Annotated in this window: 53 protein-coding genes and 1 pseudogene (1 of these 54 only partly in view); 22 read left to right on the forward strand and 32 right to left on the reverse strand. The window is 74.4% G+C overall.

The features are described from left to right. Positions 1-148: 148 nt before the first annotated feature. Positions 149-2,320 carry an ATP-binding protein gene (locus ABTX81_RS16675; RefSeq protein ID WP_350545624.1) on the reverse strand — a complete coding sequence of 724 codons (2,172 nt, stop codon included), beginning with the start codon at positions 2,318-2,320 and terminating at the stop codon, positions 149-151. Positions 2,321-2,640: 320 nt separating this feature from the next. On the opposite strand from ABTX81_RS16675, the gene ABTX81_RS16680 reads away from it, so the two are divergent. Continuing rightward, positions 2,641-5,703 carry an AfsR/SARP family transcriptional regulator gene (locus ABTX81_RS16680; protein ID WP_350545626.1) on the forward strand — a complete coding sequence of 1,021 codons (3,063 nt, stop codon included), beginning with the start codon at positions 2,641-2,643 and terminating at the stop codon, positions 5,701-5,703. A gap of 355 nt (positions 5,704-6,058) precedes the next feature. Here the strand turns inward: ABTX81_RS16680 and ABTX81_RS16685 are convergent, their stop codons facing one another. The 3 genes from ABTX81_RS16685 to ABTX81_RS16695 form a co-directional block, all read right to left on the reverse strand. Continuing rightward, the gene (locus ABTX81_RS16685) at positions 6,059-6,862 is read right to left on the reverse strand and encodes a family 1 encapsulin nanocompartment shell protein (RefSeq protein WP_350545628.1); all 804 of its coding nucleotides are present in this window, start codon (positions 6,860-6,862) and stop codon (positions 6,059-6,061) included. Beyond that, complete coding sequence (locus ABTX81_RS16690) at positions 6,859-7,914, reverse strand: Dyp-type peroxidase (RefSeq protein WP_350545630.1); 1,056 nt, start codon at positions 7,912-7,914, stop codon at positions 6,859-6,861. Before ABTX81_RS16690 ends, ABTX81_RS16685 begins: the two co-directional genes overlap by 4 nt. 202 nt (positions 7,915-8,116) lie before the next feature. Further along, complete coding sequence (locus tag ABTX81_RS16695; RefSeq protein WP_350546124.1) at positions 8,117-9,457, reverse strand: MFS transporter; 1,341 nt, start codon at positions 9,455-9,457, stop codon at positions 8,117-8,119. 223 nt (positions 9,458-9,680) lie between these two features. Here ABTX81_RS16695 and ABTX81_RS16700 point away from each other — a divergent pair, with 223 nt between their 5' ends. Then, the gene (locus ABTX81_RS16700; RefSeq protein WP_350545632.1) at positions 9,681-10,100 is read left to right on the forward strand and encodes a winged helix-turn-helix transcriptional regulator; all 420 of its coding nucleotides are present in this window, start codon (positions 9,681-9,683) and stop codon (positions 10,098-10,100) included. 62 nt (positions 10,101-10,162) lie between these two features. On the opposite strand, the gene ABTX81_RS16705 is transcribed toward ABTX81_RS16700, so the two are convergent. The 4 genes from ABTX81_RS16705 to ABTX81_RS16720 form a co-directional block, all read right to left on the reverse strand. Continuing rightward, complete coding sequence (locus ABTX81_RS16705) at positions 10,163-10,801, reverse strand: FMN reductase (RefSeq protein ID WP_350545635.1); 639 nt, start codon at positions 10,799-10,801, stop codon at positions 10,163-10,165. Then, a complete protein-coding gene (locus ABTX81_RS16710; protein ID WP_350545639.1) occupies positions 10,798-11,922 on the reverse strand; it encodes an LLM class flavin-dependent oxidoreductase in 1,125 nt (374 codons plus the stop codon). Before ABTX81_RS16710 ends, ABTX81_RS16705 begins: the two co-directional genes overlap by 4 nt. A gap of 44 nt (positions 11,923-11,966) precedes the next feature. Beyond that, positions 11,967-13,193, reverse strand: coding sequence for an MFS transporter (locus tag ABTX81_RS16715; RefSeq protein WP_350545642.1), 1,227 nt, complete (start codon positions 13,191-13,193; stop codon positions 11,967-11,969). A gap of 121 nt (positions 13,194-13,314) precedes the next feature. Further along, complete coding sequence (locus ABTX81_RS16720) at positions 13,315-13,911, reverse strand: TetR/AcrR family transcriptional regulator (protein WP_350545646.1); 597 nt, start codon at positions 13,909-13,911, stop codon at positions 13,315-13,317. Positions 13,912-14,039: 128 nt separating this feature from the next. On the opposite strand from ABTX81_RS16720, the gene ABTX81_RS16725 reads away from it, so the two are divergent. Next, positions 14,040-14,801: a PP2C family protein-serine/threonine phosphatase gene (locus ABTX81_RS16725; RefSeq protein WP_350545649.1), complete on the forward strand. Its 762-nt coding sequence runs from the start codon at positions 14,040-14,042 to the stop codon at positions 14,799-14,801. A gap of 77 nt (positions 14,802-14,878) precedes the next feature. Here ABTX81_RS16725 and ABTX81_RS16730 read toward each other — a convergent pair whose 3' ends face one another. Both ABTX81_RS16730 and ABTX81_RS16735 read right to left on the reverse strand, forming a co-directional pair. Further along, positions 14,879-17,392 carry a collagenase gene (locus ABTX81_RS16730; protein ID WP_350546128.1) on the reverse strand — a complete coding sequence of 838 codons (2,514 nt, stop codon included), beginning with the start codon at positions 17,390-17,392 and terminating at the stop codon, positions 14,879-14,881. 337 nt (positions 17,393-17,729) lie between these two features. Then, positions 17,730-18,302: a DoxX family membrane protein gene (locus ABTX81_RS16735; protein WP_350545652.1), complete on the reverse strand. Its 573-nt coding sequence runs from the start codon at positions 18,300-18,302 to the stop codon at positions 17,730-17,732. Positions 18,303-18,494: 192 nt separating this feature from the next. Between ABTX81_RS16735 and ABTX81_RS16740 the strand changes: the two genes are divergently transcribed. Further along, the gene (locus tag ABTX81_RS16740) at positions 18,495-19,091 is read left to right on the forward strand and encodes a TIGR03086 family metal-binding protein (RefSeq protein ID WP_350545655.1); all 597 of its coding nucleotides are present in this window, start codon (positions 18,495-18,497) and stop codon (positions 19,089-19,091) included. Positions 19,092-19,190: 99 nt separating this feature from the next. Continuing rightward, positions 19,191-19,652 carry a hemerythrin domain-containing protein gene (locus ABTX81_RS16745; RefSeq protein WP_350545658.1) on the forward strand — a complete coding sequence of 154 codons (462 nt, stop codon included), beginning with the start codon at positions 19,191-19,193 and terminating at the stop codon, positions 19,650-19,652. Between the two features lie 34 nt (positions 19,653-19,686). Here ABTX81_RS16745 and ABTX81_RS16750 read toward each other — a convergent pair whose 3' ends face one another. The 7 genes from ABTX81_RS16750 to ABTX81_RS16780 all read right to left on the reverse strand — a co-directional run bounded on the left by ABTX81_RS16750 (position 19,687) and on the right by ABTX81_RS16780 (position 26,609). After that, on the reverse strand, positions 19,687-20,442 hold the full coding sequence (locus ABTX81_RS16750; RefSeq protein ID WP_350545662.1) for a VOC family protein: 756 nt from the start codon (positions 20,440-20,442) through the stop codon (positions 19,687-19,689). A gap of 219 nt (positions 20,443-20,661) precedes the next feature. Then, positions 20,662-21,405 (reverse strand): hypothetical protein, encoded by a 744-nt coding sequence (locus ABTX81_RS16755; RefSeq protein WP_350545665.1) that lies wholly within the window; start codon positions 21,403-21,405, stop codon positions 20,662-20,664. A 63-nt stretch (positions 21,406-21,468) separates the two neighbouring features. Further along, on the reverse strand, positions 21,469-22,272 hold the full coding sequence (locus tag ABTX81_RS16760) for a methyltransferase domain-containing protein (RefSeq protein WP_350545668.1): 804 nt from the start codon (positions 22,270-22,272) through the stop codon (positions 21,469-21,471). Beyond that, positions 22,269-23,333, reverse strand: coding sequence for a dipeptide epimerase (locus tag ABTX81_RS16765; protein WP_350545672.1), 1,065 nt, complete (start codon positions 23,331-23,333; stop codon positions 22,269-22,271). Before ABTX81_RS16765 ends, ABTX81_RS16760 begins: the two co-directional genes overlap by 4 nt. After that, complete coding sequence (locus ABTX81_RS16770) at positions 23,330-24,454, reverse strand: PLP-dependent cysteine synthase family protein (protein ID WP_350545677.1); 1,125 nt, start codon at positions 24,452-24,454, stop codon at positions 23,330-23,332. Before ABTX81_RS16770 ends, ABTX81_RS16765 begins: the two co-directional genes overlap by 4 nt. Next, a complete protein-coding gene (locus tag ABTX81_RS16775; RefSeq protein ID WP_350545682.1) occupies positions 24,451-25,314 on the reverse strand; it encodes a Rossmann-like domain-containing protein in 864 nt (287 codons plus the stop codon). The genes ABTX81_RS16770 and ABTX81_RS16775 overlap by 4 nt, the downstream gene beginning before the upstream one ends. Then, the gene (locus ABTX81_RS16780; protein ID WP_350545686.1) at positions 25,311-26,609 is read right to left on the reverse strand and encodes an ATP-grasp domain-containing protein; all 1,299 of its coding nucleotides are present in this window, start codon (positions 26,607-26,609) and stop codon (positions 25,311-25,313) included. The genes ABTX81_RS16775 and ABTX81_RS16780 overlap by 4 nt, the downstream gene beginning before the upstream one ends. A 181-nt stretch (positions 26,610-26,790) precedes the next feature. Between ABTX81_RS16780 and ABTX81_RS16785 the strand changes: the two genes are divergently transcribed. The 5 genes and pseudogenes from ABTX81_RS16785 (at position 26,791) to ABTX81_RS16805 (ending at position 32,287) form a co-directional block, all read left to right on the forward strand. Continuing rightward, positions 26,791-27,387 carry a GNAT family N-acetyltransferase gene (locus ABTX81_RS16785; RefSeq protein ID WP_350545689.1) on the forward strand — a complete coding sequence of 199 codons (597 nt, stop codon included), beginning with the start codon at positions 26,791-26,793 and terminating at the stop codon, positions 27,385-27,387. Positions 27,388-27,500: 113 nt separating this feature from the next. Continuing rightward, the gene (locus ABTX81_RS16790) at positions 27,501-28,166 is read left to right on the forward strand and encodes a TetR/AcrR family transcriptional regulator (protein ID WP_350545693.1); all 666 of its coding nucleotides are present in this window, start codon (positions 27,501-27,503) and stop codon (positions 28,164-28,166) included. Between the two features lie 157 nt (positions 28,167-28,323). After that, positions 28,324-29,856: an MFS transporter gene (locus tag ABTX81_RS16795; protein WP_350545697.1), complete on the forward strand. Its 1,533-nt coding sequence runs from the start codon at positions 28,324-28,326 to the stop codon at positions 29,854-29,856. Between the two features lie 224 nt (positions 29,857-30,080). After that, positions 30,081-31,706, forward strand: a pseudogene (gene qcrB, locus ABTX81_RS16800) (cytochrome bc1 complex cytochrome b subunit); the annotation flags it as partial. A gap of 140 nt (positions 31,707-31,846) precedes the next feature. Beyond that, entirely contained in the window at positions 31,847-32,287 is a 441-nt protein-coding gene (locus ABTX81_RS16805) for a PPOX class F420-dependent oxidoreductase (RefSeq protein ID WP_350545702.1), read from the forward strand. Between the two features lie 36 nt (positions 32,288-32,323). Here ABTX81_RS16805 and ABTX81_RS16810 read toward each other — a convergent pair whose 3' ends face one another. Together ABTX81_RS16810 and ABTX81_RS16815 are read right to left on the reverse strand one after the other, a co-directional pair. Continuing rightward, complete coding sequence (locus ABTX81_RS16810) at positions 32,324-32,524, reverse strand: hypothetical protein (protein WP_350545705.1); 201 nt, start codon at positions 32,522-32,524, stop codon at positions 32,324-32,326. Continuing rightward, positions 32,521-32,790, reverse strand: coding sequence for a DUF1876 domain-containing protein (locus tag ABTX81_RS16815; protein WP_350545708.1), 270 nt, complete (start codon positions 32,788-32,790; stop codon positions 32,521-32,523). The genes ABTX81_RS16810 and ABTX81_RS16815 overlap by 4 nt, the downstream gene beginning before the upstream one ends. 233 nt (positions 32,791-33,023) lie before the next feature. On the opposite strand from ABTX81_RS16815, the gene ABTX81_RS16820 reads away from it, so the two are divergent. Together ABTX81_RS16820 and ABTX81_RS16825 are read left to right on the forward strand one after the other, a co-directional pair. Further along, entirely contained in the window at positions 33,024-33,836 is an 813-nt protein-coding gene (locus ABTX81_RS16820) for a YndJ family protein (protein ID WP_502892794.1), read from the forward strand. Next, complete coding sequence (locus ABTX81_RS16825; RefSeq protein ID WP_502892792.1) at positions 33,833-34,447, forward strand: DUF1990 domain-containing protein; 615 nt, start codon at positions 33,833-33,835, stop codon at positions 34,445-34,447. The genes ABTX81_RS16820 and ABTX81_RS16825 overlap by 4 nt, the downstream gene beginning before the upstream one ends. 814 nt (positions 34,448-35,261) lie before the next feature. Here the strand turns inward: ABTX81_RS16825 and ABTX81_RS16830 are convergent. From ABTX81_RS16830 to ABTX81_RS16840, 3 genes are read right to left on the reverse strand one after another with little or no spacing between them, the layout of a single operon-like run. Further along, entirely contained in the window at positions 35,262-35,969 is a 708-nt protein-coding gene (locus ABTX81_RS16830; RefSeq protein ID WP_350545715.1) for an anti-sigma factor family protein, read from the reverse strand. Further along, entirely contained in the window at positions 35,966-36,547 is a 582-nt protein-coding gene (locus tag ABTX81_RS16835) for a sigma-70 family RNA polymerase sigma factor (protein WP_502892793.1), read from the reverse strand. The genes ABTX81_RS16830 and ABTX81_RS16835 overlap by 4 nt, the downstream gene beginning before the upstream one ends. Positions 36,548-36,567: 20 nt before the next feature. Next, positions 36,568-37,167, reverse strand: a complete 600-nt coding sequence (locus ABTX81_RS16840) for a hypothetical protein (RefSeq protein WP_350545719.1) — start codon at positions 37,165-37,167, stop codon at positions 36,568-36,570. A 197-nt stretch (positions 37,168-37,364) separates the two neighbouring features. Here ABTX81_RS16840 and ABTX81_RS16845 point away from each other — a divergent pair, with 197 nt between their 5' ends. Continuing rightward, entirely contained in the window at positions 37,365-37,754 is a 390-nt protein-coding gene (locus tag ABTX81_RS16845; RefSeq protein WP_350545723.1) for a thioredoxin family protein, read from the forward strand. A gap of 112 nt (positions 37,755-37,866) precedes the next feature. On the opposite strand, the gene ABTX81_RS16850 is transcribed toward ABTX81_RS16845, so the two are convergent. Then, entirely contained in the window at positions 37,867-38,832 is a 966-nt protein-coding gene (locus tag ABTX81_RS16850) for a helix-turn-helix transcriptional regulator (protein WP_350545727.1), read from the reverse strand. A gap of 174 nt (positions 38,833-39,006) precedes the next feature. Here ABTX81_RS16850 and ABTX81_RS16855 point away from each other — a divergent pair, with 174 nt between their 5' ends. The 3 genes from ABTX81_RS16855 to ABTX81_RS16865 all read left to right on the forward strand — a co-directional run bounded on the left by ABTX81_RS16855 (position 39,007) and on the right by ABTX81_RS16865 (position 42,727). Then, positions 39,007-39,750, forward strand: coding sequence for an alpha/beta fold hydrolase (locus ABTX81_RS16855; protein WP_350545730.1), 744 nt, complete (start codon positions 39,007-39,009; stop codon positions 39,748-39,750). A gap of 247 nt (positions 39,751-39,997) precedes the next feature. Next, entirely contained in the window at positions 39,998-41,467 is a 1,470-nt protein-coding gene (locus ABTX81_RS16860) for a dihydrolipoyl dehydrogenase family protein (RefSeq protein WP_350545733.1), read from the forward strand. 135 nt (positions 41,468-41,602) lie between these two features. Beyond that, positions 41,603-42,727, forward strand: coding sequence for a WD40/YVTN/BNR-like repeat-containing protein (locus ABTX81_RS16865; RefSeq protein WP_350545735.1), 1,125 nt, complete (start codon positions 41,603-41,605; stop codon positions 42,725-42,727). A gap of 42 nt (positions 42,728-42,769) precedes the next feature. Here the strand turns inward: ABTX81_RS16865 and ABTX81_RS16870 are convergent, their stop codons facing one another. Together ABTX81_RS16870 and ABTX81_RS16875 are read right to left on the reverse strand one after the other, a co-directional pair. Further along, entirely contained in the window at positions 42,770-43,222 is a 453-nt protein-coding gene (locus ABTX81_RS16870) for a hypothetical protein (RefSeq protein ID WP_350545739.1), read from the reverse strand. Positions 43,223-43,276: 54 nt separating this feature from the next. After that, positions 43,277-44,428, reverse strand: a complete 1,152-nt coding sequence (locus ABTX81_RS16875; RefSeq protein ID WP_350545742.1) for an epoxide hydrolase family protein — start codon at positions 44,426-44,428, stop codon at positions 43,277-43,279. A gap of 152 nt (positions 44,429-44,580) precedes the next feature. Here ABTX81_RS16875 and ABTX81_RS16880 point away from each other — a divergent pair, with 152 nt between their 5' ends. The 3 genes from ABTX81_RS16880 to ABTX81_RS16890 are packed head-to-tail and all read left to right on the forward strand — an operon-like array spanning position 44,581 to position 46,601. Next, positions 44,581-45,357 carry a GNAT family N-acetyltransferase gene (locus ABTX81_RS16880; protein ID WP_350545745.1) on the forward strand — a complete coding sequence of 259 codons (777 nt, stop codon included), beginning with the start codon at positions 44,581-44,583 and terminating at the stop codon, positions 45,355-45,357. Between the two features lie 10 nt (positions 45,358-45,367). Then, a complete protein-coding gene (locus ABTX81_RS16885) occupies positions 45,368-45,529 on the forward strand; it encodes a hypothetical protein (RefSeq protein ID WP_350545747.1) in 162 nt (53 codons plus the stop codon). A 43-nt stretch (positions 45,530-45,572) separates the two neighbouring features. Then, on the forward strand, positions 45,573-46,601 hold the full coding sequence (locus ABTX81_RS16890) for a LacI family DNA-binding transcriptional regulator (protein WP_350545750.1): 1,029 nt from the start codon (positions 45,573-45,575) through the stop codon (positions 46,599-46,601). 117 nt (positions 46,602-46,718) lie between these two features. Here ABTX81_RS16890 and ABTX81_RS16895 read toward each other — a convergent pair whose 3' ends face one another. The 4 genes from ABTX81_RS16895 to ABTX81_RS16910 form a co-directional block, all read right to left on the reverse strand. Beyond that, positions 46,719-47,741 carry an ABC-2 membrane transporter-related protein gene (locus ABTX81_RS16895; protein WP_350545753.1) on the reverse strand — a complete coding sequence of 341 codons (1,023 nt, stop codon included), beginning with the start codon at positions 47,739-47,741 and terminating at the stop codon, positions 46,719-46,721. Further along, on the reverse strand, positions 47,738-48,664 hold the full coding sequence (locus ABTX81_RS16900; RefSeq protein WP_350545756.1) for an ABC transporter ATP-binding protein: 927 nt from the start codon (positions 48,662-48,664) through the stop codon (positions 47,738-47,740). The genes ABTX81_RS16895 and ABTX81_RS16900 overlap by 4 nt, the downstream gene beginning before the upstream one ends. Positions 48,665-48,682: 18 nt before the next feature. After that, positions 48,683-49,123 carry a GntR family transcriptional regulator gene (locus ABTX81_RS16905; RefSeq protein ID WP_350545759.1) on the reverse strand — a complete coding sequence of 147 codons (441 nt, stop codon included), beginning with the start codon at positions 49,121-49,123 and terminating at the stop codon, positions 48,683-48,685. A gap of 81 nt (positions 49,124-49,204) precedes the next feature. Continuing rightward, positions 49,205-50,677 carry a DUF2079 domain-containing protein gene (locus ABTX81_RS16910; protein WP_350545761.1) on the reverse strand — a complete coding sequence of 491 codons (1,473 nt, stop codon included), beginning with the start codon at positions 50,675-50,677 and terminating at the stop codon, positions 49,205-49,207. Positions 50,678-50,863: 186 nt separating this feature from the next. Between ABTX81_RS16910 and ABTX81_RS16915 the strand changes: the two genes are divergently transcribed. After that, positions 50,864-51,922 carry a fatty acid desaturase family protein gene (locus ABTX81_RS16915; RefSeq protein WP_350545764.1) on the forward strand — a complete coding sequence of 353 codons (1,059 nt, stop codon included), beginning with the start codon at positions 50,864-50,866 and terminating at the stop codon, positions 51,920-51,922. Between the two features lie 25 nt (positions 51,923-51,947). Here ABTX81_RS16915 and ABTX81_RS16920 read toward each other — a convergent pair whose 3' ends face one another. Next, on the reverse strand, positions 51,948-52,460 hold the full coding sequence (locus ABTX81_RS16920; protein ID WP_350545767.1) for a GNAT family N-acetyltransferase: 513 nt from the start codon (positions 52,458-52,460) through the stop codon (positions 51,948-51,950). Positions 52,461-52,548: 88 nt separating this feature from the next. Between ABTX81_RS16920 and ABTX81_RS16925 the strand changes: the two genes are divergently transcribed. After that, complete coding sequence (locus ABTX81_RS16925; protein ID WP_350545772.1) at positions 52,549-53,676, forward strand: DUF4034 domain-containing protein; 1,128 nt, start codon at positions 52,549-52,551, stop codon at positions 53,674-53,676. Positions 53,677-53,762: 86 nt separating this feature from the next. Here ABTX81_RS16925 and ABTX81_RS16930 read toward each other — a convergent pair whose 3' ends face one another. Further along, a complete protein-coding gene (locus ABTX81_RS16930; protein ID WP_350545775.1) occupies positions 53,763-54,089 on the reverse strand; it encodes a rhodanese-like domain-containing protein in 327 nt (108 codons plus the stop codon). 47 nt (positions 54,090-54,136) lie between these two features. On the opposite strand from ABTX81_RS16930, the gene ABTX81_RS16935 reads away from it, so the two are divergent. Beyond that, positions 54,137-54,802 carry a TetR/AcrR family transcriptional regulator gene (locus ABTX81_RS16935; RefSeq protein WP_350545778.1) on the forward strand — a complete coding sequence of 222 codons (666 nt, stop codon included), beginning with the start codon at positions 54,137-54,139 and terminating at the stop codon, positions 54,800-54,802. A 9-nt stretch (positions 54,803-54,811) separates the two neighbouring features. On the opposite strand, the gene ABTX81_RS16940 is transcribed toward ABTX81_RS16935, so the two are convergent. Then, positions 54,812-54,839, reverse strand: the final stretch of a protein-coding gene (locus ABTX81_RS16940; RefSeq protein WP_350545781.1) for a nuclear transport factor 2 family protein. Its footprint extends 338 nt past the window's final position; only the last 28 of its 366 coding nucleotides appear in the window; its start codon lies off the right edge, out of view; its stop codon occupies positions 54,812-54,814.

Raw genomic sequence — 54,839 nt, forward strand, 5'->3', positions numbered from 1 at the left:
AAGCCCCGGGCAAGCGGCGAGGCGCAGCCGAAGCCGCCAGGGCAAAGCCCCGGGCAAGCGGCGAGGCGCAGCCGAAGCCGCCAGGGCAAAGCCCCGGGCAAGCGGCGAGGCGCAGCCGAAGCCGCCAGGGCAAAGCCCCAGGCGAGCGTCAGGGTGGGGGTGGCAGGGTGGTGAGGGCGGTGGTGAGGCGGGTGGTGTCGGGGGCGGAGAGGGCCTCGTAGCGGGCCAGGGACTCGCGGTAGTGGGCGGCCGCTTCGGTGAGGTCGCCGCGGGCGCGGGCGAGGTCGCCGGTGAGTTCGAGGACGCGGGCCTCCCAGTGGCGGGCGCCGGCCGTGCGGAAGGCGGCGAGCGCCTCCGCGTAGCACCGGCCGGCCTCGGGGTGGGCGCCGAGGGCCGTGTGGGCCTGGCCGAGGAAGGCGAGCGCGCGGGCCGCCTCGTACGCGGCGGGGACGGCGACGAGGTCGCGGTGGGCGCCGGTGATGACGGGGACGGCCTCGGCGGGGCGGCCGGCGGCGAGCAGGACGTCGCCGAGCGCCAGCCGGGCGAGCGCGGTGCCGCGGCGGTCGCCCCCGGCCTCCCGGAGCCCGGCCGTCGCGCGCAGGCAGTCGGCCGCCTCGGCGAGCCGTCCCGCCGTGCGGTGGGTCTGGCTGAGGCCGTACAGGGCGTTGGCCTCGGCGAGCGGCCGGCCGGCCGCGCGGGCCAACTCCAGTGCCTCGGTGAACCATTCGGCGGCCTGCTCGCCCTCCCCCGCGTTGCGCAGGCCGGTGCCGCCGGAGGTGAGCATCCGCAGCAGGCCGTCGTGGTCGCCGTCCGCGCGGGCGGCGGTGCGGCCGATCCGGTGGGCGTCGATCCACAGCCGGGCCGGGCGCAGCCGCAGGAACAACGGCCACATGGCGTCGACCAGTTGCCACGCGGTGGCGGAGCGCCCGGTGGCGGCGGCCCAGCGGACGGCTTCGGCGAGCCGGCCGGTCTCCGCGTCCAGCCACCGGACGGCGGCCGACTCGTCCGCGAACTCCCGTACGCCCGGCACCGGTTGGGCGGTGTAGTCGCGGCGCAGGGTGCGGTGGCCGGGGCTCAGAAGCGCCTCCGCGGCGGTGGCGGAGGCGAGGTACCAGTCGAGGACCCGGTCGACGGCGGCCCGCCCCTCCGGCCGTTCGCGCACCGCGTCGGCGCGCGCCCGGGCGTGGAGCTTCACCAGGTCGTGGAAGCGGAAGCCGTCCTCCATCTCCTCCAGCAGGTGGACGTCGATGAGTCCGCCGAGCAGCCGGTCGGCCTCGGCCGGTTCCAGGCCGCCGACCGCGCAGACCACGTCGAGGGTGAAGACCGGGAACGGCAGCAGGCCGAGCAGCCCGTACAGCCGGACCGTGTCCGCCCCGAGCACCTCGAAGGACGCGTCCAGCGCGTGCCGCACGGCCTCCCCCTCCACATCGAGCGCGGCGAGCCCCTCGGACTCCTGCCCGAGCGCCTCGGCGGTGGCGGCGAGCGGTTGGACCGGTCGGGCGGCGATCCGGGCGGCCGCCAGGCAGACGGCGAGCGGGAGCCGGCCGCAGCGCTTCACCACCAGCGCGGCGGCGGCCTGTTCGCGGGCCACCCGGTCGGCGCCGACCCGCTGGGCGAGCAGTTGCACCGAGGCGTCGTCCGAGAGCACGTCGACCGGCCGGAACACGGCGCCGTCTATGCCGAGCCCGGTGAGCCGGCGGCGGCTGGTGACCACGACCACCGCGTGCTCGGAGCCGGGCAGCAGCGGGCGGACCTGGGCGGCGGTGGAGGCGTTGTCGAGCAGCACGGCGATCCGGCGCTCGGCGGCGAGCGAGCGCCAGAGCGCGGCCACTTCGGCGAGGCCGCGCGGCACCGGCGCGATCCCGAAGGCGCGCAGGAAGCCGCCGAGCGCCTCGGCCGGGTCGGCGGGTCCGCCCGGGGCGTGGCCGCGCAGGTCGGCGTAGAGCTGGCCGTCCGGGAAGCGGCCGGCCAGCCGGCGCAGCCACTGGGCGGCGAGCGCGGTCTTGCCCACCCCGGCCGGGCCGGTGACCACCACGGTGACGTCGGCGGCGCCGCCCGGCGTGTCCTCCAACTCGCGGTCCAGCGCCGCCAGATCGGCGTCCCGTCCGACCAACCGGCGTGGTGTCGGCGGAAGTTGGCGCGGAACCGGCAGTGCCGGGACGGCCGGCGGCGGCGCGGCCTGGCCGTAGACGGTCAACTGGTGGATCTCCCCGGCCTGGACGACCGAGCCGCCGACCCGGGCGTCGGCGAGCGAGTTGCGCGTCCCGGGCCGCGGTTCACGCGCTTCGTGCGGTTCGCGGGTGCCGTCCACCCCTCTCATCGGCCGCTCCCGACGGCCCGCCGCCGCCGAACTCCCGTTGCCCTGAACCGATCGGGCTCCACTGGTTCCCCCTACCCGTAGAACGATGGACAGAAGTGACGGGAGCGGCCGATGTGGTCGGGCAATCGGCTGCGCCCCTATATCACATGAGGCTCTTCCGGACTGCGTTATGTGTCAATAATGCCTTGCCGTACAGCGGGGTGCGGTATGGATGCGACCCCCGCAATCGTGGGATGCTCCCTGCGACACGGCAAGCTGGTAGCCAACCGGCGGGGGGCGTCACAATGGAGTTCCACCTTCTGGGTTCGGTTGAACTTTCGGTGAACGGCGAGTTGTCGGCAATTCGCTCGGACAAGCGGCGACGGCTGCTTGCCGCCCTGGCACTGGACGTCGGCCGCCCGCTCAGCCACCAACTGCTGGCCAACCGGCTGTGGGACGAGGAGCCCCCGCCCAGTGCGGTGGCCAGCATCTACAGCCATGTCTCCCGGCTGAAGGGCCAGTTGCGAAAGGCCGCCACCGATGAAGGCCTCGGCAGGTCCCGCGACACCCCGACCATCGAGAGCCGATCGCACACATATGCGCTTCATGCCGATCGCCAATTGATCGACTGGTGGCGCTTTGTCGACCTTTCCCGGCACGCCCGCCAACTCGCCGAGAACGGCGAGGACATCCAGGCCCGGACGGTGCTGGGCCGGGCCGAGGAAATCTGGCGCGGCGAACCGCTCGCCGGCCTGCCCGGCAGCTGGGCCCAGTCCACCCGCGCCACCATGGCCGACCAGCGCCTCGCCACCACCCTGCTCCGGATCGAGATCGACCTGCGGCTCGGCCGCTACGGCGAGACCGTCCCCGAACTCACCGCCCTGCGCGAGGAACGCCCCACCGACGAGCGGGTCGCCGCCCACCTGCTGGTCGCCCTGCACGGCGCCGGCCGGCAGGCGGAGGCGCTCACCGTCTACCCCACCGTCGCCCGCCGGCTGCGGGCCGACCTCGGCACCGGCCCGGGCGAGGCCCTCGTCCGGCTGCACGAGCGGATGCTCGCCGGCGGCCCGCTCACCGAACCGGCCGGACGCGCCGGCGCCACCCCGCGCCCCTCCCCCGCCCCGCGCGCCGGCGGCCCCGCGTCCGCGCCGGCCGGGCGCCGGCTGATCGGCCGCCGGACCGACCTGCGCCGGCTGCTCGGCAGCCCCGAGGAGGCGGTCGAGCAGGGCGGCGTGGTGACCGTCTCGGCGATCCTCGGCATGGCCGGGGTCGGCAAGACCACCCTGGCCCTGCACGCCGCCCACCTGATGCGGGGCCGGTTCCCCGAGGGGTACGTCCACCTCAACCTCGGCGCCCACGCCGTCAACCAGAGCCCGCTCGCGCCGCAGGCGGTCGCCACCTCGCTGCTGCGCCGGCTCGGGGTGCCGGCCACCACCATCCCGCTCGACAGCGAGGAACTGTTCGCGCTCTGCGCCGAGGTGCTCGCCACCCGGCGGGCGGTCGTCGTGCTCGACGACGCGGCCGGCGCGGCGCAGTTGCGGCCGCTGCTGCCGCCCGTGCCCGCCGCGCTGATCCTGGTGACCAGCCGCCGCCGGCTGGCCGAGATCCCGGGCTCCAGGCCGGTCTTCCTGGACCTCCTGCCGGTGGACGACGCGGTCGCCCTGTTCACCTCGGTGGTCGGGCGCGAGCGCGCCGACGACCGCAGCCGGATCGTCGAGATCGTCGACCGCTGCGGGCTGCTGCCGCTGGCCATCGAGATCGCCGCCAGCCGGTTCAAGGCGCGGCCGTCCTGGACGCTGGGCCACCTCGCGCTGCGGCTGTCCCGCAAGACCGGCCGGCTCGGTGAGATGCGGCACGACACGGAGAGCGTCGCCCGCGCCTTCGAGATGTCCTACCGGTCGCTGCCGGCCGAGCAGCAGGAGGCGTTCCGGCTGCTCGGCGCCCACCCGGGACCGGACATCGGCCTGCACGCGGCGGCGGCACTGCTCGGCCGGTCGGTCGACGAGACGGACCACCTGCTGGAGGCGCTGCTGCATTGCCATCTGGTGCAGGAGAACTCGCCCGAGAGGTACCAACTCCACGACCTCCTCCGGGATTACGCGCTCGCCCTGACCCGGGACGAGGGCGCCGGGGAGGAGGGCGGGGCCGCGTTGCGGCGGCTGCTCGGATTCACGCTCCGCGCGGCCGACCAGGCGGACCGGCTGCTGTATCCCCGGCGTTCACGCCTGCCCCTCCCGGAGTTTCGCCAATTGCCGGGAATGGAAACGTTGTTGTACGACCTTGACCTGGATTCGCACGAGTCGGCGCGGGAGTGGCTGGACACCGAACAGGCCGCCCTGACCGCCCTGGTCCCGCACGCCCGCGCCACCGGCCACCCGGAGGCCGCCGCCTGGCTCGCCCACGTCCTGGCCGGCCGCCTGGACGCCCAGGCCTACTGGAGCGAGGCCCACGACATGCACCAGGCCGCGGCCGCGCACTGGCGTTCAGCGGCGAACGACCGCTGCGAGGCCCGCGCCCTGATCGACCTCGGCGCCACCCTGGCCAACGCCTCCCGCTACCCCGCCGCCTTCGAGGCCCTCGACCGCGGCCTCACCCTGGCCCGCCGGGAACAGGACCCCGACGCCACGGCGGAGGCGCTGAGCATCCTGGGTCGCGTGCTCTGGCACCGGGGCGCCCTACCCCGGTCCCTCGCCCTGCAGGAGGAGGCCCTACGGATTCGAAGAGACCACGGCGACCTCTGGAATACCGCACGCTGCCTCGCCAACCTCGGCATCGTCCAGCGCTCCCTCGGAAATCACGGAATGGCGCTCGCGGCCTACGAGGGAGCACTTCCATTGGCCCGGCGATTCCAGGACAGAACCTTCGAGATGAGAATTCTGAACAATATCGGAGATCTCCACCTGGCGGCGGGAAACCTCTCCGCCGCGCGCTCCGGATTCGAACGGGTCCTCCAATTCCCGGAGGGCGCCATCTCGACATTCGATCTCGCCGTGGTGAAAATCAACCTGGCGGCCACCCTCAGGATCCCGGAGGAGCTCGACCGGTCGTTGGCACTTCACCGGCAGGCATTGACCGTCTTCCGCTCGGTGAGTGCCGTCAAACATGAGGCCGACGCGCTCAACGGCCTGGGCCACGCGCTTCGCTCGGCCGGCCACCCCGCGGATGCCCGCGATCAGCACGCCATCGCCCTTGAGCTGGCTCGCTCGGCGGGAACGGCCCACGAGGAGGCTGCGGCTCTCTACGGCCTCGGCCGCGCCGAGGCCGCCCTCGGCGCTCAGGCCGAGGCTGTCGAGCACCTGTCATCTTCGATCAGCCTCTCCGACCGGCTCGGCGCGGCCGATCAGGCCGCGCTCGCCAGGAAAGCCATGGCCGACATCAGGGCGATCGAATGCCCGGACGGATAGCTTCCGGTTTCTCCGGTACACCATTCGCAATTATTGATCGAACTTGATCAACTAGAAGCATCGAGGACGCCGGAAAGCGACACCCGCAGCCACCTTCGAACAAACACCAATGATTCACATGGAGGGTCGGGCCGACAGCCGCCCGCGGGCTCCCGCGTCTGGTAGAAATGGCTTCGAGCGACGAACGCGGTGTCGCTCGGCCGTCGTTGAGATCCCAGGAAAGGCGCCATGTTCACCTTCTCTGCCCTGATAGCCGCAATCGCCGCGATGCCCATTTGGTGCTGACTCGGGCACCGGCAACGCCGGAGGGCGCGACCGGGGTTCCGGTCGCGCCCTCCGGCGTTGCCGGCGGGGGTCAGATCGTCGTGGTGAGGGGGACGGCTGCCTCGGGGGTGAGGAGGCGGGCTGTCAAGGTCTCGGTGAGGTACAGGTTGACGGTGTCGGGGGTGTGGGAGAGGTAACCGACGCTGACGTCCTGGCCGAGGTGGAGTTCGAAGTCGCCGCCGCGGGTGGAGAGCAGCAGGGCGCCTTCGAGGGCGGGGGCCCAGATGAGTTCGCCGTCGAGGAGGCGGGCGATGTGGCTGGCGACCGGGTAGCCGTGGTCGGAGGTCTCGTTGACGGCGGTGTAGGCGTCGGCGCCGAGGAGGAGGGCGTAGGGGCCGCCGACGCCGGCCAGACGGAGGGTGGTGAGGGCGCGGCTGACGGCCTCCGGGTACTCGCGGACGTCGGCGGGGAGCGGGACGGCGGGGTTGGTGGCGGCCGCGCGGATGCCCTCGATGCCGGCGGCCGGGTAGCCGTCGAAGAGGGCGCGGTCCTCGGTGAGGGCGAGGGTGCGGGCGGCGTCCTTCACGGGCTGCCAGTCGCTGTCCCTGGAGCCGCGTTCGACGTCGTCCACGGCGGAGCGGTCGACCGGGAAGGGCACCCGGAGTTCGACGAGCGGCCGCACCTCGCGGGCGTGCGCCTGGACCCCCGGGTTGGGCGGCTCGATGGCCGTGAGGTGGCCGGTGCCGACGGCCGCGAGGGTGGGACCGTCCGGGCCGCTCAGGTCGACGACGCGACGGCCGGCGAGGTGGAGCTTGAAGGTCTGCCGGGCCTCCTCCTCGATCTCCGCCCAGGCCGCGGCGGAGACGGGGGCGAGTTCGCGGTGCAGGTTGTTCATGGCGCGGGGGTGCCTTTCAGGCTGCCGATGGCGAGGGAGCCGTCGGAGGAGACAGCGGAGGAGGGGACAGCGGAGGAGGAGAGGGCGGCGGAGGGGACGGAGGAGGCGGCGAGCGCGGGGACGGCGAGCGGCGCGGGCGGCGGGGCGTCCAGGAGGTCGGCGGTCGGGACGTGGAACAGGGTGCCGGTGGCCGCGGTGGAGAAGTCGAGCAGGCGGTCGTGGGCGCCGGGCGGGCGGCCGACGAACATGTTCTCCAGCATCTCCTCGGTCACCGCCGGGGTGCGCGAGTAGCCGATGAAGTACGTCCCGAACTCCCCGCCCCCGGCGAAGGAGCCGAACGCCATGTTGAACCGCATGATCTGCCGCTCCTCGCCGTCCGGGCCGGTGACGCTGGTCAGCGCGACGTGCGAGTCGGCGGGCTTGACGTCGTCGGCGAGCTCGATGTCGGTGAGCTTGGTGCGGCCGACCGCGCGCTCCTGCGCCTCGACCGGGAGGCGGTTCCAGGCGTCCAGGTCGTGCAGGTACTTCTGGACGATCACATAGCTGCCGCCCGCGAACTCCGGGTCCTCCGCGCCGATCAGGACGGCGGCGGCCGCCGCCCGGCCCTCGGGGTTCTCGGTGCCGTCGACGAAGCCCAGCAGGTCGCGGTCGTCGAAGTAGCGGAAGCCGTGCACGGCGTCGACCACGGTGGCGGCGCCGGCGAGGCGGTTGGTGAGCTGGCCGGCGAGTTCGAAGCAGAGGTCCATCCGGGCGGCGCGCAGGTGGAACAGCAGGTCGCCGGGGGTGGCCGGGGCCCGGTGGCGGGCGCCGGCGATCTCCCGGAACGGGTGCAGCTCGGCCGGGCGGGGGCCGTCGAAGAGCCGGTCCCAGGCGTCCGAGCCGATGCCGGTGACACAGGTCAGGCCGGCGTCGGGGGCGCGGAAGCCGACCGCGCGGCGCAGGCCCGCCAGGTCGGGCAGCAGGGCCCGGACGGCGGGCTCGCCGCCGGGGTCGACGGTGAGGACGAGGAAGATCGCGGCGGTGGTGAGCGGGCTGAGGACGGGCTGCGGCATCGGCGGACTCCGGTCTCCGGGGTCTGATCATCCGTACGATTACACCCCAGAGCGGACATTTCGGCACGGGCGGCAGGCCGAGGAGGGAACAGGAGGGGAAAGCGGACGGCCCCTCACCGGGGAGCACCGGCGAGGGGCCTGACGACGGGGATGACGACGGGGATGACGGCGACGACGGAAGGACGCGGACGGAGCGGCCCCGTCAGGACGCGGCGCCGCGGCGGCGCAGACCGAGGGCCGTGACCAGGGCGCCCAGGGCGACCGCCGCGACCGGGACCACCAGGGCGGCCCGGAAGCCGTCCAGTCCGGAGCGCCCGGCACCGGTGGCGGCCAGGTGGACGGCGGTGACCGCGGAGAGGCCGAGCGCCGCGCCGAACTGGAAGGCGGTGTTGAGCAGCCCGCCGGCCAGCCCCTGCTCCTCCTCGGCGACGCCGTCGGTGGCGGCGATCGTCAGCGGCCCGTAGGCGAGGGCGAAGGCCAGGCCGGTGAGGATCATGGTCGGGAACATCATCGGATAGCTCCAGTCCAGGCCCACCGGCAGGAAGAGCGCATAGGACAGGACCGCCAGGACGAAGCCGCCGAGGATCACCCGGACGGTGCCGAACCGCTCCACCAGCCGGGGCGTGAGGGTCGGCGCGAGCACCGCGTCCACGCCGACCGCGAGCAGCGCGAGGCCGGTCTGCAGCGGGGTCCAGCCGCGCAGGTCCTGCAGGTGGAGGGTGACGGTGAACTGGAAGCCGAAGAAGGAGCCGGCGAACAGCAGCGCGCCGAGGTTGGCGCGCAGCAGCGGGCCGGAGCGCAGCAGGCCGAGGCGGACCAGCGGTGCGGCGGAGCGCCGTTCGATCGCGGCGAAGGCGGCAAGCAGGGCCAGTCCGCCGGCCAGCTCGGCCAGGGTCAGGAGGGCGGCGGCGTCCGGCTCGCCGAGCCGCACCACCGTGTGGACCAGCAGCAGCATGGCGCCGGTGGCGGTGGCGGCGCCGGCCAGGTCGAAGCGCTCGCCGGGTCGGCGGACGGGCGGGTGGTCGCGCGGGAGCAGCGGCAGGGCGGCGAGCAGCAGGGCGCCGGCGAGCAGGACCGGGGCGAAGAAGACCCAGCGCCAGCTGATCGCGGTGAGCAGGCCGCCGGCCACCAGGCCGAGGGAGAAGCCGGCCGCCGCGGTGCCGGCGTAGAGGAGCAGCGCGCGGTTGCGGCGCGGGCCCTCGGCGAAGGCGGTGGTGATGATCGCCAGGCCGGCGGGCGTCATGAAGGCGGCCGCGAGTCCGGTGGCGAAGCGGGCCAGGATGAGCACCCAGGGGGCGCCGGCGAGGCCGCCGAGGCCGGAGAAGAGGACGAAGACGGTGAGCCAGAACAGGAACATCCGGCGCCGTCCGAGCAGGTCGGCGGTGCGGCCGCCGAGCAGCATGAAGCCGCCGTAGCCGAGCACGTAGGCGCTGAGCACCCAGCTGAGCGAGCCGGTGCCCATGCCGAGGTCGGCGCGGATCGAGGGGAGCGCCACGTTGAGCATGGCGACGTCGATGCCCTCCAGGAAGATCGCGCCGCACAGGACGAGGAGGACGGCGGTCTCACGGCCGGTGAGGCGGGTGACCGGGGGCGGGGCGGCGGGCGCGGGGACGGGCGTACCGGTTTCGGGCACGGCTGAGGACGTGGACACGGAGGTCTCCTGGGAGTGCGCGGGGAGGCGGGGGCGCCGGACGGGGCCGCGGTTCTCCCCGGTCCGGTCGGTTCCCTCTTGTAACCACCGCCATCCTGAGGCAGCATCAGGGACCATGGAAGAAGGCACTTTGACGTCACCGACGCACTGCGCGGTCACCGAGGACGACTACGACGTGCTCCAGTGGGACACCCGGGAGGACTGCGAGGTCCGGCAGATCCTCGACCGGATCGCCGACAAGTGGTCGCTGCTGGTGATCGCGCTGCTGGACCGCGGTTCGCTGCGCTTCACCGAGCTGCGGCGGGAGATCGACGGGGTCAGCCAGCGGATGCTGACCGTCACGCTGCGGCAGCTGGAGCGGGACGGTCTGGTCGAGCGGACGGTGCACCCGGTGGTGCCGCCCCGGGTGGACTACGCACTGACGCCGCTGGGGCGGACGCTGCACGAGACGGTCCGGTCGCTGGTCACCTGGACGGAGGCGCACCAGCGCGAGATCGCGGCGGCCCGGGCCTCGTACGACGCGCGGGTGGGCTGAGCGCACGCAAGAGGGGCGGGCCCGGTCTCCCGGGCCCGCCCCTTCCGTCGTGCCGTGCGCCGTCAGACCCGCAGGGCCGCCAGCTGCTCGGCGAACGGGACCACGGCCTCCTCCGACGCCCCGCCGTCCGCCGCCGGCCCGCTGGGGGCGCGGCCGGCGATCAGCCCGGCGAGCTCGCCGGCGGCCCGGTCGATCCGGCCCGGCAGTCCGTCGGTGAGCCGGTCCCCCGTGGTGCCCCAGTCGTCGGTGGCCGCGTAGACCGAGGTCGGGACGACCACCGAGCGCAGGTAGCCGAACAGCGGCCGGACGGCGTGCTCCAGGGCCAGCGAGTGCCGGGGCGTGCCGCCGGTGGCGGCGATCAGCACCGGCTTGCCGCTGAGCACGTCCGGGTCGATCACGTCGAAGAACGACTTGAACAGCCCGCTGTAGGAGGCGGTGAAGATCGGCGTCACCGCGATCAGCCCATCGGCGCGGGTGACCGTCTCGATCGCCTCGCGCAGCGCGGCGCCGGGGAAGCCGGTGACGAAGTTGTGCGCGATGTCGGTGGCGAGGTCGCGCAGTTCGATCACCGTCACCTCCACCTCGCGCCCGTCGGCGGCGAGCCGGCGGACCGTCGCGTCGGCCAGCCGGTCCGCGAGCAGGCGCGTCGAGGACGGCTTGCTCAGGCCGGCGCTGACCACCGCCAGTCGGTACGCGGTCACTTGGCCACCTCCACGTTCTCCTCGGTGTTCTGCTCCTGCTCCCGGCGGGCGCGGTCGGCCGCGACCAGCGAGGCGTGGGTCGGCGCGTCCGGGACGCCGGCCGGGCGGCCCTTGGCGAACTCCTCGCGCAGCACCGGCACGACCTCCTCGCCGAGCAGGTCCAGCTGCTCCAGCACGGTCTTCAGCGGCAGGCCGGCGTGGTCCATCAGGAACAGCTGGCGCTGGTAGTCGCCGAAGGTCTCGCGGAAGGCCAGGGTCTTCTCGATGACCTCCTGCGGGCTGCCGACGGTGAGCGGGGTCTGGTCGGTGAACTCCTCCAGCGACGGCCCGTGTCCGTACACCGGCGCGTTGTCGAAGTACGGGCGGAACTCGCGCACCGCGTCCTGCGAGTTCTTGCGCATGAACACCTGGCCGCCGAGGCCGACGACCGCCTGCTCGGGGGTGCCGTGGCCGTAGTGGGCGTAGCGCTCCCGGTAGAGGTTGATCAGCTTCTGGAAGTGCTCCTTGGGCCAGAAGATGTTGTTCGCGAAGAAGCCGTCGCCGTAGTACGCGGCCTGCTCGGCGATCTCGGGGCTGCGGATCGAGCCGTGCCAGACGAACGGCGGGACGCCGTCGAGCGGGCGCGGGGTGGCGGTGAAGGACTGCAGGGGGGTGCGGAAGCGGCCCGACCAGTCGACCACGTCCTCGCGCCACAGCTGGTGCAGCAGCGCGTAGTTCTCGATCGCGAGCGGGATGCCCTGGCGGATGTCCTTGCCGAACCACGGGTAGACCGGGCCGGTGTTGCCGCGGCCCATCATGAGGTCCACCCGGCCGTCGGCGAGGTGCTGGAGCACCGCGTAGTCCTCGGCGATCTTCACCGGGTCGTTGGTGGTGATCAGCGTGGTGGAGGTCGAGAGGATGATGCGGTCGGTCTGCGCCGCGATGTAGCCGAGCAGGGTGGTCGGCGAGGACGGCACGAACGGCGGGTTGTGGTGCTCACCGGTCGCGAAGACGTCCAGGCCGACCTCCTCCGCCTTGCGGGCGATGGCCACGGTGGCCTTGATCCGCTCGTGCTCGGTCGGGGTGCGGCCGGTCGTCGGGTCGGGGGTGACATCGCCGACGGTGAAGATTCCGAACTGCATGCTGCTCACCACACTCCAGGCTGAATCCCGCTGGGAAACCCGGCTCAGGATCCGATCGTCAAAGTTTCAACCACCTTAGCATCCGCCGTCCGGGGGTTATTCCCCTCAGCGCCCGACTCCTGGCCCGAGACCGCACTACGGGCCCGCAGGGCGTCCGGGAACAGGGTCAGCAGGCCCGCGACGGCCAGCGCGACCCCCAGCCAGAGGGCGGCGCGCAGGCCCCAGAGGTCGATGGCGAGCCCGCCGAGCAGGGAGCTGAGGATGACGCCCAGCGTGATGAAGGAGTTGTGGAGGGTGTTCACCAGCGGACGGGCGTTGCCGATCCGCTGCACCCGCGAGGCCATCGCCGGGTTCATGGTGACGCCGACCAGCCCGACCCCGAGCAGCAGGCCGACCGCCGGCACCCGGAGCTGGGCGAAGAGCGCGAGGCCGGCCAGGAAGACGGTGTTCAGCGCCAGGCCGACGGCGAGCACCGGCAGCGCGTACCGGTCGGCGAGCCGGCCCACCACGGTGTTGCCGACCACCGTCGCCGCGCCGTAGGCGACCAGCAGCAGCGGGACGGAGCCGGTCGCGAAGCCGGTGATCCCGGTCAGGATCGGGTTGACGTAGCTGAACAGCGAGAAGGTGGCGCCGATGATCAGGGTGCTGGTGACGAAGGCCAGCCAGAGCCGCCGGTCGCGCAGCACGCCCAGCTCGGCGCGGAGCGAGCCGCCGCCCTCGGCGCGGCCGGTGTCCGGCACCCCGGCGACGGTCGCCAGCGCGACCGCCACGGTGAGGACGGCCACCGCCCAGAACGCCGCCCGCCAGCCGAGGCGCTCGCCGATGACGGTGGCCAGCGGCAGGCCGAGCAGGGTGCCCAGCATCAGGCCGTTCATCAGCACGGCGATCGCCCGGCCGCGCAGCTCGGGGCGGGCCAGCTGGACGCAGAGCGAGATCGAGATGCCGAAGAAGGCCTGCGCGGCGACCCCGCTCACCACCCGGGCCACCAGCATCACCGGATAGCCGGAGGCGGTCGCGGCCAGCAGGTTGCCGACCAGGAAGATCGCGAAGAGCAGCATCAGCGCCCGCTTCTGACGCATCCTCAGCAGCGAGACGGTGAGGAACGGGCCGCCGAAGGACATCGCCACGGAGAAGGCGGTGATCAGGTAGCCGATCTGCGGGACGGTCGCGTCGAGTCCCTCCGCCAGCTGCGGCATCAGCCCGGCGACGGCGAACTCACTGGTCACCATCGCGAAGATGCCGAGGGCGAGGACGTACACGGCACGTGGCATGGGAGGACTCCCCCGATAGTTTTGGATGGATCGGTTCAAAATAAGGGCAGGACGAAGTCGGGGCAGGCCGAAGTCAGGGCAGGCGAGAGCACGCCCCCCCCCCGGGGGCAGGCCGCTCCGGTCAGGGGGTGAGCGCGTCCACCGCGGTGGCGGCGATGGCCTCGACGGCGGCCCGGTCGGCCCCGCCCTTGGCGGCGACCCGGATCCCGGCGATCACCGCGTTCACGAAGCGGGCCAGCTCGCCCGCCTCCCGCCGCCCGGCGATCTCGCCCGCCCGCTGACCGGCACCGATCGCGGCCCCCAGCGCGGCGAGCCGCACCTGCTGGTCCCGCTCCAGCACCGCGGCCGCCTCCGGGTCGCGCCCGGCCAGCTCCACGACGGTGTTCACGGTCAGGCAGCCGATGCTGCGCCCCTGCGGGCGGTTCTCGAACTCCCCGTCGACGACCCGCGCCAGCAGCATCCGGACCCGCTCCAGCGGGGGCAGCTCCGGATCCTCCAGCAGTGCGACCTGCGGGACGGTCATCAGCTCGTTGTAGCGGTCCAGCGACCGCCGGAACAGGTCGCGCTTGCTGCTGAAGGTGTTGTAGATGCTGCTCCGCCCGAGGCCGGTCGCCACGCAGAGGTCCTGGGTGGAGGTGGCCTCGTAGCCGTTCGCCCAGAACGCGCGCATCGCCGCGTCCAGCGCCCGGTCCTCGTCGAAGGTGCGCGGTCTCGCCATGGCAGCACCGTAGCTGTTTTGGACCGTACGGTGCAATACGCCTTCCCGACCGCCCGCCGGCCGGGCGGAGCGGGACAATGGGAGGAGCCGGGAGCGGTCGGCCGGAGCACCCGAAGGGCGGCGAACCGATGGCGGCGTACATCGCGGTGAGCGCGCTGAGCCACGAGGGCCTGCAGCGCGAACGGAACGAGGACAGCCTCACCGTCGGGCCGTGGACGCTCTGCGCGACGGTCACCACCAACCCGCAGACCCTGCTCTTCCCGCTCGGCCCGCCCTGCCTGGTCGCGGTCGCCGACGGGCTCGGCGGCCACCCCGGCGGCGAGGTCGCCAGCGCCCTGGTCGCCCGGCGGCTGGCGGCGGCGGGGCCGGGGCTCGACGGCGAGGAGAGCGTCCGGGACGCCCTCCAGCACTGCAACCAGGACGTGTACGCGGCCGCCGGCGGCGATCCCGGGCTGGCCGCGATGGGCACCACGGTGGCGGGCCTGGTGCTGCTGGAGGACCGGGCCGTGGTCTTCAACATCGGCGACAGCCGCGTCTACCGCCTCGGCGACGGCGGACTGCGCCGGGTCAGCGTGGACGACAGCCCGCCGCTGCCGCCCGGACGGCGCACCACCTCGGTGGTCACCCAGACGCTCGGCGGCTCGCTCGGGCTGACCTTCGTCGAGCCGCATGTGCGCAGCGCGCCGCTGGCCGTCGGCGACCGGTACCTGGTGTGCAGTGACGGGCTGACCGACCCGGTGCCGGAGGAGGAGCTGTCGGCGCTGCTCGCCCGACCGCCGGCGGAGGCCGAACGGGCCGACGGGCGGGCCGCGTTCGAGCTCTGGAAGGCCGCGATCGAGGCCGGCGGGCCGGACAACATCACGCTCGCCCTGGTGCGGGTCGGGGAGTAGCGGCCGACGACGCGGGAGGGCCCCGGCGGTGTGCCGCCGGGGCCCTCGGTCAGTTCGGGAGGATCACAACTCCTCGGTCAGTACTCGGCCTTGATGCTCGCGCCGGAGAAGCCCTGCTGGGCGTAGAGGCTCAGGAAGACGTAGCCGGCCGGCGGGTTGGTGATGGTCAGGGTCTCGGTGTTGTCGGCGTTGGCGGACCTGGTGGTGTAGGAGTCGGTGTAGGCCCAGCTCTTGTCGTTGAAGTAGAGGTCGGCGTTGCCGGTGCCGCCCGTGCTGGTGAGCTTCAGCTGCGTCACCCCGGCGGGGAGGAGCAGGTAGAAGTGCGCGTAGTTGCCGGTGGTCGCCGCCGCGTTGTCGCGCCCGCAGTTCCGGTCCAGCCGGCGGGTGTCCGCGTCGGTGCACTGGCCGGAGCCCGAGCCGCCGCCGACGGTGACGTCCTGGCGGGTGCTCGCGGTGGCGCCCTTGTCGTCGGTCACCGTGAGCGTGACGGTGTAGGTGCCGGCCTTGGCGTACGTCTTGGCCGGGTTGGCGGCGGTGCCGGTGGTGCCGTCGCCGAAGTCCCAGACGCGGGAGGCGATCGTGCCGTCCCGGTCGGTGGAACCGTCGGTGAAGGTCACCGCCAGGCCGGAGACCGCGCTGGTGAAGGCGGCGGTGGGCGGCTGGTTGCCGGGCGGGTTGGTGTCGCCGCCGCAGGCGCCGGCCGCGCAGGCGGTCAGCCAGCGGTCGAAGTCCGCGTCGTAGCGGGTGCCGATGGTGGTCTTGAGCAGGGTGCGGGCGCCGTTCCAGTCACCGGCGCGGTACTTGGCGAGCACGGCGTCCATGTCGGAGCGGTGCTGCTCCAGCATGTAGCGCACGGCCAGGTAGCCCCAGCGGTAGACGCGCTCCTGGTCGCCGTACCCGGTGTCGAAGAGGTCGGAGAGCCGGTAGGTGTGGAGGCCGGCGGCGGTGATCGCCGCGGTGTAGGCCTCCTTGCGGTACCCGTAGGAGATGTACTCGGCGAAGCCCTCGACCCACCAGACGGTCGGGGTGGTCATGCCGGCGTCGAAGTCGCCGTACATGTCGAACCGGCCGTCGAGGTAGTGGGTGTACTCGTGGTTGAGGTTCCAGATCTGGAAGTCCGGCGTCCAGTCGGCCTCGTAGGCGAGGAAGCGCGGCTGGTTGCCGGCCTCGTTCGGCTTGCCCTCCAGGTACATGCCGCCGTTGTTGGTGTCGATGCCGTAGATGCCGGCCGCGAACACGGCGTAGTCGAAGCGCGTGTGGAAGACCACGACCTCGATCTTGGTGTTCTGGTCGTTGGCGACCGGGCCGCCGTCCTTGGCCACCGAGTGGAAGTAGGCGTCCTGGCCGTTGAGGCTGGAGCAGGTGGTGGCCAGCTGTCCGGCGTCCAGCTTCTGGGCGAGGACGCGGATGCTCGGGCTGCAGGTGTGGTCGACGGTCAGGACGGCCGCCCGGAGCCGGGCGGGGGCGTCACAGGTGCCGTAGGAGGCGCACTTGCCCGGGTCGTAGGCCTCGGCCATCTCGGCGACGGCCGCCCACTGGTAGGACGTGCGGTCGCTCGGCGAGGACGTGTCGGCCAGCCCCTTCATCTGCGGGCCGACCTTGGGCCGCAGCGGCTCGTACTGCAGGAAGCGGCCCAGCTCCCGGGTCGCGTTGTAGACCAGGAAGGTGTAGTCGCCGCCGAGCAGGGCGCCGTTGGCGGTGGCGAAGGCGTAGAGCGCGTCGAGCACGCCCTGGTCGGCCTGCACCGCCTCGACGAAGCCCTCCGTCTGGTGGCCGCGCCACAGCACGGTGAACACGCTGTTGAGCGCGTTGCCCATGTTCGCCGGGTTGTGGGTGGCGGCGTCGTACGCGCCCAGCAGGCGCTTGACCACCGGCAGGTAGCGGACGTTCTCCTGCGCGCTGTCGATCAGGGTGATCGCCTCCCCGAGCGTGCCCGCGTTGGCGGCGGAGACGTCCCGGGAGTGCGCGCTGTTGAAGAAGCCGTCCAGCGCTCCGCGGATCGAGGTCTGCAGGGCGGTGCCGTAGGTGCCGACGTCGGACGCGTGGTACCACTGCACGTAGTAGCCGGCCCGCAGGAACAGCACCAGCTGGGCGGTGGAAGTGGAGTTGTCGCCCGGGTAGTTCGCGGCGTTGTCGCGCAGGGCGTCCGCCACGGTGACCATCTGGGACTCGCGGAACGTCCCGTTCGCGTCACCGCCGGTCAGCAGGAACAGGCTGTTGATGCAACCGAGGTCGGCCGCCTTGACGGCATCGACCAGCGCGCCGCCGGTCCGGCTGAAGTCGGGGATGTTGCACGGCTTTTCGGCGAGAGCCATGGGGGCGCTCTCGCCGAAGGCCTTGGCGAGCTCGGCCTTCCGCTCCGGCGTCGACAGGGTCTCGGTGCGCTCGGGGTCCGTGGTCGAGAACGGGGCGCGGTCACGGGCCGGCGCCGTCCTCGTCCGGTCGTCGGTGGCCGGAGCGTCCCCGATCGCGGGCTGCGGGGCCAGACCGGCGGGGCCGGCCGAGGTCGCGGGCGAGCCTCCGCCGGGCGGCGGCGAGGCCTGGGGGGCGGCCTGGGCGCGCGGGGTGAACAGTCCGACCGCCACGAGCATCGCGAGGAGGAGCGTCAACAGCCTCGCGATGTGCGGTCGTTGGTGCAAAGGACGTGCGGTACTCACGTGGGGGCCTCCAGGCCTTCGTCGACCGCGTTGGGGGCGCGGCCGGTGGGGGTGGTGAGGACCGTTGCGATGGCACCGTTCAGGGCGGTGCCATCGAGCACCGGTGGGGAGTGTGACATGTACAATTGCATGCATCACATGGCCTAGGAAGCCCCAGAACCGACAACTGCCGCTTCGGCACAGGAACTTCACGGAACGAGCGCAGAACGACAAAGGCCGCCGGTCGATGACCGGCGGCCTCTGCGGGCGGCGATGTCGCCACCGCGGTGTGTCAGTCGCGGACGAGGAGCACCACGCCCGCGGTGATCAGACCGAGCACGAGCGCGGCCGCGCCGTACGACAGCCGGTGCGAGCGCACCACCGGCAGGTAGCGGTCCACCGCGTAGCGGCCGGGGCCGGTCAGCGCGAGCGCCGCCGCTGCGGCGATCAGGAGCAGCTCGTACTCGCTGCCGCCGTTCATGGCGAAGAAGCTGCCGCTCCAGGTGACGGCGAGGGCGTTGAGCATGGTGCCCAGGATCGCGGCGGCGGCCAGCGGGGCCAACAGGCCGACGGCGAGCGCCAGTCCGCCGCCGGTCTCGGTGAGGCCGGCCACGACGGCCATGGCCTTGGCCGCCGGGTAGCCCTTCATCTCGAAGAACTTGGCGGTGCCGTCGATCCCGCCGCCGCCGAACCAGCCGAAGAGCTTCTGGCTGCCGTGCGCGGCCATGGTCAGGCCGAGGGCCAGGCGCAGCAGCAGGAGGCCTGCGTCATAGGCGTGCGGGGAGGTGGCCGCCGAGCCGGGGGCTCTCCCGGCCGCGGCGAGGGGGGTGGTGGGGGCGGTCGTGCTCGGGCTGCTGCTCGGCATGCGCGTCTCCATCGAAAAAAGGGGGGTTCGTCGATACTGGCCGGATTTGTTCAAATTCGAACCAGCGGGGTGGTTTGACCGTACCTGGAAGTTTGAATTTGAACAACTGCTTGGGCAGGAGATTTTGGCGTGACCGGGTCAGTAGTGGTGTAGACCGGCGTACGAAGGCGCGAGGCGGGGCAGGCTCAGGGCATGGCACATCGCAACGAACACCGGCGGGCGGAGGACAAGGGCACCCCGCACGCCGAGGCCCTCGCCGCCTTCACCGAGCGGGTGCGACTGGTCACCCCCGACCAGTGGGACGCGCCCACCCCCTGCGCCGACTGGACCGTGCGCGATCTGGTCAACCACCTCACCGGCGAGCAGCTCTGGGTGCCCGAGCTGCTGATGGGCGCCACCGTCTCCGAGGTCGGCGCCCGCTTCGACGGCGACGTCCTCGGCGACGACCCGGTGGGCGCCTGGGCCGCCGCCGCGGACGCCGCCCGCGACGCCTTCGCCGTCCCCGGCGCCACCGAGCTCATCGTGCACCTCTCGTTCGGCGACGTCTCCGGCCGGTACTACCTGGACCAGCTCACCGCCGACGCCGTCGTGCACACCTGGGACCTCGCCGAGGGCATCGGCCGGCTCACCCGGCTGCCGGAGGACCTGGTGGACTTCGCGCTCGCCGAGTACGCCGGCTACGGGGACCTCTCCGGCAGCGGGCTGTTCGACCCGCCGCTGCCGGTGCCCGACGACGCCGGTCCGCAGACCCGGATGCTCGCCCTCACCGGGCGCCGGGACCGCCCCTGACCTGCGGCGACACTTGCTCCGCCCGAGCAGTGGGCGCGGCGCCGGATACTGGAGGTGTCGGGGGGCGGAGCCGCAGCAGACGGGAGAGGCGGGCGCGCCATGAGCCGCAGGCCGGACATCCTCGGCGAGTTCACCGCGGAGCACCGCGCGGTGGAGGACCTGCTCGCGCGGATCGAGGCCGACCGGGAGGCGGGAGCGGAGCAGGACCGGCTGCTCGGACAGCTCACCGACCTGCTGTTCAGCCACTGCGCGGCGGAGGAGGAGCACCTGTTCCCGGTCGTCCAGCACGATGTGCCGGACGGCGGAGCGATGGTGTTCCGGTGCATCCACGACCACCTCGCGATCGGCCAGTACCTCGCGGACCTGCAGGCCCTCCCGGCCGGCGACCCCGCGCCGGCCACCCTGTTGCGCGGGCTGGCTGAGCTGCTGCGCCGGCATCTGGCGACCGAGGAGGAGCAGCTGTTCGCGGCCGCCCGCAAGGCCCTCCCCGCCACCGCCCGGAACGCGCTCGCCGAACGGCTGCGGGCCGATCGGGCGGAGAGCGCCGAGGCCGGGCGGTAGCGGTCGCGGGGTCCCGGGGCCGCGGGACCGCCAGTCAGGGCTTGGCGCTGATCACCGCGAAGCGGCCGCCCTCCGGGTCCTTGAGCCGGGCCACCCGCCCGTACGGCGAGTCGAACGCCGGGCCGAGCGCGGTGCCGCCGAGCGACTCCGCCCTGGCCACCGCCGCGTCGGTGTCCGGCACCGAGAACGACACCTCCCAGTGCGGCGGCATGCCCGCCGGACCGCCCGCCTGCTCCTTGGCGAGCGCGGCCACGCTGTGGCCCTCGGCCCGCAGCACCACCCGGTCGTGCTCCCAGCGGACCTCGAACCGCTCCGGGTCCCGGCCGTCCCAGCGGAACACCTGGCCGTAGAAGAGCGCCGCCGCGAACGGGTCCGGGGTGCGCAGCTCGATCCAGACCGGCGCGCCCATCAGGTCCAGCCGCCGGGCCCGGCCCAGCGGGCCCTCCCAGATGCCGAACACCGCGCCCGCCGGGTCCGCGGCGAACGCCACCCGGCCCGCGTCGAAGGAGAGCGGGCCCACCGCGAGCGTCGCACCGCGCTCGCGGACCGCGTCGGCCGCGGCGTCCGCGCTCTCCGTGCCGAAGTAGCTGGTCCAGGCGACGGGCATGTCCCAGCCGCCGCTCGCCACGCCCAGGCCGGCCACCGCCTCGCCACCGGTCACGGCGTGCACGTACGGGCCGAAGCGGTCCGGTCCCGGCTCGAACTCCCAGCCCAGCAAAGGCCCGTAGAAGGCCTTGGCCGCGTCGAGGTCGCGCGCCATCAGGCTCACCCAGCACGGGACGGCCGCCACGCAGCGCACCTCGGCCGTTGTCCCACCGCTGACCATCGCGACCACCTCCGAGACCCCGGCCGCCGGGCCCCTCCCGACTCCCACGGCCGTCCGGCCGTCCGGGCGAGTTCAGCCTAGGGTGTGGCCGACCCTTCGGGGTGGATCAGCACGCGGGGTGGGGTGAAGGCGTAGTGAGGCCGTCGTGAGGGGCGTGCATGGGAGGCTTCGCGCCCCTTGGGTTCAGAGCACGGGCGCACCGCCGAACCCGTCGTGGCCGGCGCCCGGGGCGGTCAGGGCCAGCCAGCCGTGGCCGCGGACCGGGGTGTCGGCGGTGATCGCGGCGGGATTCACGGAGAGGCCGGCGGCGGCCGCGCCGATGGACTCGACCAGGGAGGCGTGGGGCTCGACCTCGTCGTCCTCGTCGAGATCCTCGGCGGTGGGCAGCGGCTCCCAGGGCAGCGGCTCCCCCGTCCACTCCGGCTCGCCGTACCGCCAGTACCCCCGCACCAGGGTGCCGTGCTCGGCGGCGGCCCAGATGACGGAGTCGGCGAACGGGTCCTGGAAGAACACCTGGGCACGGCCGCAGACGGCGCTGAGGCGCTCGACCACCTCGTGCGGCCACCACGTCGTCTCCCGCAACGGGGACTCCGCGTAGATCAGCCGCCAGCCCGCGTACTCGGGGGTGACGAAGACCCGGTGCACCGGCCCGGGCGCGTACTTCTCGTCGTCCCCCTGCGCGGCCAGCCCGTACCGGACGGTGACGGGGATCCGGTCGTGCAGCCCCAGCGCGGCGAAGGCCTCCTCGTACGCCTCCCCCGGGACGGCCAGCCACCAGTGGTCGGGCAGCGGGCCCGGGCGCTCGGCCTCGAACGCCCGGCGGACGGCGTGCTCGTCGACCCCGCGCGCCGACGCCCCGGCGCCCAGGACGGCGAGGAGCGCGGTGATCGCCTCGGGGGCGGGAACGGCGGCGGTCGCGGTGTTCATGACGGAGACGCTAGCCGAGGGGTCCGACAGCCCGTCACCCGCACGGGTGAGCCCGGGCGGGGGTCAGCGTCCCGGCCGGCCGGCGGAGTCGAGCCGGGCGACCAGGTGGAGGCGGTCCCCGTCGGCGGTGGCGGCGGGGCGGTCGCCCTCCGTCCAGGGCGGCTCGGTGCGCGGGCCGGGGCGGTCGTGGAGGGCGAGGACGGTGAAGCCGTGCCCGGCGAGCAGGTGGCGCAGCTCCTGGGGGAAGAGCAGCCGCCAGGCGGAGTGCTGCTCGACCGGCGGGGCGCCGTCGTCGCTGGTCCACCTGCGGGTGCGGCGCAGGAGTTGGGCGGCGTGGTCGATCCACAGCACGGTGCGCGAGCGGTGGGTGACGCCGTCGTGGGTGACGCTGTCGTGCCTCGGGGCGTCGAGGAGTTCGGTGCGGCCGAGGAAGAAGGCGCCGTTGCGCATCTCGGCGACCAGCAGCCCGCCCGGGCGCAGGTGGTGGCGGAGCCGGCCGAACAGGGCGTCGAGGTCGGCGTTGGTGTGGCAGTAGAGCAGCGCGCTGTCCAGGCAGAGCACGGCGTCGAAGCGGCCGGGCAGGGTGAAGTCCCGCATGTCGCCGACGTGGTAGGCCGGTCCGGGGTGGCGGGCGCGGGCGTGGGCGATCATCGCCGGGGAGCTGTCCAGGCCGGTGACGGTGCGCCCGGCGGTGCGGTGCAGCCAGCCGGCGTCGCGGCCGGTGCCGCAGCCGAGGTCGAGGACGTCGGGTCCGGCGCCGTGCTCGCGGAGCATCGCCTCGGCCCACCGGGCGGCGGTGAACCCGGGGTCGGGGAAGCGGAGTTCGTAGAGTTCCGGGCGGTCGGTGAGGAGGTTGCGGTGGTTCATCGGGCCTCGCCGGGGAGGGGGCGTTGGGCGGGCAGCACGCCGAGACCGGCCCGGTCCGGGGTGCGGACGGTGCCGTCGGCGCCGCCGATGCCCTGCCAGGGGTCGTGGGCGAGCAGCAGGTGGCCGTCGAGGTCGAGCCAGCGGGCCCGGTCGGCGAGGTGGACGGCGGGCGCGATGCCGAGCGAGCTGGCCGCCAGGCAGCCGAGCATCAACTCGGTGCCGCTGCCGCGCAGGGCCTCGGCGATCCGCAGCACCTGGTGGACGCCGCCGCACTTGGCGAGCTTGAGGTTGACGCCGTGCACCCGTCCGGCGAGCCGGCAGGCGTCCTCGTAGCCGACGGCGTCCTCGTCGGCGATCACCGGGAGGGGCGAGCGTTCGGCGACGGCGGCGAGCGCGTCGGGGCGGCCCGGGGCGATCGGCTGCTCGACGGCCTCGACGCCGGTGGCGGCGAAGGCGGGCAGCAGTCGGAGCGCCTGGGCGGGGGTCCAGGCGCCGTTGGGGTCGAGCAGCAGCCGGGCCTCCGGGGCGGCCTCGCGGACGGCCTGGACCCGGGCCAGGTCGAGGCCGGGATCGGCGGCGCCGGCCTTGACCTTGAGCACGGTGAACCCGGCGTCGGCGAGCCGGGCGGCATGGACGGCGGCGCGGGCGGGCGGCTCGATGCCGATGGTGCGGGCGGTGGCGGCGGCGACCGGTTCGGTGCGGCCGAGCAGCAGGTGGACGGGTTCGCCGGCCCGTTTGCCGACCAGGTCGAGCAGGGCGGCCTCGACGGCGGCCAGCACCCCGGCCGGCAGCGCCGCGTACGGGGCCGTGCCGTCACGCAGTTCGGCGAGCGCCTGCTCCGGGTCGGGGCCGTGCTCCAGCACGGGGCGCAGCGCGTCGAGTCCGCGCCGGATCCGGTCGGTGGGCAGGTCCAGGTAGACGCTGCTGACCGCTTCGCCGTGTCCGGTCAACCCGCCGTGGGAGAGCGAGAGTTGGACGGCGTCGCGCTCGGTGGTCACCGAGCGGGAGATGCGCAGCGGTTCGGCCAGCCGGAGCCGGACGGTACGGACGTCGAGCCTCACCGTTCCTCCTCGGCGCGGGCGAGGGCGGGCGCGAGGGCGGGCCCGCCGGCCGGTGCGGCGGCCGGTGCGGCCCGGTCGGTGCGGCAGCGGGCCCAGCCGGTGACCTCGGTGGCCGCCGGGTGCGGGATCTCGACCGGGCGCGGCACGGCCCGCCCGGCGTCCAGGCCGTGCCGGCGGCAGAACGCGTCGTCGTAGACGGTGCCGAGGTAGCGGTGCGGGCCGTCGGGGAAGACGGTGGCGACGGCGGCGCCCGGGTGGACCCGGGCGGCCCAGGCGGCGACCAGGGCGACCGCGCCGGTGGACCAGCCGCCGCTGACGAAGGCGCCCCGGGCGAGGCGCCGGCAGGCGTCGACCGCCTCCGCGGGGCCGACCCAGTGCACCTCGTCGAAGGCCTGGTGGGCGACGTTGCGCGGGTGGATGGAGCTGCCGAGGCCGCGCATCAGCCGGGGCCGGGCGGGCTGGCCGAAGATGGTGGAGCCGACCGAGTCGACGCCGATGATCCGCAGCCGGGGCCAGCGGCGGCGCAGCGCCTCGGCGAGCCCCGCGCTGTGGCCGCCGGTGCCGACGCTGCAGACCAGCACGTCCAGCTGGTCGAGCTCGGCGGTGATCTCCTCGGCCATCGCCCGGTAACCGGCCGCGTTGTCGGGGTTGTTGTACTGGTCGGGCCAGTAGGCGCCGGGCAGCCGGTCGAGGACGGCGCGCAGCCGGGCGAGCCGGGCGGCCTGCCAGCCGCCGTGCCGGGCGGGCCGCTCGACCAGCTCCAGCCGCGCCCCGTAGGAGCGCAGCAACTGCCGCATGGACGGCTCGAGTTCGCTGTCGCCGACCAGCACGACGGGGTGACCGAGGGCCTGTCCGGCGAAGGCCAGGCCGACGCCCATGGTGCCCGAGGTGGACTCCACCACCGTCGCGCCGGGCCGCAGTTCACCGCGCGCGTGGGCGCCGCGGAGCATGGCGACGGCCGAGCGGGCCTTCATGCCGCCGGCGCTCAGCCCCTCCAGCTTGGCCCAGAAGCCGGGGTGCGGGTGCGGCAGCGGGATGGTGATCCGGGCCAGCGGGGTGCCGCCGAGCAGCGGCAGCAGGGCCGGGTTGCCCAGCGCCGGACCGTCGAGCAGGGCGGTCACCGGCCCGCACCCCCGTACAGGTGGATGACGGTCGGGCCGCCGTCGAGCCAGAAGAAGGGGTAGGGCTCGGCGCTGACGGCGGTGGCACCGTCGCCGATCAGGCAGGGCAGGACGGCGCTGCCGGTCTGCGCGAACAGCACCAGGGGCTTGCCGGTGGCGCGGGCGTGGGCGAGCAGCGGGTCGAGGGAGCCGTTGCCGAGGGTCATGCCGGAGGCGAGGATCGCGTCGCAGTCGTCGAGGTGGGCGAGGGTGTCGGTGTGCACCGGCTCGCCCCATTCGGTGGTGCCGCCCTTGAGGTCGCACGGGAGGTAGCCGACGCCGTTCGAACGGAGCTGCTCCAGAATGGAGTTGACCACGCCGACGACCAGCACCCGGCGGACGTCGGCGAGCGGCAGCAGCCCCACCACGGCGGCGGCGCGGACCCGCGACTTCACCAGCGAGGAGCCGGCGGGCAGGCCGTACCGCCGGGCGCCGTAGGCCGGTGCGTGCGGGCGGCAGTGGCCGAGGTAGGCGTCGAGCGCGGCGACCCGGACGGCGGTGCGCGGGTGGTCGAGCAGCTCGCCGACGGTGGCGCCGACGCAGTCGGTGACCGTGTCGGCGGCCAGGTCGCCGGGTTCGACGGCGCAGGAGCCGACCGCGGAGCCGAGCCGGAGGCTGAGCACCTCGTTGCGGTAGCCGCGGCTGCGGCCGGTGTGCCGGACGGCCTGGACGGTGCTGAAGGCGAGCGCGATCCGCAGCGAGGCCGGGTCGGGCCCGTACGCCCCCGTACGGGCCCGCCCGGTGATCAGGTCGAGCACGGGGAGGGTGTCGCCCCCGAGGCTCGTGGTGGGGGCGGCGGTCAGCAGGGTCGCGGGGCTCATGCGGACACCGCCGCGGGTTCGGCCGGGCGGCCGGCGGCCGCGAGGCGGGGGGTGAGCCCGGCGAGCAGCCGCTCGGCCGTGCGGCGCGCCCCGGCCCCGCCGGCGTCGGCGGTCATGACGTGCCCGAGGTACTCGTTGTTGCTGGTCGCAGGCCGCACCTCGCGGCCGGAGCCGGCGAGGGCGAGCTCGACCAGCGCCGGGTCGCGCCGTACCGCCTCCTCGCCGTCGAAGCCGTCCAGCAGGCCGGTCTGCCCGCCCTCGGGCACCAGGAAGGCGATGGCGGCGCTGGTGACCCCGGTCGGTCGGGCGGCCAGGTCGGGCCGGCGGCCGAGGGCGACCTCGACGGCGGCGGCCGCCAGGTCGACCCCGGTGACCCGCCGGACCAGCTCGGTGATCCGGTTCCCGGCCGGGCGCGGGTTGACCTCGACCACCCGGGGCCCGGCGGGGGTGAGCTTGATCTCGGTGTGCGCGACGACCTGGTCGAGGCCGAGCGCGGCCAGCGCGGCGACGGCGGTGCGGGCGGCGGCCGCGGCCTCGGCCGGGTCGAGGGCGGCCGGGAACATGTGGCCGGTCTCGATGAAGGCGGGCGCGCCGCCGACGCTCTTGTCGGTGATCCCGACGACGTGCGCGACGCCGTCCACGGAGACCGTCTCGACGCTCACCTCCGGTCCGGTGAGCAACTCCTCCAGCAGCACCGCCGGCTCCCGCCGCTGGCCGCGGGCGTTGACCGGGAAGGCCTCCGACGCCCGGACCGCCGCGAGGAGTCCGGCCTCGTCGCGGACCGCCCGGACGAGCATCCCGGCGCACAGGTCGACCGGCTTGACGACCAGCGGGTAGCCGATCGTCCGGGCCGCGGCGCGGGCCTGCTCACCGTCGGCGCAGAGCGCGTACCCGGGCCCGGGGACGCCGGCCTCGGCGAGCCGCCGGCGGGTGAGGTCCTTGCGGCAGGCGGCGGTGACGGCCTCGGGCGCCGGACCGGGCAGGCCGAGCCGGTGGGCCACCCGGGCGACCTGCGGGAGGTAGTAGTCGCAGGAGGAGAGCACGCCGTCGAAGCCGAGCAGCGCGTGCAGCCGCTCGGCGTACGGGAGCAGCGCGTCCGGGTCGTTGGTGTCGGCGGTGAGGATGTTCGCGGCGGCGAGCAGCGGGTGCGGGCCGTCGGCGGGGTCGGCGGCGCGCAGGTAGTGGTGCAGGTCGCGGGTGAGGAAGGTGAAGCGGTGGCCGCCCTCCCCCAGCGCCCTGGGCAGCAATCTGCTCATGGAGCCGACCCAGCTCTCGATCACCAGCAGATGTGCCACGACTCTTCCTTCCGACGGACGCGGTGGGCACCGCGGACTCGACCGACAGGCAGGACCGTAACGGGATTCGTTTTCATTTTCAACGCGCCGGACCGCACGTTCCGTCGATGCGTCAGATGAAAGTGGTTTTCATGTACTCTTGCCCTCGCCCGCCGCGCCCAAGCCCTGCCGGAGATGCCTGATGGACCGTCAATTCCCTTACACCGTCCGCCACGCACTCCCCCAGGACGTGCCCGGAGCGCGCCGGCTGATCCTGGACACCTTCTACCGCGAGTTCGGCTACGGCTATGTGCCCGACTGGCACGCCGATGTCGTCGACCTCCAGGGCCACTACCTGGACCACCCCCGGCACGCGCTGCTGATCGCCGCGCACGGCGAGGAGGTGGTCGCCACCACCGCGCTGCACTCCACCGGGCCGGCCCACCCGCCGCATCCGCGCGAGCTCGCCCTGCGCTACCCGTCCGGGACCACCGCGCAGCTGGTCCGGGTCTACGTCCGGGCCGAGCACCGGCGGCACGGACTGGCCCGGGAGCTGGTCCGCCGCGCCTGCGCGTTCGCCGCCGGGGAGGGTGGCTACCGGCGGCTCTATCTGCACACCAACACCGCGATCCCGGGCGCCGAGGCGTTCTGGCGCAGCCTCGCGGAGGAGGTCTACGACGCCCGCCCGACCGGCGAGCACGGCCCCGGGGTGTCCACCGTCCACTTCGAGATCCCGCTGCACCGCCCGGTGGCGGCGGGCGTCGGCGGGGGCGCCGGCCGGAGCACCGGGATGATGTGACGCAGGTCACATCCGGGAGCGAAATTTCCGGGGACCGATTCCCCGTTTAGCCCTCCGAAGGACTAAGCGGGGAGAGACTCCCCGGAACCCGTACCCCGGGAGGAGTGCACCCCGTGACCACCGTCGCCCCCCGTCCGACCCGCGCCGCGGGCCCGGCCCGCGCGCCCAGGCTGCGCGCGGACGCGAGCCGCAACCGCGAACGGATCGTGCTGGCGGCCCGGGACGCGTTCGTCGAGCACGGCGCGGACGCGCCGCTGGACGAAATCGCGAAGCGGGCGGGCGTCGGAAACGCTACGCTCTACCGGAACTTCCCCACCCGGACGGCGCTGATCCGCGAGGTGGCGCTGCTCGTCAAGAACCGCATCGTGGCGATCGCCGAGCGGGCGGCCGCCGAGGTCCCCGGCCCGTTCGAGGCGCTGGAGAGGTTCGCGCACGAGACGGTCGACGAGAAGGTCGGCGCGCTCTGCCCGCTGCTGACCAACCGGGTCGACATGCACGACCCGGACCTGGTCGAGGCGCGCGAGCGGCTGCTGGCCGTCGCCGGCGGGCTGCTGGAGCGGGCGCAGGCGGCGGGCGAGGTCCGTCCGGACGTCGGCCACGGCGACCTGTTCATCGCCCTGAGCCAGCTCACCCGCCCGCTGCCGGGCACCTCGTGCCACGTCCTGGACGACTTCGTCCACCGGCACCTGCAACTGCTCCTGGACGGCATGCGGGCACCCGCCCCCACCGTCCTGCCCGGCCGGGCCGCGACCTTCGAGGACTTCCACGGCGACCACTGACCCCAGCACCGACCCACCGCGCCGGCCGACCGGCGTGACCTGACACCCGAGACCCTTCACCGCGGGGACGCGGTGCGGCCGCCCCTGCGCGCCCGCCGCTCCTGCCCGCGACCTTTCCGCACCTTCCGCACACCCCGCATCCGAAGTGAGTACCTCCATGCCGAAAACCGACGCCCAACCCGCCCTCCAGCCCGATCCGAGGCGCTGGAAGGCCCTGATATTCATCGGCCTCGCGCAGCTGATGGTCGTCCTCGACGCCACCATCGTGAACATCGCGCTGCCGTCCGCCCAGCAGGACCTCGGCATCACCGACGGCAACCGCCAGTGGGTGATCACCGCCTACGCGCTGGCCTTCGGCGGTCTGCTGCTCTTCGGCGGCCGGGTCGCCGACCTGTGGGGGCGCAAGCGGGCCTTCGTGGTCGGCCTCACCGGCTTCGCGCTGGCCTCCGCGCTCGGCGGCGCCGCCGCCAACACCGCGATGCTGCTCGGCGCCCGTGCCCTCCAGGGCGTCTTCGGCGCACTGCTCGCCCCGGCCGCGCTCTCGCTGCTGGCCGTGATGTTCACCGAGGCCAAGGAGCGCGCCAAGGCGTTCGGCATCTACGGCGCGATCGCCGGCGGTGGCGGTGCCATCGGCCTGATCCTCGGCGGACTGCTGACCGAGTACCTGAACTGGCGCTGGACCTTCTTCGTCAACATCCCGTTCGCCGTGATCGCCGCGGCCGGCGCCGTCCTGGTGATCCGTGAGCCGGCCGTGGGCCGCAACCGCGACCGTCTCGACGTGCCCGGCGTGCTGCTGGTCACCACCGGCCTGGTCGCCCTGGTCTACGGCTTCACCCGGGCCGAGTCGGACGGCTGGAGCTCGGGCGTGACGATCGGCCTGTTCGTCGCCGCCGCCGTGCTGCTGGGCGCGTTCGTCCTGGTCGAGCGGAAGGTCAAGGCGCCGCTGCTGCCGCTGCGCGTCGTGCTGGACCGCAACCGCGGCGGGGTCTACCTGTCGCTGGGCATGGCCGTGATCGGCATGTTCGGTCTCTTCCTGTTCCTGACCTACTACCTGCAGATCGTGCTCGACTACAGCCCGGTCCTGACCGGCGTGGCCTTCCTGCCCATGGTGGCGGGCATGATCACCGGCTCGACCCAGATCGGCGCCCGGCTGATGACCCGCCTCCCGGCGCGGTTCCTGATGGCGCCCGGCTTCCTGGTCGCCTCGCTCGGCATGCTCATCCTGACCCAGATCGACCTGGACAGCTCCTACCCGGCGCTGATCCTGCCCGGCCTGGTGCTGATGGGCCTCGGCATGGGCACCGCGTTCATGCCGGCGATGAGCCTGGCCACGCACGGCGTCCAGCCGCGCGACGCCGGTGTGGCCTCCGCGATGGTCAACACCTCGCAGCAGGTCGGCGGCGCCATCGGCACCGCGCTGCTGAACACCATCGCGGCCAGCGCCACCACCACCTGGCTGGCGGCCCACGTGGCCGGCGCCACCACCCCGGCCGCCGCGAAGGCGGTGCAGTTCCAGGGCATGGTGCACGGCTTCTCGACCGCGATCTGGTGGTCCTTCGGCATCCTGGTGCTGGCGGCCGTGGCCGCGTTCACGCTGATCAACGCCGGCCGCCCCGGCTCCGACGGCGCCGGCAAGGGCGCCGACGCGGACGCGGCGGCCGCCAACGAGGTGCCGGTGCTGGTGCACTGACCTCCGCGGGGTCGCGCGACGGTGCGCGAACGGCCCGTCCGGTGTCTTCACGACACCGGGCGGGCCGTTCGCCGTTTCCGGGGCCGGCCGGACCGGGTCACGAGGCACCCCCACGAGGCGCCCCCGAGGCACCCCGATGGAAGCGGGGAATGGTCCCCGCTTATTCTGGTCGGACTTCGAAACGGGGATGACTCCCCGGTTCACTCCGACCGAGGTGCGTGGACATGACCCGCAATCAGCGAACCGGCGGTGGACGCGGACAGCGCGCCGCCGACTGGGCCGACGGCCGGCTGGGGATCTACACCCTGGCCAGGGCCAACCTGCGCAAGATCTTCCCGGACCACTGGTCCTTCATGCTGGGCGAGATCTGCCTGTACAGCTTCGCGATCATCATCCTGACCGGTGTCTGGCTGACGCTGTTCTTCAAGCCGAGCATGGGCGAGGTCGTCTACGACGGCTCGTACGTGCCGCTCAAGGGCGTGCCGATGTCCGAGGCGTACGCCTCGACCGTCGACATCAGCTTCGAGGTGCGCGGCGGTCTGCTGATCCGGCAGATCCACCACTGGGCGGCGATCGTCTTCATCGCGGCGATGTTCGTCCACATGATGCGGGTCTTCTTCACCGGCGCGTTCCGCAAGCCCCGCGAGATCAACTGGATGTTCGGCTTCCTGCTGCTCTTCCTCGGCCTGCTGGACGGCTTCTTCGGCTACTCGCTGCCGGACGACCTGCTGTCCGGCACCGGCATCCGCTTCGTCGAGGGCGCGATCCTCGCCGTCCCGCTGGTGGGCACCTACATCCAGATGTTCCTGTTCGGGGGCGAGTTCCCGGGCACCGACATCGTGCCGCGGTTCTTCACCATCCATGTGCTGCTGATCCCCGGGATCATGCTCGGCCTGCTGGTGGCGCACCTGATCCTGGTCTTCCACCACAAGCACACCCAGTGGGCGGGGCCCGGCCGGACCGGGAGGAACGTCGTCGGCATGCCGCTGATGCCGGTCTACCTGGCCAAGGCGGGCGGCTTCTTCTTCCTGGTGTTCGGCGCGCTGGCGCTGGTCTCGGCGATCGCCACCGTCAACCCGATCTGGGCGTACGGCCCGTACCGCCCCGACCAGGTGTCCACCGACGCCCAGCCGGACTGGTACATGGGCTTCGCCGAAGGGCTCATCCGGATGATGCCGGGGTGGGAGGTCGGCCTCTGGGGGCACACCCTCAACCTCGGCGTCCTGATCCCGTTCGCGCTCTTCCCGCTCGTCCTCGGCGCGATCGCCGGCTACCCGTTCGTGGAGGCCTGGGCGACCGACGACCGGCGCGAGCACCACCTGCTCGACCGCCCGCGCAACGCCCCGGTCCGCACGGCGCTCGGCGCGGCCTGGATCTCGCTCTACCTGGTGGCACTGGCCGGCGGCGGCAACGACCTCATCGCCACCCATCTGCACCTGTCGCTCAACTCCATCACCTACGCCGTCCGGGTGGGATTCCTCGCCGTCCCGGTGGCCGTCTTCGTCGTCACCAAACGGTGGTGCCTGGGCCTCCAGCGGAGGGACAAGGAGAAGGTGCTGCACGGGCGCGAGACCGGTGTCATCACGCGTCTGCCGCACGGCGAGTTCACCGAGGCGCACGCCCCGCTCGCGCCGGCCGAACTGCACCGGCTCACCGCGCACGAGCAGCCGCGAGCCCTCGAACTGCCCGCCCCCGTGGACGACAATGGAGTGGCCCACCCGGCCGGGGTGCTTGACCGCACCCGTGCGAGGCTGTCCCGTGGGCTCCACGGCGAGGGCGCCCGGATCGCCAGGCCCACCGCCGAGGAGTTCCACCGGGCCGCAGCGCACCACCCGGCTGTCGCGCACCACCCATCTGTCGCGCACCACCCGCCCGCCGGCCGCCCGCCGGAGGAGCACGCCGTCACCGAGCACCAGGAGACCCGCGGCGGCCACGGCCACTGAGGCCGCGCCGCCGGCGACCACCCGCCGAACCGGAGAGGGAGGACACCGTGCACGACCGTACCGACCAGCTGGCCGACAGCAGATACCTCCTGCTCACCACCTTCGGCGAGGACGGCCGCCGGGTCCGCTCGCAGAGCTGGGTGATCGCCGACGGCACGGCGCTCGGCATCTGGACGCCCGCCCACTCCGGCGAGGCCGAGCGGATCCGCCGCCACCCCAAGGTCCTGGTCGGCCCGTGCGACGGGCACGGGCGCCCCACGGGCCGTCAGCTCCCGGCCCGCGCCGCCGTCTGCGACGCGGACGCCACCGCCCGCTACCGCACGTCGCTGATCAACAAGTACGGACTGACGGCCTTCCTGGCACTGGCCCGCAGCCGGATGCGGCTCGGGCTGGCCGGGACCGTCGGGATCCGGATCACGCTCAACGAGCTGGAGCAGCGGCTGATCGGGCCGGACTGGCAGGTGCCGACGACCTACTGCCCGAACTGAGGCGGGGGCGCGGCGCCCGGGGGGCGGTCGGCCGGGTCAGGCTGCGTCGTCGTCGGGCGCGCGGGCCAGGTCCCCCGGCTCGCAGGCTTCCCGGCCGGTGTCGGCGTGCACCACCTTGATGGCCCGGCCCGGACCGCCCGGCACCACCCGCTGCTCATGGCCGCAGCGCGGGCAGATCAGCGGGATGCGGGAGCGGTGGGCGGCCGGGCCGGCGCCCGCGCCCTCCGAGGGCGTCACGACAGCGGGTGGGTCGGGACCGGGCTGACCTCCTGGATCTCACCGTGGGCCTTGGTGAGCAACTGCGAGGCGAGGTCGTTGAGCGCCCGCGCGGCCGCGATCTCCTCGCCGACCCTCAGCTGCTCCGGGTCCGAGGGGTGACGGCTGGTGTAGCCGTGCGCGCGCAGCTCCGTCCCGTCGCCCAGCCGCAGCAGGGCGGCGGCGGCCGTCCGGGGCCCCTCCTCGCGGAATTCCATCTCGATGTGCCAACCGACAAGAGTCTGCATGGCGGATCACCTCCGGCGGTCGCTTCTCGTCCGGCTACTCCTCCAGGGTGCGCCGCACCTGCGGTGAACACCACAGCAGGCGGGCCCGGCGCTGACCCCGGAGCAACTTGAACGCGTTCAATCCTGTGCGTAGAGTCGGTGCGCGAGAAGCGTTTGAACGCGTTCAATCCGAACTGGGGGCCGTCGTGGGACGAGGCACCGCCGAACTGGTCGACCTGCTGGTCCTGCTCGGCATGGGCGCGGTGATCCCGCTCGGCCTCGCCCTGATCGACGAGCCCGGGCTCGCCCGGCTGCGCCGCCTCTGGCCGCTCGCCGCCGTCCCCGGCGCGCTCTCGCTGTGGCTGCCGCGCGGCCCGCTCGCCACCGGCAGCGCCGTCCTCTACGCACTCGGCACGCTCGCCCTCGCCGCGCACGCCCCGGTGCGGCTGGCCCGTACCCGCTCCCTCGCGCCGCCCGAGATCGCCGTGCTCACCGCGCTGGCGACGCCGTCGGTGGCCGGGCTCGCGCTGGTCGCGGAGCGCTCGGGGCACGAGCTGTTCGGCTTCGACCTCGACATCCTGGCCCTGACCGTCCCCCATTTCCACTACGCCGGATTCACCGCCGCCCTGATCGCCGGACTGGTGTGCCGAGCCGTCCCGGACCGCCCGAGCGCCCGGTGGGCCGCGCTCAGCGTGCCGGCCGGGACCCTGCTGGTGCTGGGCGGCTACTTCGTCGGCGACTGGGCCGAGCTCGCCGGGGCGGCCGTCCTCACCGGCGGCATGTGGCTGGTCGGCCTGCTCACCTGGCGCGATCTGCGCGGCCGGGCCTCGCGGGGCGGGCGGGGAGAGCGGGGCACGCCGGTGCTGCTCGGCGTCTCGGCGGCGGTGCTCGTCGTCACCATGCTGCTCGCCCTCTGGTGGGCGCTCGGCGAGGCCTCCGGACTCCCCCACCCCACCCTCGGCTGGATGGCCGCCACCCACGGCGTCGGCAACGCGCTCGGCTTCGCGCTGTGCTCGCTCCTCGCCTGGCGCCGACTCGCCCCGAACCCGCAGGAGAGCGCCCGATGAACGACCTCAACTACCCCGAGGCCGGCGCCAGTACCGACCTCGACGCCCCGCTGCCGGCCGGTTACAACCACCTCCGTCACCGCGCCGTCGTCGGCCACGGCCGCGCCGCCCTGGACGCCGCCGGCGCCGCCCTCCTGGAGTGGCGGATGCACCGGGCGGCGGGCGTGCGGATCACCGCCGGGGCCGACCGGGCCGCGCCCGGCGTCCCCGTCCACTGCGCCATCGGCCTCGGCCCGCTGCGGGCCGGCGCCCCGTGCCGGGTGGTCTGGAGCACCACCGAGGGCGGCGACCGCCACGGCTTCACCTACGGCACCCGCCGGGGCCACCTCGCGGTGGGCGAGGAGACGTTCGTGGTGGAGCTGGCGGCGGACGGCTCGGTCTGGTTCACCGTCAACGCGTTCAGCCGCCCGCACCGCTGGTACGCCCACCTCGCCGGCCCCCTCCTCCCCCTCGCCCAACACCTCTTCGCCCGCCGCTGCACCCACGCCCTCACCCGAGCGGCGCGGCTGGCGGAGGCGGGGGTGGAGGTGGATGAGGAAGTCGGGCCGGCCGACTTCCCACTCCGCACCGGCCCGGACGACGGCGCCCCCGGGGGGGCTCGCCCACCCTGAGCACAGGAGGTCGGACGCGCCGGGCGAAGCCGCCCGCCGGGGGCCGACCCACGCGGAGAACAGGACGTCAGCCCACCCGAACTCCTAGGCCCACCGCCCCCAGACCCCGGTGCTGCCCCGGCACCCCCTCGCTCGTCGGCGCCGCCGGCCGGGCGCCGAGGCCTCCCCGCCCGGCCCGGCCCCCGCGCCTCCAGGCTGGGCTTGCCTTGTTCACCGGCGCCGGCGTGCAGCCACGGAACCTTCCTCTCCCGGCCCGCCCCCCGGCCTCGATACCGCCTGCCGGCGCCGGCGTGCAGCCACGAGGCCTCCCCGTCGCGACCTGGCCCCCTGTTCCCGCCCTCGCCGCAGCCCGGTGAGCGCAGGGGCAGCGGCCGGACCCTCTCTCCTTGGCCGGCCCCGGTCGGGTGGGGCGACTTCCCATTCCACTTTCGCGACCGGGCGGCACGGGTCGCGATGCGGGGGCTTCGTTCGGCGGCCGACGCCCACGTCTCCGGCTCGCTCCGGCTGCCCTGGTCGGCGCAGGAAGTCGGATCGGCCGACTTTCTGCGCCGGGCGTCGGCTGGGACCGGAAGGTCGGGTGCGCTGACGTCCTGTTCTCCTTGGTGGGCGAGCCCGTGGCGGGTGGCTGCTGTGGTTGGGGTCTGGTGCGGAGTGGGAAGTCGGCCTGGCCGACTTCCCACTCCGTCTCCGCTGCCGCGCGGGTCGTGATGTGGTGGGCCATTGCTCGTCTTGGCTCGTCTTGGCTCGCGCTGGTCGGCCGGGTGGGGGCGGTCCGGCGGGTGGGCGTCGGGGTCGGTGGTGACCGGGGTCCGAATCAGGGGGTGGGGATGGTGAGGAGGAGGGTGTTGGTGTCGAGGGTGCGGATCTCGAAGTGGGCGATGGTGGTGGGGGGGTAGGCGGTGCCGCCGGTGGTGTGGAGGGGGGTGGTGGGGGCGTAGCCGGTGGCGGGGACGTTCCAGGTGGTGACGGTCTGGTGGCCGCCGGTGGTGGAGACCGCGACCAGGTCGCAGGTCAGCGGCCCCTGGACGCCGGAGAGTTCGAGGGTGACGCGGCTGCCCCAGGGGGCCGGGTCCACGCCGACCACGGCGTGGGTGCCGGTCGTCGGGTCGGTGGCGGCGAACTGGTGGGCGGCGGCGGTGGCGACCACCCCGGGGGTGGAGTCGGCGGTGATCACGGCGGCGGTCACCGCGGGGCCTGCGACGGTCAGCGCGGCCGCCGCGGCGACCAGCACCAGCCGCCGGACGCGCCCGCGCCGGCGGCTCGCCCGGACCTCCCCCACCAGCCGGTCGAGCAGGGCGGGGTCAGGCGTGGGGGCGGGGTCGGCCGGGTCGGCGCCGGCCGCGTACTCGCCGAGCAGGGCCTCGACCGGCCGCAGTTCGGCCAGCTGTCCGGCGCACCGCGGGCAGCCGGCGGCCAGGTGGGCCTCGAAGGCGGCGCGTTCGGCCGGGTCCAGGACGCCGAGGGCGTAGGCGCCGACGTCGAGGTGGACGGCCCGCGCGGGATCGGGTTCGGACGGTGTCACGATGTCACTCCCCGTTCCTCCAGCGCGAGCCTGAGCGCGCGCAGCGCGTAGTACGCCCGCGAGCGCACGGTGCCCGCGGGGATGCCGAGTTCGGCGGCCGCCTCGCCGGCGGTGCGGCCCTTGAAGTAGGTCTCGACGATGACCTCGCGGTGCGCCGCCGAGAGGTCGCCGAGCGCGTCGGCGACCGTCATCATCCGCAGCGCGCGGTCGAGTTCGTCCTCGGCGGGCAGCAACTCCAGTGCCCCGGCGTCCACTTCGCGTGGACGGGCGAGTTCGGCGCGGTGCTCGTCGATGACGATCCGGCGGGCGACGGTGGCCAGCCAGGGCCGCAGCGATCCGGCCGCCGGGTCCAGCCGGTGGAGGTTGCGCCAGGCGCGCAGCAGGGTCTCCTGCACGACGTCCTCGGCGCGCTGGCGGTCGCCGGCGACCAGGTGGAGGACGAACCCGAGCAGCGGCCCGGCGTGCTCGCGGTAGAGCGCGCGCATCAGCTCCTCGTCCGGTGCCGGCGCGCCCCGGACGGCCGGGCGGCCGCCACCGGGAGGCTCCTCGGTCACCTTCACATCCTCGCGCACACGCACCTCCGGGGCGAGGGGCCGGCTCAGTAGCCGGAGCCGCCGGTGCCGCCGGAACCGCCGGTGCCGGCCCGGTCACCGGTGGGGGTCACCGCGAACCAGATGCCCTGGACGCCCTGGCCCTTGGTGTCGCCGGGCTTGTGGTCGGGGGCGTAGCGGTAGAGCGGCCAGCCGGCGAGGGTCAGCTGCTTGCTGCCGTCGGCGCGGGTGACGGTGCCGACCAGCTTGGCGTCGACGCCGCTGACGGCGACCGTCGTGCCGTCGGCCGGGACCGGCGGCCACAGGGCCGCGCAGCCGCCGGTGCAGGTGGAGGTGGGCGGGGTGGCGCTGTCGTGGTCGAAGCGGTAGAGGGTGAAGCCGGCGCTGTCGGTGACGATGGTGCCGAGGTGCGGGTCGGTGGTGGTCCGCAGGGTGGCGGCGGTCATGCCCGGGGTGGCCGGGGCGCTGGGCGAGGCGGGCGGTTTGGCGGGCGACGATCCGCTGTAGGACGAGCCGCAGCCCGCCACCAGGGCGGCCGCGGCCAGTCCGGTCGCGGCGAGCACGGCGAGCCGTCCGCCGGGGCGGCCAGGGCGCCGTCCGCTGGTGTGTTCATCGGTCGAGCCGTCGGTGCGGCGGGTGTTGCGCATGGTGACCGCTTCCCCGGTCGGTGCGGGTGCACGTCGATGCCGGTGCACGTCGGTGCCGGACACCCTCCGGTACGGACGTGGGGCGCCGTCCGCTCAACGAACGGCGCGGTAGGGTCCGCGGAATAGCACGCGGGCAGCAGCCGTTGTGGGGGGCACATGGCCTTGACCGCCACCACCGGAAGGGCAGGAACCGCGACATGAGCAGCACGGTCGAGCTGACCACGGAGAACTTCGACGAGATCGTCCCCGGCCCGGAGGGCAAGGATTTCGTCTTCATCGACTTCTGGGCGAGCTGGTGCGGCCCGTGCCGCCAGTTCGCGCCGGTCTTCGAGAAGGCGGCCGAACGCCACCCCGACCTGGTCTTCGCCAAGGTGGACACCGAGGCGCAGCAGGATCTGGCGGCGGCCTTCGGCATCCAGTCGATCCCCACGCTGGCGATCATCCGTGAGGGCGTGCTCGTCTTCTCGCAGGCCGGTGCGCTGCCCGAGCCGGTGTTCGAGGACCTGATCGGCCAGGCCCGCAAGCTGGACATGGCCGAGGTGAAGCGCAAGGTGGCGGCGGAGCAGGACGGCGGGCCGAAGGCCTGACCTCCGGCCGTTCGCACGGCCCGTTCGTCGGCGAGCCCCGGGGTGGTGCACCCGCCCCCGGGGCTCGCCGCCGTGCGTTCCGGGGCCGGGTGCGCTTCCCGGGGCGGCGCGTTCAGTCCTCGTCCGCCCCGCTCCAGGCGGTGAGGCGGGCGGCGAGCGCGCGCAGTTCGTCCCGCAGGGCGTCGGGGCTGCGGACGGTGAAGGGCCAGCCGAGGCCGGCCAGCATCACGGCCATGCCGTCGAGCTGCTCGGCCCGCGCGCGGAACAGCACCCGCCCGTCGCCGTTCGCGGTGACCGTGCCCGCGGTGGGCGGGATGCGGTGGCGGGCCTCGGCGAGCGTGGTGCCGAGGACCACCTCGACCTCGTGCGTCCACGGCACCGAGGCGAGCGACTCCAGCACCCGCTGCACCGGGTCGACGTCGGCGGGCGGTTCGAAGCCTTCCTCGCCCGGCTCGACCGAGCGGATCCGGTCCAGCCGGAAGGTCCGCTGCTCGCCGCTGCGGTGGTCCAGCCCCGTGGTGTACCAGCGGCCCGAGTGGAAGACCAGCCCGTACGGGTCGAACGCGCGCTCGCTGGGCGTGCCCGCGCGGTCCCGGTAGCCGAGCCGGACGCGGCGCCGGCGGCGGGCCGCCTCGGCGAGCGTGAACAGCGCGGACGCGGCCGGGCTGGGGCCGGCGACGGGCGCGGCGGTCAGTCCGAGGGTCTGCTCGACGGCCGCGACCTGCTCGCGCAGCTGCGGGGGCAGCACCCGCTGGATCTTGGCGAGCGCCGACTCGCCGGCCTGCTCCCCCACCGACAACCCGGACCGCCGGCCGGCCAGCAGTCCGAGCACCACCGAGGCGGCCTCGTCGCCGGTGAGCATCAGCGGCGGCAGCCGGTACCCCGGCATCAGGCGGTAGCCGCCGTACCGGCCCCGTTCGGCGCGGACGGGGATGCCGAGGTCGACGAGCCGGGCCGCGTACCGGCGCACGGTGCGGACGTCGACCTCCAGCCGGGCGGCGAGTTCCGCGCCGGTGAGGCCGGGGCGGGCCTGGAGCAGTTCGAGGAGGGCGAGGGTACGGCTGACCGGGTGTTCCACGAATCCTCCGGTCTTCCGGTTCATGTGCGCCCGCCCGGGTGGCGATCGGGGAAGCGAGCGATCAGCCGAATTATCCGGTCGAGTTCTGTCCGCATTCGATTCTAGGGTCGGAGCGACGAGGGCCACACGGCCCGGCGCCCCAGGAAATGACCTCCAGGAGAGGACCGTCCCATCATGAGCACCTTCGTACTCGTTCCCGGTTTCTGGCTCGGCGGCTGGGCGTGGGACGCGGTGGCCGAGCCGCTGCGCGCCGCGGGCCACACCGTGCACGCGGTGACCCTGCCCGGGCTGGCCGAACGCGCCGACGAGGCCTCGCCGGAGACCGGCGCGCAGGCCCACATCGACGATCTGACCGACCTGTTGGTCCGCGAGGACCTCCAGGACGTGGTCCTGGTCGCGCACAGCGGCGGCACCATCGCGGTGAGCGGGGCGGCCGACCGGGTGCCGGAGCGGATCCGCCGGGTGGTCTGGGTCGACTCCGGCCCGATGCCCGACGGCGCCGCGATCGGCGACCTCTGGGACCCCGCCTACCGCGCCGCGCTGGAGGCCTCGCTGGTCGACGGCTGGCGGCTGCCGCTGCCCTCCTGGGAGGTGCTGGCCTCGGGCGGCGCCGACGTGGCGGGGGTCGACGAGGCCGACCTCGACCGGTTCCGCGCGCGGGCGACCGACCAGCCGGGCCGTACGTTCACCGAGCCGGTGCGGCTGACCGGCGGGGCGGCGAAGCTGGCGAAGGCCCTGGTCTCGTGCTCGATCCCGCTGGCGCAGGTCCGCGAGATGATCGCCGCCGGGCATCCGTACTTCGCGGCGCTCGCCGGGTCGGAGTGGGAGCTGCGCGAGGTGCCGACGGGGCACTGGCCGATGTTCTCCCGGCCGGCCGAAACGGCGGCGGTGCTGGCCGAGCTGGCCGCCGTCGAGTAGGAGGGGCGCGCCGGTGCCGAACGGGAGGAGGGCCGAGCCGCCGACGAAGGAGGTGGCGCAGCGCCCGCCGACCGTCGGCCCCGGACAGGAGCGCCCCCGAGGTGAAGGACGGGCCCGCGGGGGCGGGGCGCCGGGACGGTGACGCGGACCGGCGCTTCGCCCGCGTGTTCGGCTGCGCCGGGCGGGCGGGGCGGCGCAGGATGGGCACGGCACCACGGCACACCCGCGAGAGCACGGAGGAAGACGGATGACCTCTCCCCAGTCCACCGCCCCCGAGGAGTACGACGTCATCGTGATCGGCGCCGGTCCGACCGGCGAGAACGTCGCCGACCGGACGGCAGCCGCCGGGCTGCGCACCGTGATCGTGGAGAGCGAACTGGTCGGCGGCGAGTGCTCGTACTGGGCCTGCATGCCGAGCAAGGCGCTGCTGCGCCCGGTGGCCGCGCTGGCCGACGCCCGCGCGGTGGCCGGCTCCCGCGAGGCGGTCGGCGGCGGCACCCTGGACCCGGCCGCGGTGCTCGCCCGGCGCGACTCGTTCACCTCGCACTGGCAGGACGACGGCCAGGTGAAGTGGCTCCGCGACACCGGCATCGACCTGGTCCGCGGCCACGGCCGGCTGGCCGGCGAGCGGCAGGTGACGGTCGAGGCGGAGGACGGCGGCGAGCGGCTGCTGGTGGCCCGGCACGCGGTGGCGGTCTGCACCGGCAGCCGGCCGGTGCTGCCGCAGGGCGTCCCCGGGCTGGCCGACGCCCGTCCGTGGACCAACCGGGAGGCGACCGGCTCGCCCACCGTCCCCGGCCGGCTGGCGGTGGTCGGCGGCGGCGTGGTCGGCGTGGAGCTGGCCACCGCCTGGCGGGCGCTCGGCTCGCGGGTGGTGCTGCTGGTCCGCGGCGGCGGCCTGCTGCCCCGGATGGAGCCGTTCGCCGGGGAACTGGTCGCGGACGGCCTGCGGGCGGCCGGGGTGGACCTCAGGTTCGGGACCGAGGTCGCCTCGCTGGAGCGGCGGGCGGCGAGGGCGGACGGCGACGCCTCCGAGGTGACGCTGGTGCTGGGCGACGGCGAGCGGCTGACCGTGGACGAGGTGCTGTACGCGACCGGCCGTGCCCCGCGCACCGCGGACATCGGCCTGGAGCAGATCGGCCTGCACCCCGGCGGCTGGCTGGACGTGGACGACAGCTGCACCGTGGTCGGGGTGGACGGCGCCTGGCTGTACGCGGCCGGGGACGTCAACCACCGGGCGCTGCTCACCCACCAGGGCAAGTACCAGGCGCGGATCACCGGCGCGGCCATCGTCGCGCGCGCCCAGGGGCGCCCGCTGGACACCGCGCGCTGGGGCGCGCACGCCGCGTCCGCCGACAGCGCGGGCGCGCCGCAGGTCGTCTTCACGCACCCCGAGGTCGCCTCCGTCGGTCTGACCCTGGACGCCGCCGAGCGGGCCGGTCTGCGAGTCAAGGCCATCGACCACGACCTCGGCGCGGTCGCCGGTGCCTCGCTCTACGGCGACGACTACACGGGCCGCGCCCGGGTGGTCTTCGACCTGGACCGCGAGGTGCTGGTCGGCGCGTCGTTCGTCGGGCCGGGCGTCTCCGAGCTGCTGCACTCGGCGACCGTGGCGGTGGTCGGCGAGGTGCCGATCGACCGGCTCTGGCACGCGGTGCCCGCCTACCCGACGATCAGCGAGGTGTGGCTGCGGCTGCTGGAGGGCTGCCGGGGCTGACCGGCGTCCGGGCGGGGACGGCCCCGCCCCGCCCCGTCCGGCGCGGCGAGATGTGACGGGCGTCCGGCGGCGGGACACTGGCCCGAGGAGGGGTGTCCGGGCGGGGCCGTTTCGCCGAGCAGGTGGTGTGTGGCAATGAGCGAAGTGCTGTTGGCCGTCGGGACCGAGAAGGGCCTCTTTCTCGGACGCAGCCGCGACCGGTTGGACTGGGAGTTCAGCGGGCCGCACTTCCGGATGAACGCGATCTACTCCGTCGCGATCGACCGCAGGGACCGCGCGAACGGCGGCCCCCGGCACGACGGCGGTGTCCGGCTGCTGGTGGGTGCCGACAGCAGCCACTGGGGCCCGTCGGTGTGGCACTCGGACGACCTCGGCGCCGGCTGGATCGAGCCGGCCACCCCGGCGATCCGCTTCCCCGAGCACACCGGAGCCTCGCTCACCCGGGTCTGGCAGCTCCAGCCGGCCGGCCCCGAGGCCCCCGGCGTGGTCTACGCCGGCACCGAACCCGCCGCGCTGTTCCGCTCCGAGGACGGCGGCGAGAGCTTCACCCTGGTCGAGTCGCTCTGGAACCACCCGCAGCGCAGCGCGTGGGGAGCCGGCTACGGCGGCCAGGGCCTGCACACCGTCCTCAGCGACCCGCGTGACCCGGAGCGGCTGCTGATCGCCGTCTCCAGCGGCGGCGTCTACCGCAGCAAGGACGGCGGCGGCAGCTGGGAGCCGTCCAACACCGGGCTGCGGGCCGAGTTCTTCCCGGAGGAGGGCCAGTACCCCGAGTTCGGCCAGTGCGTGCACAAGATCGCCCGGGACGCCGTGAACCCGGACCGGCTCTACCTGCAGAACCACGGCGGCGTCTACCGCAGCGACGACGGCGGCGCGAGCTGGCGCTCGATCGCCGACGGGCTGCCCGCCGACTTCGGCTTCGCGATCGCCGCCCATCCGCGCCGCGCCGACACCGCGTACGTGTTCCCGCTCGGCGGCGCCGACGACCGGATCCCGCCCGGCCGCCGCTGCCGGGTCTTCCGCACCAACGACGCCGGCGACAGCTGGCAGGCGCTCGTCGAGGGCCTGCCGGGCGAGGACCACTACGGCATCGTGCTGCGCGACGCGCTGCGCACCGACGACGTGGAGCCGGCCGGCATCTACTTCGGCAACCGGACCGGCGACGTCTACGCGAGCCACGACGAGGGCGAGCACTGGGCGTTGCTGGTCTCCCACCTGCCGGACGTGCTCTGCGTCCGGGCGGCCGTGATCGCGGACTGACGCGGCGGCGGGTCCGGGGCCGACAGGCGGCGGGCGGCGGGCTCAGGTGTCGTACTCGCCGTCCCACGGGGCGGAGAAGCCGAGGTTGTCGGGGTAGAACTCGGCCCAGTCGTCCTCGGTCGCGCCCTCGCCGTGCCGCTCGACGACCAGGCCGAAGCGGCAGCCGTCGACCTGCACGGCGAAGGGCGCGATCGCGATGTCCCCGAACTCCCGCTCCGGCAGGGCGTCCAGCCACTCCCGCAGCCGCTCGTCGGCGGCGTCGGCGGCCCCGGGGAGCCCGCCGGGCACCGCTTCGATCCGGGAGTCGAGGTGGCGGCCCGCCTCGTCGAAGCGGTGCAGCACGGCGAAGCAGCGGTGGCTCTCCGGGGCCGCCGCCAGTCCCCCCGGGGCGGCGTAGGTGACGGAGGCGAAGAACTGGCCGCCCCGGAAACGGCCGATGGTGTCGGTGCGGTAGCCGGGTTCGTGGAGGATCGGGATGACCTCGGGAACGCTCATGCCGGACACCGTAGGCCCCGCCACCGACAACGAGGCGCTCGGCCGGCGGAGCGCTCAGCGCAGGGTGCGGAAGAACGCCCGGACGTCCGCCACCAGGTGCTCCGGCGCCTGGAGCGAGGCGAAGTGGCCGCCGGTGTCGTACGCGGTCCAGCGGGTCACGGTGGCGGACAGCTCGGCCAGGGTACGGATCGCCCGGTCGCCGAGGAACACCGCGACCCCGGTCGGCACGCCCGAGGGCGCCGGGCGGCCCCAGCCGTCGGCCGCGATCTCCCGGTAGAGGCGGGCGGCCGAGCCGGCGGTGCCGGTGAGCCAGAAGGCGGTGACGTCGGTCAGCACGGCGTCCCACGAGGGCGGCGTCTGCCGGGTCGCCACCGGGTCGTGATCGACGAACCATTCGAGGTTCCAGGCGAGCTGGCCGACCGGCGAGTCGTTGAGCGCGTAGGCGACGGTCCGGGGGCGGGTGGCCATCTGGGTCGCGTAGCCGCAGTGCGCCTGCCACCAGCGGGTGTTGGCCTCGGCCCGGGCCCGCTCGTCGGCGGTGAGCAGCGCGGACTCCGCGGCGTCGAGCGGGGCCGAGGCGTTCGGCGGCGCGTTGAGGTGGACGCCGATCACCCGCCCGGGCGCCAGCCGGCCGAGCTCGGGCGAGACGATGGCGCCGAAGTCACCGCCCTGCGCGCCGTACCGCCGGTAGCCGAGCCGGCGCATCAGCTCGGCCCAGGCGGCGGCGATCCGGCGGGTGCCCCAGCCCGGCCCGGTGGTCGGCCCGGAGTACGCGAAACCGGGGAGCGAGGGCGCGACGACGTGGAACGCGTCGGCCGGGTCGCCGCCGTGCGACCGGGGGTCGGTGAGCGGGCCGAGGATGCCGGCGAAGTCGTGGACGGTGCTCGGCCAGCCGTGGGTGAGGATCAGCGGGACGGCGTCCGGTTCGGGCGAACGGACGTGGAGGAAGTGCAGGTTCTGCCCGTCGATCGTGGTGGTGAACTGCGGGAAGGCGTTGAGCGCCGCCTCGTGCGCCCGCCAGTCGTAGCCGTCCGCCCAGTACCCGGCCAGCTCGCGCAGGTACGGCGCGGCGACCCCGGACGACCAGTCGGTGCCCGGCGGTTCGTCCGGCCAGCGGGTGCGGGCGATCCGCAGGCGCAGCTCGTCGAGTTCGCGCTGCGGAACGGCGAGCCGGAACGGTCGGACGGCGTCCTCGTCGGTGATCATGCCGCGACGGTAGGCGGCGAGTAGGCCAGTGGGCGTCCTACTCGGCCGGGCCAAACCGGTTGATCCGGACGGATCGCTCGAAGAGCATGGCGGAGGACGACGACAGGGCGCGCCGAGCGGGCGCGCCGACGCGCGAGGATCGGACGAACGGCGTGGCGGAGAAGGAACCTGACTGGCAGTACGGCTACGGGGCCGACGGCGTCGCCCTCGTGCGGTACGGGCGCGGGGAGCGGGAGGGGCGTCCCTGGGCCGACCAGCTGGACGTGGTCGACCCGCGCGCCGACCTGGCCGCCCAGGTCGCGTACGTGCGGGCGGAGATGGCGGGCTGGGTGCTCTCCGGACCGGTCGAGCTCGGCCAGGAGCTGGTGCGCCAGGGTGCCACGGTGCTGCGCCACGGGCACACCATGGTGCGGCGGCTCGCCGACGCGCCGCCCGCCGAGGGCTGGCCGGCCTGGGCGGCGACCCCGCTGCGGGACGGGCTCCGCGCCGTTCCGTGCGACCGCCCGGCCGAGGAGCTGGTCCCCGGCTCGCTGGCCGCCTTCGGCCCCGGCCACCCCGACCACCGCCCGGAGGACGCCGAGGACGTCCGGGCCGCGGCGAAGCGGCTCGCCGAACTGCTCGCCGGGGAGGTGATAGGGCCGCTGCTGCCGTCCAGCGCCCTGGTCGTGGACACCGCCGACCGGGTGGTGGCCGGAGCCGTGCTGACCGACTGGGACGGACTGCCCTGGATCGCCCATGTGTTCCGTGACCCGGCGCTCGGCCACCCCGGCCTCGGCCGGGACCTGCTGCGGCGCGTCGTCGCGGACGTCGCCCTGGCGGGCCACCGCGAGATCGGGCTGGCGGTGACCGAGGGCAACCCGGCCCGGCGGCTGTACGAGGAGATGGGTTTCACGGTGACGCGCAGCTCGCTGACGGTCATCGTCCCCTGACGGACCGGCCGTGACGGTCGTCCTGGAGCCGGCCTCAGGGGTGGGCCAGACCACCGCCGGCCGGATCGCCCACCTGACGGTGCCGGACGCCCTCACCCTGCTCGCGCTGCGCGGCGAACCGGCCGAGCGCGCCCTTCCCCACCACCACCGCCGCCGGCCGTCCAGCCGGTGAAATGGCTGCGAGGGCTGTCGGTGGCGGTGTGTAGGCTCGCGGCATGGCAAGGGTGACGCGGGACGACGTGGCGAGGGCGGCGGGGACGTCGACTGCGGTCGTGAGTTATGTGATCAACGATGGGCCGCGGCCGGTGGCGGCCGCGACGCGGGCACGGGTGCTCGCCGCCGTCGAGGAGCTGGGGTACCGGCCGAACCGGGTCGCGCAGGCGATGGCCCGGCGGCGCACCGACCTCATCGGCATGGTCGTGCCGGACGCCCGCCAGCCCTTCTTCGCCGAGCTGGCGCACACCGTGGAGCGCGCGGCCGCCGAGCGCGGGCGGCTGCTGCTGATCGGCAACTCCGACTACGCCGACGAGCGCGAGGCCCACTACATCCGCGCCTTCCTCGGCATGCAGGTGGACGGCCTGATCCTGGTGACCCAGGACCCGTCCGCGCCCGGTGTCACCGGCGTGGACGCCACCGAGGGAACGCCGGTCGTGCTGCTGCACCACCGCGCCGAGACCGAGCGCGGCATCGCGGTGGTCGCGGACGACGAGGGCGGTGCCCGCGAGGTCGTCCGCCACCTGCTCGGCCACGGGCACGCCGAAGTGCACTGCTTCGGCGGCACCTTCGCGCTCAGCCCGAGCGACCCGGTGACCGTCCGCACCGCCGGCTGGGCCGCCGCGCTCACCGAGGCCGGCCTGTCCACCGAGGGCCGGCTGACCGCGGCACCGTTCGACCGCGTGCGGGCGCACCGGGAGGCGCTCGCGCTGCTGGCGCGCGCCGACCGGCCGTCCGCCGTCTTCTGCGCAACCGACGACCAGGCGATCGGCCTGCTGCGGGCCGCCGACGACCTGGGCATCCGGGTGCCGGAGGACCTCGCGGTGGCCGGGTTCGACGACATCGCCGAGGCGGTGATCGCCGGACCGCCGCTGACCAGCGTGGCCACCGCCCAGGCGGAGATGGCGCACGCCGCCGTCGATCTGGTGCTGAGCGCGGGCGCGGACGGCGAGTCGGCGCCGGCCGCCGGGGCCCGGACGTTCCCGGCCCGGATGGTGGTCCGCCGCTCCTGCGGCTGCGCCGGGGAGTGACGGACGCGGCTCAGGCCTCGGTGCGGGAGACCTGCGGGCCGTGCCGCCGCCCAGTCCGGTCGGCCGGGAGCGCGGGCAGTGGACCGGAATCGGACGGCGCGCGGCGCGGTCGTCCGGTCAGATCCCGGCCCGGGCGAGCCGGCGGAAGACCAGCGCCACGGCGCCGGCGGTGAGCGCCAGCAGCAGCCCGGACTCGACGAGCTGGATCGGGACGAAGTGCGAGACCGGGTGGTACTGCCCCCAGGAGTCCGGCGCCGCGTTGCAGACGTCGGCCGCGTTGAGACAGTCGTCGGCCGTCATCCGGGTGCCGTCCGCGAGCACCACCCCCTGCTCCACCAGCCAGGAGCCGGTGGGCTTGCTGAAGCCGCCCAGGACGGTGTTGTACGGCTGCTCCTCGTCGACCACCGGCCAGAGGTACGGCCGCAGCACGATCACCACCGCATGGGCGAGGGCCACCGCCGCGCCGCTCGCCAGCACGGCGGCCACGGTGCGCCGCAGCAGCTGTCCGACCAGCACGCCCAGCGCCAGGGCGAAGAGCGACCAGGCGATGTGGACCACGCCGAGCGCGGGGTAGGTGAACCCCTGGAACGGCGGGTCGAAGGCCGCCCGGTTGTGCCGGATGTCCGACCACCACACCCAACTGCTCAGCCCGGCCACCATCGTGGACAGCAGCAGCACGGCGGCGCCCGGGACGGCGAGCCGGGCCGCCAGCCAGCGGCCCGGGCCGACGGACTGCGCCAGCACCAGCCGCAGGGTGCCGCGCTCGTACTCCTGCGCGAGCAGCGGCCCGCCGAGGAACGTGCCGAGCAGCACCGGGACGAGGGTGACGGCCGGCTGCAGGGCGTCCGTGAAGATCAGGGTCAGCATCTCCATCCGGCCGTACTGCACCTGGCAGGAGAGGCTCCAGTCCGTCGCGTGGTCGCAGCCGGTCCGTACCCAGAGCTCGGCCCGGTCCTGGATGAGGAAGTGCAGGACGATCAGGAGCAGGGCGGTGAGGAGCGCGGGAACGGCCATCGTCCGTACGGACACCCGGCTCTGCCGCCACGCCAGCCAGAGGACGCCGCGCGGACCGCGGGAGTCGCGGGCGGGGCCCGAGGGGCGGGTCGCCGCGGACGGCCTGGTCAGGGTGCTGGTGCTCATGCGGCGGCCTCGCGATCGGGAGCGGCGGCGGGGGTCGGGAGCGGGGTGCGGAGGTAGGCCAGCAGCAGCTCCTCCAGGCTCGGCCGGACCGACTCCCACGGACCGTCGACCGGTTCCCCGGTGTGCAGCAGCGCGGTGACCTGACGGCCCCGGACCCGCCGCTCCACGGCGGTGCCGGCGGGCAGTTCGGCCCCGTCGGCGACGCCGGTGAGCAGCCGGTGGCCGTCGAGGATCTCCTCCAGGTCCCCGGCCAGCCGGATCCGGCCCGCCTGGACCAGCAGCAAGTGGTCGATGACGCCGTCGAGTTCGGGCAGGATGTGCGAGGAGACCAGGATGGTGGTGCCGCGTTCGGCGGCCTCGGCCATCAGCACGCCCATCAGTTCGTGGCGGGCGAGCGGGTCGAGGTCGGCCATCGGCTCGTCGAGCAGCAGCAGTTCGGCGCGCTTGCCGAGGGCGAGCGCGAGCGCGACCCTGCTGCGCTGGCCCCCGGAAAGCGAGCCGATGCGCGCGTCCGCCCGCAACTCCCCCATCCCGACGACCCGTTGGGCGGCCTCCTCGTCCCATCCGGGGTTGAGCTCGCGCCCCATGCGCAGCGTGTCCGCCACCGTGAAGGAGGGGTAGAGCGGCTTCTCCTGGGTGACGTAGGCGACCCGGGTGCGGGACTCCGGGGTGCTCGATGCCTCGCCGAACACCCGCAGTTCGCCCTCGGTCGGCTCGATCAGCCGGGCGGCCAGGGTGAGCAGGGTGCTCTTGCCCGCCCCGTTGGCGCCGACCACGCCGCAGATCCGGCCGGCCGGGACGGTGAAGTGGCAGTCGCGCAGCGCCCACCGGTCGCCCCGGTAGCGCTTGCCCAGCCCCACGGCCTCGACGGCCGGCCGCCCCTCCTCCGGTGTCGCATCCGGTACGGATGTCGCGTCCGCCATGCGTTCCCCCCACCCTCCCTAGTCGGTTGCGGCCGGATCCGCCGGCCCCGTTGACGAGCGCGGCGCCGCCGGGACGCCGGTCTCGAAGCGCTGCTCCAGCACGGCGGCCATCAGCGCGGCGATGTCCTCGCGGTCGAGTCCGGCCGCGCGGGCCTCGTCGACCCACCCCACCAGCCCGGCCCGCAGCGGCCCGTCGGCGGCCGCTCCGGGCTGGGCGAGCGAGCGGCGGACGAAGGTGCCGAGCCCCGGCCGGGGCTCGACCAGCCCCTCGCGCTCCAGCTCGCGGTAGGCCTTCAGCACGGTGTTCGGGTTGATCGCGGTCTGCTCGACCACCTCCCGCGCGGTCGGCAGCTTGTCCCCGGGCTGGAGCACACCGAGCCGCAGCGCCTGCTTGGTCTGCTGCACGATCTGCTGGTAGGTGGAGACGCCGCTGCGCCGCTCGATGCGGTACTCGATCACACCCGCATCACCCTTTCACTAGTCCATTAGTGGAATGGTGGCGGACCACGGCGCCTCGGTCAAGTCGGAACCGGGGGTTCCTCAGGGCCGGCGCAGCAGTCGCAGGTCGCCGTCGTCCACGACCCGCCGGTAGCCGAGGAGTTCGTAGCGGCCGAGCATCCGCAGGGTGTCCTCGATCGCGCAGGGCGCGTGCACGCTCGGGTCGGCGAGGTCGACGACCACCCACTGCGGCCCGTCCTGCAGCGCGTCGGCGAGCGGCGGTGCCGGTTCGCGGCAGACCAGGCCGACCGTGGTCCGCCCGGCCAGCTGCGCGGCGAGGCGGTTGGACGCGGCGACGGTGGCGCCGTCGGGTATCCGGGCCAGCATCGCCCTGGTCCGCGCGAGCCGGGGCGAGGTGCCCCAGGCGCCCGGCGCGGCGATCTCGCGCAGCGGGAACAGCGGGAGTGTCACGGCGGCGACCAGGCCGGCGACCACCAGCGCCCGCCGGGCCCGGCGCGCGGCGGCAGGGTCCGGCACGGCGGGCCCGGTCGCACCGCCCGGCACGGCGGGTCCGGCCCCTCGGGCGAAGGCGCCGGTCCGGCGCAGGGCGTCCACCAGCGCCGCCAGCAGCAGCGGCATCAGCACCGCGCTGTAGTGGTACCCCACGCCCCAGTAGTGCGGATTGTCGGCGAGCAGCCGCCAGCCCAGGGTCGGCACGCAGAGCAGCGCCAGCGGTGACCGCAGCCCGAGGAACCCGGCGGTCGCGGCGGACAGGCCGAGCAGCAGCCACTTCAGCGGCGGCCAGACCAGCCGGGACGCCGTCTCCCACGGCGCGGCGGCCGCCTCCCCGGCACCCAGCTGCCCCCAGTAGGCGAAGTCGCCGCCGGGATTGAACGACGGCAGCACCAGCAGCATGGTCAGCGCCGTCGCGGCGAACCCGAAGACCGCCGTCCCGAGGCCGAGCGCCCGGGTCCCGCTCCCGCGCCGGGCCTGCCGGAAGACCAGCACCCCGACGGCGGCGACCGTCAGACCGAGGTCCTCCTTCACCAGCACCAGCGGCAGCGCCCAGAGCACCGCCGCGACCGGCCGCGACCGCCCCAGGGCGGTGGCGGCGAACGCCAGCAGCGGCACGGCGAACGCGATCTCGTGGAAGTCGTCGGCCACCGCCTCGACGATCCCCCAGGAGAGCCCGGTCAGGACCCCGACGGCGCAGGCCAGGCGCGGGCCGCCGACCTCGTAGGCCCACCGGCTCAGCGGCACCACGGCCAGCGCCATCAGCAGCGCCTGCGCGAGGAGCAGCGTGACGGCGCCCGGGAACGCGCCGTAGAGCGGGGCGAGGGTGGCGAGCACCGGGTGGAAGTGGTCCCCGAGCAGGTGGTAGCCGGGGCCCTTGAGCAGCACGACCGGCGCCTCCCCGTGCGCGTAGGCGCGGACCGCCTGCTCGAAGATGCCCAGGTCATAGGCCTGGGTCAGGGCGCGCCGGTGCCGGTTGACGGCGACGCAGGAGTAGAGCACGGCGAACAGCCCGGCGAGCCCCCAGGACAGCACCCGGGACCGCCGGAGGGGGCGGAGCACCCACATCAATAAACCACCCTTTCACTATCTGATTAGTGAAAGGGTGGTGGAGCCCCGGAGTGCCCGTCAACCCGGGGCCGGCGGGGCCGGGGGGGTACCCCGCCTCGCACACGGGGGTTAACTCCCCTACCGGGAAGGGGGTTTCTCGGGTTCCGCTCCGGCCCGCCGGCCAGCAGACTTCCCGTCATGAGCCCACAGCCCACCGCGCCCCCGTCCCCGGTTCCGGCCGCACCGCCGCGCCGGGACCCGGACGGCAGCGACTTCGCCCAGCTCACCCGCCGGATAGCCGAGGAGGGGCTGCTCGACCGCCGCCCCGGCTACTACGCGGTCCGCTTCGGCGTCACGCTGGCCGCGTTCGCGGGCGGCTGGTACGCCCTGTTCGCGCTGGGCGACAGCGGGCTGCAGCTCGCGCTGGCCGCCGCGATGGCGGTCGTCTTCGGCCAACTGGGCCTTCTCGCCCATGACCTGGCGCACCGCCAGGTGTTCGGCGGACGGCGCGGCAGTGAGATCGGCGGGCGGATCGTCGCCAACCTGCTGATGGGCATGAGCTACGGCTGGTGGATGAGCAAGCACACCCGCCACCACGCCAACCCCAACCACGAGGGCCGGGACCCGGACGTCGCCCCCGACATCGTGGTGTGGTCGCAGCAGCAGGCCCGGCAGGCACGCGGGGTCGCCCGGTTCATCGGCCGGCGGCTGGCGTACCTGTTCGTCCCGCTGCTGCTCCTGGAGGGCCTCAACCTCAGCTACAACAGCTTCCGCGCGCTCCGCGGCCCCTCGCTGAAGCGCCCCCGGCTGGAGGGTGCCCTGCTCGTCCTGCACTTCGCGGCCTACTTCGGGGCCGTCTTCGCCGCGCTGCCGGCCGGCCGGGCGATCGCCTTCCTGGCCGTCCACCAGGCCCTGCTCGGCGTCTACCTGGGCTGCGTCTTCGCGCCGAACCACAAGGGCATGCTGATGGTGACGCCGGAGATGCGGCTGGACTTCCTCCGCCGCCAGGTGCTGACCTCCCGCAACGTCCGCGGCAATCCCGTGCTCGACACGCTGATGGGCGGCCTCAACTACCAGGTGGAGCACCACCTCTTCCCCAGCATGCCGACGCCCGCGCTCCCCCGCGCCGCCCGGATCACCCGCCGGTTCTGCGCGGAGAAGGGCATCCCGTACCACGAGACCGGACTGCTCCGCTCCTACCGGGAGATCTTCACCCACCTGCACCGCACCGGCGAGCCGCTGCGCGCGGACCACTGACCGGCCGGGCCGACGCCCCCGCGGATCAGCGCAGTTCGCCGGCGAGCAGGTCCATCAGGAGGTTGTCGTGCCAGCTGCCGTCGGCGCCGCGCTCGTACTGGCGCATCACGCCCACGGGGCGGAAGCCGACCTTCTCGTAGCAGCGGATCGCCGGGGCGTTGTCGACCGCCGGGTCGATCACCAGCCGGTGGAAGCGGTGGTGGTCGACCAGGTGGCGGGCCAGGGTGCGGATCGCGTCGGTGCCGTAGCCGCGACCGTGCCGGGCCGGGTCGAGGTAGATGTCCATACCGGCGTGGCGGTACTCGTCGTCGTCGTTGGCGTACCACTGGACGGCGCCGACCACCCGGCCCTCGGCCTCGATGGCGAGGACCTCGGTGCCGGACTCGGCGAGACCGGTGGTGACGGCGTCGGTGAGGTCGTCACCACCGCGCCACCGGGCGTAGACCTCGGGGGTGCGGCGGATGGCGACCAGAGCCGGGACATCCTCGGTCGTGGCCGGGCGGAGCGTGACGTGCGCGCCGTGCAGAATCGTCCCCATAACAGCGGATGTTTCCATGGAAAGCCCCATTCGGCGAGCCGTTTTCAGCTTTGCGCGCACCGCCTCCCAGCAGGGATGATTCGCCGTCGTGACACGTCTGCTGATCTTCCTCCTCTTCGTGGTGGGCTACCTCGTCTACCGGATCGTGCGCCGCAGGCGCCATCTGAAGTGGGCCCGTGACGGTTTCGATCCGGCGGCCTACGGCATGCCCCCGCGCGAGCGCCTCGACCCGACCCGGGCCGGTCCGCCGGTCCCGCTGGAGCGGCGGCAGCGCTCGCAGGCGATCGCCGACGCGGCCTGGGCCGGCGACTGGCGCCCGGCGGCCGCGTACGTCGCCGAGCCCGGCGACCACTGGGACGAGCGGTGGTCGCGGCTGGGGCTGCTGGCGGCCATCGCCAAGGACGGCGACGGCTGGCTGAGCGCCTGGCGCTCCGCCGAGCCCGGCAACTGCGACGCCGCCACCCTGGAGGCGAAGCTGATGGTGCACCGCGCCTGGGAGGTGCGCGGCTCCGGCTTCCGGGACGAGGTCGGCGACGACGCGATCAACGCCTTCCGCGAGCTGCTGCCGGCCGCGATCGAGGCGGCCCGCCGGGCCGCCCTGCTGGACCCGGCGAACCCGGGCCCGTGGGTGGTGATCGTGACGGCGGCGCGCGGGGCGCAGTTCACCCCGGAGCAGTTCCAGGAGGCCTGGGACGAGCTGGTGAAGCGCGCCTGGTTCCACTACGACGGCCACTGGCAGGCCATGCAGTACTGGTGCGAGAAGTGGTTCGGCTCGAACAAGCAGATGCTCGCCTTCGCCGAGCGCGCGATGGACGCGGCCCCGCCCGGCAGCCCGCTGGGCGGGATATACCTGCACGCCCTCGCCGAGCTCAAGGAGCGCCGCAGCATCGCCGGCACGATCACGGCGGACACGACCAAGTGGCGGATCGAGAACCTCGCCGCCCAGCTGCGGCAGGTCCGGCCGGACGACGAGCGGCTGCCGCAACTGCGGCACCTGCTGGCGCACTTCGCCAGCGAGGTGGAGGCGTACGACGTCGCACTGGAGCAGTTCCGGGCGATCGGGCCGTGGTGCGGGGCCCAGCCGTGGGCCGAGCACGACGACCCGGCGGCGGCGTTCGACCTGGCGCGCGCGCTGGCGGTGAAGCGGGCCAAGGCGGAGCCGCTGGCGGCCGAGCTGCGGCCGGCGAAGAACGCCGGCGCGGGGCACGGGCTGTAGCGGCCCCGCCGCGACGCGGACGGGAGGGGCGCTCCCCACGTGCGCCCCTCCCTCCGCCCGGCCGCTCCGCGGGCGGGCGGATCGGGTCAGGCGGTCTCGACGGGGAGGCCGGCCTCGGACCAGTCCTGGATGCCCTCGCGGTACTTGCGGACGTTGGTGTAGCCGAGGGCGGTCAGCCGGTCGGCGACCTGGCCGCTGTTGGGGCAGGCCTCGTTGGAGCAGTAGGTGACGATGGCGGCCTCGCGGTCCGGCAGCAGCTCGGGCGCCAGCCGGTCGACGTCGGCCCGGACCAGCTCGATCGCGCCGGGCAGGTGCTGCTGGGCGTAGTAGGCGCCGCCGAGGGTGTCGACGACGGTGACGGTTCCGGTCTCCATGGCCGTGGCCAGTTCGGTCCGGGTGATGAGTGCGGTCATGCTGCGGCCTCCTGGGGCTGCGCGCCGATTCGGACTATAGTCCGCTTATGACTCAGGACAGTACCGGACCGCAGTCCGCTTACGCAACGCCTTCTTCGGCGCCGAACGCCCCCGTACCGCTGGAGCTGCTGCGCACCCCGCCGCCGGTCGAGCGCGCCGACGCCGCCCGCAACCGGGCCGCCGTCCTGGAGGCCGCGGGGCGGCTGTTCGCCGAGCACGGGGTCGAGTCGGTCTCCATGGACCAGGTGGCCGCCGCGGCCGGTGTCGGCAAGGGCACGCTGTTCCGCCGCTTCGGCGACAAGGCCGGGCTCGGCGCGGCCCTGCTGGACGCGCGCGAGCGCGCGCTCCAGGACGCGATCCTGCGGGGGCCCGCGCCGCTCGGGCCGGGGGACGCGGACGCCGCGGCGAGCGCTGCGGCGCGGCTGGCGGCGTTCGTCACCGCCTATCTGGACTACCTGCTGGAACACCTCGACCTGGTCCGGATGTCCGAGACGGCCGGCCGGGGTTCGCGCTACCGCATCGGCGCCTACCGGTTCTGGCACCGGCACGTGACGCTGCTGCTCGGCGCGGGCGGGCCCGGCGGGGACCCCGAGCACGACGCGCACGCCCTGCTGGCGGTGCTGGCGGCCGAGCACGTGGCCGCCCTGCTCCCGGAGCTGGGCGAGGAGCGGGTCCGGGCGGGAGCGCTGCGGCTCGCCGCCCGGCTGCTCTGAGCGCCGGCGTCAGCGCTCCGGACCGTACGCCCCGAAG

The sequence above is a fragment of the Kitasatospora sp. NPDC097605 genome, from assembly GCF_040302725.1.
Taxonomy (GTDB): domain Bacteria; phylum Actinomycetota; class Actinomycetes; order Streptomycetales; family Streptomycetaceae; genus Kitasatospora.

Coding starts and splice junctions, on each gene's coding strand:
- ABTX81_RS16675 (WP_350545624.1), bottom strand. CDS start 2,320: ATGAGAGGGGTGGACGGCACCCGCGAACCGCACGAAGCGCGTGAACCG.
- ABTX81_RS16685 (WP_350545628.1), bottom strand. CDS start 6,862: ATGAACAACCTGCACCGCGAACTCGCCCCCGTCTCCGCCGCGGCCTGG.
- ABTX81_RS16690 (WP_350545630.1), bottom strand. CDS start 7,914: ATGCCGCAGCCCGTCCTCAGCCCGCTCACCACCGCCGCGATCTTCCTC.
- ABTX81_RS16700 (WP_350545632.1), top strand. CDS start 9,681: ATGGAAGAAGGCACTTTGACGTCACCGACGCACTGCGCGGTCACCGAG.
- ABTX81_RS16710 (WP_350545639.1), bottom strand. CDS start 11,922: ATGCAGTTCGGAATCTTCACCGTCGGCGATGTCACCCCCGACCCGACG.
- ABTX81_RS16715 (WP_350545642.1), bottom strand. CDS start 13,193: ATGCCACGTGCCGTGTACGTCCTCGCCCTCGGCATCTTCGCGATGGTG.
- ABTX81_RS16720 (WP_350545646.1), bottom strand. CDS start 13,911: ATGGCGAGACCGCGCACCTTCGACGAGGACCGGGCGCTGGACGCGGCG.
- ABTX81_RS16725 (WP_350545649.1), top strand. CDS start 14,040: ATGGCGGCGTACATCGCGGTGAGCGCGCTGAGCCACGAGGGCCTGCAG.
- ABTX81_RS16730 (WP_350546128.1), bottom strand. CDS start 17,392: ATGCTCGTGGCGGTCGGACTGTTCACCCCGCGCGCCCAGGCCGCCCCC.
- ABTX81_RS16735 (WP_350545652.1), bottom strand. CDS start 18,302: ATGCCGAGCAGCAGCCCGAGCACGACCGCCCCCACCACCCCCCTCGCC.
- ABTX81_RS16740 (WP_350545655.1), top strand. CDS start 18,495: ATGGCACATCGCAACGAACACCGGCGGGCGGAGGACAAGGGCACCCCG.
- ABTX81_RS16745 (WP_350545658.1), top strand. CDS start 19,191: ATGAGCCGCAGGCCGGACATCCTCGGCGAGTTCACCGCGGAGCACCGC.
- ABTX81_RS16755 (WP_350545665.1), bottom strand. CDS start 21,405: ATGAACACCGCGACCGCCGCCGTTCCCGCCCCCGAGGCGATCACCGCG.
- ABTX81_RS16760 (WP_350545668.1), bottom strand. CDS start 22,272: ATGAACCACCGCAACCTCCTCACCGACCGCCCGGAACTCTACGAACTC.
- ABTX81_RS16775 (WP_350545682.1), bottom strand. CDS start 25,314: ATGAGCCCCGCGACCCTGCTGACCGCCGCCCCCACCACGAGCCTCGGG.
- ABTX81_RS16785 (WP_350545689.1), top strand. CDS start 26,791: ATGGACCGTCAATTCCCTTACACCGTCCGCCACGCACTCCCCCAGGAC.
- ABTX81_RS16795 (WP_350545697.1), top strand. CDS start 28,324: ATGCCGAAAACCGACGCCCAACCCGCCCTCCAGCCCGATCCGAGGCGC.
- ABTX81_RS16815 (WP_350545708.1), bottom strand. CDS start 32,790: ATGCAGACTCTTGTCGGTTGGCACATCGAGATGGAATTCCGCGAGGAG.
- ABTX81_RS16820 (WP_502892794.1), top strand. CDS start 33,024: ATGGGCGCGGTGATCCCGCTCGGCCTCGCCCTGATCGACGAGCCCGGG.
- ABTX81_RS16825 (WP_502892792.1), top strand. CDS start 33,833: ATGAACGACCTCAACTACCCCGAGGCCGGCGCCAGTACCGACCTCGAC.
- ABTX81_RS16840 (WP_350545719.1), bottom strand. CDS start 37,167: ATGCGCAACACCCGCCGCACCGACGGCTCGACCGATGAACACACCAGC.
- ABTX81_RS16845 (WP_350545723.1), top strand. CDS start 37,365: ATGAGCAGCACGGTCGAGCTGACCACGGAGAACTTCGACGAGATCGTC.
- ABTX81_RS16855 (WP_350545730.1), top strand. CDS start 39,007: ATGAGCACCTTCGTACTCGTTCCCGGTTTCTGGCTCGGCGGCTGGGCG.
- ABTX81_RS16860 (WP_350545733.1), top strand. CDS start 39,998: ATGACCTCTCCCCAGTCCACCGCCCCCGAGGAGTACGACGTCATCGTG.
- ABTX81_RS16865 (WP_350545735.1), top strand. CDS start 41,603: ATGAGCGAAGTGCTGTTGGCCGTCGGGACCGAGAAGGGCCTCTTTCTC.
- ABTX81_RS16870 (WP_350545739.1), bottom strand. CDS start 43,222: ATGAGCGTTCCCGAGGTCATCCCGATCCTCCACGAACCCGGCTACCGC.
- ABTX81_RS16875 (WP_350545742.1), bottom strand. CDS start 44,428: ATGATCACCGACGAGGACGCCGTCCGACCGTTCCGGCTCGCCGTTCCG.
- ABTX81_RS16890 (WP_350545750.1), top strand. CDS start 45,573: ATGGCAAGGGTGACGCGGGACGACGTGGCGAGGGCGGCGGGGACGTCG.
- ABTX81_RS16895 (WP_350545753.1), bottom strand. CDS start 47,741: ATGAGCACCAGCACCCTGACCAGGCCGTCCGCGGCGACCCGCCCCTCG.
- ABTX81_RS16900 (WP_350545756.1), bottom strand. CDS start 48,664: ATGGCGGACGCGACATCCGTACCGGATGCGACACCGGAGGAGGGGCGG.
- ABTX81_RS16915 (WP_350545764.1), top strand. CDS start 50,864: ATGAGCCCACAGCCCACCGCGCCCCCGTCCCCGGTTCCGGCCGCACCG.
- ABTX81_RS16920 (WP_350545767.1), bottom strand. CDS start 52,460: ATGGGGACGATTCTGCACGGCGCGCACGTCACGCTCCGCCCGGCCACG.
- ABTX81_RS16930 (WP_350545775.1), bottom strand. CDS start 54,089: ATGACCGCACTCATCACCCGGACCGAACTGGCCACGGCCATGGAGACC.
- ABTX81_RS16935 (WP_350545778.1), top strand. CDS start 54,137: ATGACTCAGGACAGTACCGGACCGCAGTCCGCTTACGCAACGCCTTCT.